At 71.2% G+C, this 57671-nt stretch carries 49 protein-coding genes (2 of these 49 cut by a window edge); 24 read left to right on the top strand and 25 right to left on the bottom strand.

Annotated features, from left to right (window positions below; translation table 11 throughout):
- Both MZC64_RS37760 and MZC64_RS37755 read left to right on the top strand, forming a co-directional pair.
- Positions 1-405, top strand: partial view of a hypothetical protein gene (locus tag MZC64_RS37760; protein ID WP_247764466.1) — the final stretch only. It extends 1776 nt beyond the left edge of the window; the window shows 405 of its 2181 coding nt (coding positions 1777-2181); its start codon lies off the left edge, out of view; its stop codon occupies positions 403-405.
- Positions 402-2339, top strand: a complete 1938-nt coding sequence (locus MZC64_RS37755) for a hypothetical protein (protein ID WP_247764465.1) — start codon at positions 402-404, stop codon at positions 2337-2339. The genes MZC64_RS37760 and MZC64_RS37755 overlap by 4 nt, the downstream gene beginning before the upstream one ends.
- Positions 2340-2341: 2 nt before the next feature.
- Here the strand turns inward: MZC64_RS37755 and MZC64_RS37750 are convergent, their stop codons facing one another.
- Together MZC64_RS37750 and MZC64_RS37745 are read right to left on the bottom strand one after the other, a co-directional pair.
- The gene (locus tag MZC64_RS37750) at positions 2342-3406 is read right to left on the bottom strand and encodes a nucleotidyl transferase AbiEii/AbiGii toxin family protein (RefSeq protein WP_247764464.1); all 1065 of its coding nucleotides are present in this window, start codon (positions 3404-3406) and stop codon (positions 2342-2344) included.
- Between the two features lie 382 nt (positions 3407-3788).
- On the bottom strand, positions 3789-6905 hold the full coding sequence (locus tag MZC64_RS37745) for a BTAD domain-containing putative transcriptional regulator (RefSeq protein ID WP_247764463.1): 3117 nt from the start codon (positions 6903-6905) through the stop codon (positions 3789-3791).
- 98 nt (positions 6906-7003) lie between these two features.
- On the opposite strand from MZC64_RS37745, the gene MZC64_RS37740 reads away from it, so the two are divergent.
- The 5 genes from MZC64_RS37740 to MZC64_RS37720 all read left to right on the top strand — a co-directional run bounded on the left by MZC64_RS37740 (position 7004) and on the right by MZC64_RS37720 (position 13186).
- Positions 7004-8170, top strand: coding sequence for an MFS transporter (locus MZC64_RS37740; RefSeq protein WP_247764462.1), 1167 nt, complete (start codon positions 7004-7006; stop codon positions 8168-8170).
- Positions 8171-8272: 102 nt separating this feature from the next.
- The gene (locus MZC64_RS37735) at positions 8273-9232 is read left to right on the top strand and encodes an SUMF1/EgtB/PvdO family nonheme iron enzyme (RefSeq protein ID WP_247764461.1); all 960 of its coding nucleotides are present in this window, start codon (positions 8273-8275) and stop codon (positions 9230-9232) included.
- A 99-nt stretch (positions 9233-9331) separates the two neighbouring features.
- A complete protein-coding gene (locus tag MZC64_RS37730; RefSeq protein WP_247764460.1) occupies positions 9332-10348 on the top strand; it encodes an MBL fold metallo-hydrolase in 1017 nt (338 codons plus the stop codon).
- 63 nt (positions 10349-10411) lie between these two features.
- Positions 10412-11794: a serine/threonine-protein kinase gene (locus MZC64_RS37725; protein ID WP_247764459.1), complete on the top strand. Its 1383-nt coding sequence runs from the start codon at positions 10412-10414 to the stop codon at positions 11792-11794.
- A gap of 51 nt (positions 11795-11845) precedes the next feature.
- Positions 11846-13186, top strand: a complete 1341-nt coding sequence (locus MZC64_RS37720) for an amidohydrolase family protein (RefSeq protein ID WP_247764458.1) — start codon at positions 11846-11848, stop codon at positions 13184-13186.
- Here the strand turns inward: MZC64_RS37720 and MZC64_RS37715 are convergent.
- Both MZC64_RS37715 and MZC64_RS37710 read right to left on the bottom strand, forming a co-directional pair.
- The gene (locus MZC64_RS37715; protein ID WP_247764457.1) at positions 13131-14084 is read right to left on the bottom strand and encodes an asparaginase; all 954 of its coding nucleotides are present in this window, start codon (positions 14082-14084) and stop codon (positions 13131-13133) included. The genes MZC64_RS37720 and MZC64_RS37715 overlap by 56 nt on opposite strands.
- Before the next feature lie 305 nt (positions 14085-14389).
- Positions 14390-14980 carry a helix-turn-helix domain-containing protein gene (locus MZC64_RS37710; protein ID WP_282106548.1) on the bottom strand — a complete coding sequence of 197 codons (591 nt, stop codon included), beginning with the start codon at positions 14978-14980 and terminating at the stop codon, positions 14390-14392.
- A 73-nt stretch (positions 14981-15053) separates the two neighbouring features.
- Between MZC64_RS37710 and MZC64_RS37705 the strand changes: the two genes are divergently transcribed.
- Together MZC64_RS37705 and MZC64_RS37700 are read left to right on the top strand one after the other, a co-directional pair.
- Complete coding sequence (locus tag MZC64_RS37705; RefSeq protein ID WP_247764456.1) at positions 15054-16091, top strand: LacI family DNA-binding transcriptional regulator; 1038 nt, start codon at positions 15054-15056, stop codon at positions 16089-16091.
- Entirely contained in the window at positions 16081-17595 is a 1515-nt protein-coding gene (locus tag MZC64_RS37700; protein ID WP_247764455.1) for a carboxylesterase/lipase family protein, read from the top strand. Before MZC64_RS37705 ends, MZC64_RS37700 begins: the two co-directional genes overlap by 11 nt.
- Before the next feature lie 78 nt (positions 17596-17673).
- Here the strand turns inward: MZC64_RS37700 and MZC64_RS37695 are convergent, their stop codons facing one another.
- Both MZC64_RS37695 and MZC64_RS37690 read right to left on the bottom strand, forming a co-directional pair.
- Positions 17674-18327 (bottom strand): DUF4360 domain-containing protein, encoded by a 654-nt coding sequence (locus MZC64_RS37695; RefSeq protein WP_247764509.1) that lies wholly within the window; start codon positions 18325-18327, stop codon positions 17674-17676.
- Between the two features lie 266 nt (positions 18328-18593).
- Positions 18594-18785 carry a hypothetical protein gene (locus MZC64_RS37690; RefSeq protein WP_247764454.1) on the bottom strand — a complete coding sequence of 64 codons (192 nt, stop codon included), beginning with the start codon at positions 18783-18785 and terminating at the stop codon, positions 18594-18596.
- A 71-nt stretch (positions 18786-18856) separates the two neighbouring features.
- Between MZC64_RS37690 and MZC64_RS37685 the strand changes: the two genes are divergently transcribed.
- The 3 genes from MZC64_RS37685 to MZC64_RS37675 all read left to right on the top strand — a co-directional run bounded on the left by MZC64_RS37685 (position 18857) and on the right by MZC64_RS37675 (position 21738).
- Positions 18857-19273 carry a thioesterase family protein gene (locus tag MZC64_RS37685; RefSeq protein ID WP_247764453.1) on the top strand — a complete coding sequence of 139 codons (417 nt, stop codon included), beginning with the start codon at positions 18857-18859 and terminating at the stop codon, positions 19271-19273.
- Between the two features lie 105 nt (positions 19274-19378).
- Positions 19379-20515, top strand: a complete 1137-nt coding sequence (locus MZC64_RS37680; protein ID WP_247764452.1) for a zinc-dependent alcohol dehydrogenase family protein — start codon at positions 19379-19381, stop codon at positions 20513-20515.
- Positions 20512-21738, top strand: a complete 1227-nt coding sequence (locus tag MZC64_RS37675) for a cytochrome P450 (RefSeq protein ID WP_247764451.1) — start codon at positions 20512-20514, stop codon at positions 21736-21738. The genes MZC64_RS37680 and MZC64_RS37675 overlap by 4 nt, the downstream gene beginning before the upstream one ends.
- Here the strand turns inward: MZC64_RS37675 and MZC64_RS37670 are convergent.
- The 3 genes from MZC64_RS37670 to MZC64_RS37660 all read right to left on the bottom strand — a co-directional run bounded on the left by MZC64_RS37670 (position 21735) and on the right by MZC64_RS37660 (position 24115).
- The gene (locus MZC64_RS37670) at positions 21735-22319 is read right to left on the bottom strand and encodes a hypothetical protein (protein ID WP_247764450.1); all 585 of its coding nucleotides are present in this window, start codon (positions 22317-22319) and stop codon (positions 21735-21737) included. The genes MZC64_RS37675 and MZC64_RS37670 overlap by 4 nt on opposite strands.
- An 87-nt stretch (positions 22320-22406) precedes the next feature.
- Positions 22407-23318 (bottom strand): phytoene/squalene synthase family protein, encoded by a 912-nt coding sequence (locus MZC64_RS37665; protein WP_247764449.1) that lies wholly within the window; start codon positions 23316-23318, stop codon positions 22407-22409.
- Positions 23319-23428: 110 nt separating this feature from the next.
- Positions 23429-24115 carry a hypothetical protein gene (locus tag MZC64_RS37660; protein WP_247764448.1) on the bottom strand — a complete coding sequence of 229 codons (687 nt, stop codon included), beginning with the start codon at positions 24113-24115 and terminating at the stop codon, positions 23429-23431.
- A gap of 141 nt (positions 24116-24256) precedes the next feature.
- Here MZC64_RS37660 and MZC64_RS37655 point away from each other — a divergent pair, with 141 nt between their 5' ends.
- Together MZC64_RS37655 and MZC64_RS37650 are read left to right on the top strand one after the other, a co-directional pair.
- Entirely contained in the window at positions 24257-25027 is a 771-nt protein-coding gene (locus MZC64_RS37655; protein ID WP_247764447.1) for a siderophore-interacting protein, read from the top strand.
- Between the two features lie 66 nt (positions 25028-25093).
- Positions 25094-27520, top strand: a complete 2427-nt coding sequence (locus MZC64_RS37650; RefSeq protein ID WP_247764446.1) for a Tex family protein — start codon at positions 25094-25096, stop codon at positions 27518-27520.
- A 98-nt stretch (positions 27521-27618) separates the two neighbouring features.
- On the opposite strand, the gene MZC64_RS37645 is transcribed toward MZC64_RS37650, so the two are convergent.
- From MZC64_RS37645 to MZC64_RS37630, 4 genes are all read right to left on the bottom strand, one after another.
- Positions 27619-28782, bottom strand: coding sequence for a serine hydrolase (locus tag MZC64_RS37645; protein ID WP_247764445.1), 1164 nt, complete (start codon positions 28780-28782; stop codon positions 27619-27621).
- 62 nt (positions 28783-28844) lie between these two features.
- Positions 28845-32003: a BTAD domain-containing putative transcriptional regulator gene (locus tag MZC64_RS37640; RefSeq protein WP_247764444.1), complete on the bottom strand. Its 3159-nt coding sequence runs from the start codon at positions 32001-32003 to the stop codon at positions 28845-28847.
- Positions 32004-32627: a GPP34 family phosphoprotein gene (locus tag MZC64_RS37635; protein ID WP_247764443.1), complete on the bottom strand. Its 624-nt coding sequence runs from the start codon at positions 32625-32627 to the stop codon at positions 32004-32006. It lies immediately after the preceding gene.
- Positions 32624-33091, bottom strand: coding sequence for a MarR family winged helix-turn-helix transcriptional regulator (locus tag MZC64_RS37630; protein WP_247764442.1), 468 nt, complete (start codon positions 33089-33091; stop codon positions 32624-32626). Before MZC64_RS37630 ends, MZC64_RS37635 begins: the two co-directional genes overlap by 4 nt.
- Before the next feature lie 131 nt (positions 33092-33222).
- On the opposite strand from MZC64_RS37630, the gene MZC64_RS37625 reads away from it, so the two are divergent.
- Entirely contained in the window at positions 33223-36357 is a 3135-nt protein-coding gene (locus MZC64_RS37625; RefSeq protein WP_247764441.1) for an efflux RND transporter permease subunit, read from the top strand.
- Positions 36358-36527: 170 nt separating this feature from the next.
- On the opposite strand, the gene MZC64_RS37620 is transcribed toward MZC64_RS37625, so the two are convergent.
- Both MZC64_RS37620 and MZC64_RS37615 read right to left on the bottom strand, forming a co-directional pair.
- A complete protein-coding gene (locus tag MZC64_RS37620) occupies positions 36528-36803 on the bottom strand; it encodes a DUF2277 domain-containing protein (protein ID WP_247764440.1) in 276 nt (91 codons plus the stop codon).
- A 90-nt stretch (positions 36804-36893) separates the two neighbouring features.
- Complete coding sequence (locus MZC64_RS37615; RefSeq protein ID WP_247764439.1) at positions 36894-38111, bottom strand: aminotransferase class I/II-fold pyridoxal phosphate-dependent enzyme; 1218 nt, start codon at positions 38109-38111, stop codon at positions 36894-36896.
- A 75-nt stretch (positions 38112-38186) separates the two neighbouring features.
- Here MZC64_RS37615 and MZC64_RS37610 point away from each other — a divergent pair, with 75 nt between their 5' ends.
- Positions 38187-39092 (top strand): LysR family transcriptional regulator, encoded by a 906-nt coding sequence (locus MZC64_RS37610; protein WP_247764438.1) that lies wholly within the window; start codon positions 38187-38189, stop codon positions 39090-39092.
- Here MZC64_RS37610 and MZC64_RS37605 read toward each other — a convergent pair whose 3' ends face one another.
- A complete protein-coding gene (locus tag MZC64_RS37605) occupies positions 39093-39953 on the bottom strand; it encodes a serine protease (RefSeq protein ID WP_247764437.1) in 861 nt (286 codons plus the stop codon).
- 210 nt (positions 39954-40163) lie between these two features.
- Here MZC64_RS37605 and MZC64_RS37600 point away from each other — a divergent pair, with 210 nt between their 5' ends.
- The gene (locus MZC64_RS37600; RefSeq protein WP_247764436.1) at positions 40164-42047 is read left to right on the top strand and encodes a discoidin domain-containing protein; all 1884 of its coding nucleotides are present in this window, start codon (positions 40164-40166) and stop codon (positions 42045-42047) included.
- A gap of 53 nt (positions 42048-42100) precedes the next feature.
- Here MZC64_RS37600 and MZC64_RS37595 read toward each other — a convergent pair whose 3' ends face one another.
- The 3 genes from MZC64_RS37595 to MZC64_RS37585 form a co-directional block, all read right to left on the bottom strand.
- Positions 42101-42391: a hypothetical protein gene (locus MZC64_RS37595; protein ID WP_247764435.1), complete on the bottom strand. Its 291-nt coding sequence runs from the start codon at positions 42389-42391 to the stop codon at positions 42101-42103.
- Positions 42391-43197 (bottom strand): hypothetical protein, encoded by an 807-nt coding sequence (locus MZC64_RS37590; protein ID WP_247764434.1) that lies wholly within the window; start codon positions 43195-43197, stop codon positions 42391-42393. Before MZC64_RS37590 ends, MZC64_RS37595 begins: the two co-directional genes overlap by 1 nt.
- A 139-nt stretch (positions 43198-43336) precedes the next feature.
- Positions 43337-43939 (bottom strand): TetR/AcrR family transcriptional regulator, encoded by a 603-nt coding sequence (locus MZC64_RS37585; protein ID WP_247764433.1) that lies wholly within the window; start codon positions 43937-43939, stop codon positions 43337-43339.
- Between the two features lie 124 nt (positions 43940-44063).
- Between MZC64_RS37585 and MZC64_RS37580 the strand changes: the two genes are divergently transcribed.
- From MZC64_RS37580 to MZC64_RS37570, 3 genes are read left to right on the top strand one after another with little or no spacing between them, the layout of a single operon-like run.
- Positions 44064-45671, top strand: a complete 1608-nt coding sequence (locus MZC64_RS37580; protein WP_247764432.1) for a carboxyl transferase domain-containing protein — start codon at positions 44064-44066, stop codon at positions 45669-45671.
- 11 nt (positions 45672-45682) lie between these two features.
- On the top strand, positions 45683-47677 hold the full coding sequence (locus MZC64_RS37575; RefSeq protein WP_247764431.1) for an acetyl/propionyl/methylcrotonyl-CoA carboxylase subunit alpha: 1995 nt from the start codon (positions 45683-45685) through the stop codon (positions 47675-47677).
- A gap of 1 nt (position 47678) precedes the next feature.
- On the top strand, positions 47679-48827 hold the full coding sequence (locus tag MZC64_RS37570; protein ID WP_185003941.1) for an acyl-CoA dehydrogenase family protein: 1149 nt from the start codon (positions 47679-47681) through the stop codon (positions 48825-48827).
- A gap of 28 nt (positions 48828-48855) precedes the next feature.
- Here MZC64_RS37570 and MZC64_RS37565 read toward each other — a convergent pair whose 3' ends face one another.
- Positions 48856-50685: a glycoside hydrolase family 15 protein gene (locus tag MZC64_RS37565; RefSeq protein WP_247764430.1), complete on the bottom strand. Its 1830-nt coding sequence runs from the start codon at positions 50683-50685 to the stop codon at positions 48856-48858.
- Positions 50686-50886: 201 nt separating this feature from the next.
- Between MZC64_RS37565 and MZC64_RS37560 the strand changes: the two genes are divergently transcribed.
- Positions 50887-51345 (top strand): hypothetical protein, encoded by a 459-nt coding sequence (locus MZC64_RS37560; protein WP_247764429.1) that lies wholly within the window; start codon positions 50887-50889, stop codon positions 51343-51345.
- On the top strand, positions 51338-52411 hold the full coding sequence (locus MZC64_RS37555) for an AI-2E family transporter (RefSeq protein ID WP_247764428.1): 1074 nt from the start codon (positions 51338-51340) through the stop codon (positions 52409-52411). Before MZC64_RS37560 ends, MZC64_RS37555 begins: the two co-directional genes overlap by 8 nt.
- Here the strand turns inward: MZC64_RS37555 and MZC64_RS37550 are convergent.
- Positions 52371-52991, bottom strand: a complete 621-nt coding sequence (locus tag MZC64_RS37550; protein ID WP_247764427.1) for a GAP family protein — start codon at positions 52989-52991, stop codon at positions 52371-52373. The genes MZC64_RS37555 and MZC64_RS37550 overlap by 41 nt on opposite strands.
- 128 nt (positions 52992-53119) lie before the next feature.
- On the opposite strand from MZC64_RS37550, the gene MZC64_RS37545 reads away from it, so the two are divergent.
- Positions 53120-53698, top strand: coding sequence for a hypothetical protein (locus tag MZC64_RS37545; RefSeq protein WP_247764426.1), 579 nt, complete (start codon positions 53120-53122; stop codon positions 53696-53698).
- Positions 53695-54393: a hypothetical protein gene (locus tag MZC64_RS37540; protein WP_247764425.1), complete on the top strand. Its 699-nt coding sequence runs from the start codon at positions 53695-53697 to the stop codon at positions 54391-54393. Before MZC64_RS37545 ends, MZC64_RS37540 begins: the two co-directional genes overlap by 4 nt.
- 20 nt (positions 54394-54413) lie before the next feature.
- On the opposite strand, the gene MZC64_RS37535 is transcribed toward MZC64_RS37540, so the two are convergent.
- The 4 genes from MZC64_RS37535 to MZC64_RS37520 all read right to left on the bottom strand — a co-directional run.
- Entirely contained in the window at positions 54414-55235 is an 822-nt protein-coding gene (locus MZC64_RS37535; protein ID WP_247764424.1) for a hypothetical protein, read from the bottom strand.
- Positions 55232-56263, bottom strand: a complete 1032-nt coding sequence (locus MZC64_RS37530; RefSeq protein WP_247764423.1) for a sigma-70 family RNA polymerase sigma factor — start codon at positions 56261-56263, stop codon at positions 55232-55234. Before MZC64_RS37530 ends, MZC64_RS37535 begins: the two co-directional genes overlap by 4 nt.
- A gap of 19 nt (positions 56264-56282) precedes the next feature.
- Positions 56283-56852, bottom strand: coding sequence for an HNH endonuclease (locus MZC64_RS37525; protein ID WP_247764422.1), 570 nt, complete (start codon positions 56850-56852; stop codon positions 56283-56285).
- Between the two features lie 159 nt (positions 56853-57011).
- Positions 57012-57671 carry the end of an AAA family ATPase gene (locus MZC64_RS37520; protein WP_247764421.1) on the bottom strand. 681 nt of this gene lie beyond the right edge of the window, so 660 of the gene's 1341 nt are visible here — the last part of the coding sequence; the start codon falls outside the window, past its right edge — the gene reads right to left on this strand; the stop codon is at positions 57012-57014.

The raw sequence follows: 57671 nt of genomic DNA, 5'->3' as shown, positions 1-57671 counted from the left end.
CGGCCGGTCGACCCGGCCGAGTACACCAGGTCCTGCGATCGGCTGCTGGCGAGCTACCACGAGCACGTGCGGCGGCACGGTTTGCTGCCCGCGCCGCCGTTCGCCTTCAACGGCGACCGCGCGCACCGGGACACCCTGGCCACCAAACTGTGGGCGGCCTCCCGGGTCACCGAGGCGCTGTCCCGCACCGCGGGGGACGAGATGACCCAGCTCTGCCACCACCGGCACCTCGGCGTGGTCAGCGCGCTGGCCGCGGGCGCCGAGCTGGTGCGGTTCGCCTCCACCGCGGTGCGCGAACTGACCAGGGAGAGCGGCGGACCGGGCCGCGAGGTGGCCTGGACCGGCGACTCGGAACTGGCCGGGTCGATGCGCTTCGTCCCGCTGCGGCAAGGGGTGTTCGAATGAACCAGGTTCGCTGCCGGGCCGTGGACGGCACCGTGCACACACTCACCCTGCGCCCGCTCGCGGAGGTGGCGAATGGTCAGTCGCCCGCCCGGCCACTCGCGGACGCGGAGCACGGTCCGTTGCCGTCCCGGCTGGTCGCGGTCAACGGGATCACGTTGCTGCACAAGCAGGTTCCGCGTGATCCGGCGGGCACGCCTGGCCCGTTGGCGGCGCTGGACCGGGAGATCCGGGCCACCCACCGCTTCGCCCAGCTCTTCCCGGCCGAGGCGTATCCCCCGGAACTGCCGCGACTGCGGTACTACGACGTGGACAGCGAAGATCCGTTCGTGCTGCTGGAGCCCGCCAGGGGAGTGCCCGCGGCGGCAGCGCTGCCGCGGTTGTCCGCCCAGGACCGGCACCGGTTCCAGGCCGGTCTGCTGCGGGCCCTGCACCTGGCCGAGGTGGCCGGACTCACCCATGGCGGCGTGGACCTGGACGCGCTGCGCTGGGACCCGACCACCCGGTCGGTTCAGCTGCTCGACTTCCACCGCGCCGCACCCGGCGACATCCGGGCGGACATCTGGGATGCCGGACTGGTCATCTGGCGCGCCGCCTACCCCGGCCACCTCGGCCGGTCCGCACCGGATCTGCACGCCAACGGCGGCGCGTTGCGGGTGCTGCTCGACGGCGTGTTCACCGACCCGCCCACCGCCCGCCCCGGCCCGGCCGAGCTACTGAACCGACTCCGGGAATCGGTGCGGCCCAAGGTGATCGACCTCGGCGCGCGGCTGGCACCCGGTCAGCACGCCTTCGACCTGGCGCTGCGCCGCAAACGCGAGCGCGCCACGGCGGAACCGGACCAGGACGGACAGATCTGGCCCCGGCTCAGGGAAATGTGGCGCCGGATCCGGACCACCGACGACGAACTGCCACCGCTGGTGCGCTGTCCGGTGTGCCTGGACCGCTATCCACCGCCGGAGAACGGGTTGTGGCGGCGCGATCCGGACGGCGCCTACCACGAGCTGACGGTGCACGGCCGGGATCCGGTGAAGGGCGAGATGAACCTGGTCAACACCTATCGCCGCTGCCCCAACCCCTCCGGTGACACCGACGAGCACTACCTGCCCGCCACCTACTTCACGCACGAGCCGCCGTTGGTGGTGGCCATGATCGGCAGGCCGACCGCGGGCAAGACCCACCTGCTGGCCGCACTGGTCCGTGAACTGGTGGAGCAGGACGGCCTCGCCCCGTACGGGCTGACCGTGGTGCCGCTGGACCTGCACCGGCACGATGAGTACCGCACCGCCGTGCTGGAACCGGCCGGTCGCGGCGCCCGGCTGCCCCGCACCCCCAAGCAGGTCACCGGCCCGGCCGAGATCCTGCTGATCCGCGGGCCGTACCGGACCCGGCCGCTGGTGCTCTTCGACGTGGCGGGGGAGGACCTGGAAGCGGTGGGGGACAACGAATCCGCCCGGTTCCTGATCGGCGTCGACGCGGTGCTGTTCGTGCACGGCCTGGAGCCGACGCCGGAGCGCGGCGGGAATCAGGCGCTGGAGATGTCCCTGGCCCGGTTCCAGGCCGTGCCCGAGCTGGAACGGTTGCCCGCCGCGATCGTGGCGACAAAAGCAGATCGGCTGCGTTACCAGCCGCCGGTGAGCCACTGGCTGCGGGAGGAGAACCAGCGGCACACCACAGTGGACCCGGAACTGATCTGGCGGGAAAGCCGGGACGTGTACGCGTTCCTGCACCAGCGCCAGGAATTCGGCGCACTGGCCCCGTTCGGCGTGTTCGACCGCTGCACCCTGCACTTCGTCTCGGCCACCGGCACCGAGGCCGCGCCGGCGGAACCCGTGTTCCCACGCGGGTTCGCGCCGTCGCGGGTGTTGCAGCCGCTGGTGTCGATCCTGGCCATGGCTGGTGTGCTCGGTGGAGAGCGGGGTGCGGTCGGAGTGTGAGATCAGCGGGCCAGTGCCGTGGCGAGCCGGTCCAGCCAGGACCGGGCCTCGCCTTCGACACCGGGCTGTTCGTCGCGGAAGTTGGCCCAGTCCACCTCCAGGTCGAGCACCGAGTCCGGGGTGAAGTCCTCGGCTTCGCGGCCCAGTTCCGGGCGCAGCAGTGTGCGGACCAGGTCCAGGGGCACGGTGGTGTGCTCGGCGAGCAGCACCGCGTCGTAGAGGTCCTTGCCCTGCGGGTAGCGATCGGTCATCAGCCACTGCACCTTCCAGGCCAGGGACAGGCTGGCGGAGGCGGTGCGCATCGGCGTGCCCAGCGGCGGGATCGCCACCGTGACCGGGGGTTCGGGCAGCGGCTCGTTGAAGACCAGGTCGAGCTGGATCGCGCCCTGCGGCAGGCCGTCGACGTCGAACGGGACCACCAGCCGGCGACCGGGCACCCGCTCGTAGGTCCAGATGTGTTCGGAGCGCACCTGATCCGCACGCAGGCCGGGTCCGGGGTCGCTGGCCAGGGCGGCGATCAGACCGTCCAACATGGACTTGGTGTAGGGACCGTCGAAGGCAAGACCTGCCGGGACGACCACGAAATCCAGGTCGCCGGGTTCACGGGCGGCCGCGCCGAGCCAGGCCCGCAACACGACGCTGCCGCGCAGCACCAGATTCTCCGCCCACGGCGAGGCTGCGACCACGGCGAGCACGTGCGCCATGGCCGCCTGCCGGGCAGCCAGCCAGCGCGCACCCACCGCCGGGTCGCCGAACACCGGTTCGCCTGGCCGGTAGGCGTTCTCGAACTGCTTGACCGACGGATCGAACGCGGCCCGCTGCCGGATGTCCTGACCCGGCCGCACTGCTAGGGGCTGATAGGTGGCGGGAAATCCCTCGACGCCAGCGGGCGCGGTACGCAGCCGATGTTCCCGCGTGTCGAACAGGTCCGCGGCCGGGTCGTGCCCCAGCCAGCCCTTGTCGATCTCGATCGCGTCGTCGTGCACGACGTACTCTTCCTCGACCTCCAGCACGGTGTGCCCGTTGTCGCGCAACGCGGTCAGCAGCGCGTCCAGCCGGGCGGCCAACCCCGTAGCGGCGCAGGGTGACGAAGCGCTCCTCGCCCTCGGCGTGCATGAGGCGGGCGTCGTGCTCGTTGATCACCTCGCCCAGCGCCCAGATCGTGCCGAACTGGTCGTCGGGTATTAGCAACTTCACATGGTGTTCGAAGTATAGCTCCGTATGAGCGTCCACATTGGACTGCGGAATACCGTGATTCCACGGTGCAGCCTCGATTCTGCCCGCAGCAAATGCTGATCGTCCCGACCAGCTCGGTTCGTCAGTGGTCAGCCAGCTCGTGCCGCTCGGTCAGGGTGCCGCTGCCAAGTGAACGCGGCCAGTTCGTCCACCTGTCACTCGGAGCCGGTCAGGTGCACCGCGAGGTCGCCGGAGAACATGTCACCGATCCTGTCACAGCGACGGTCGGCTCAGTGCGCCGATGGCAAACTCGGCCTCAAAAGCCTTGTCGCCCAGGGTGTTCCGCGTTACCTTGAGGACCTGGTCCAGATCGGCGCGGTCGGCCAAGGGAACACCGGTGGCCGCGCGCAGGGCGTGTGCCGCGCCGAGCAGTCGGGCAGATTCCGTTGCAGCGTCAGGGAGCTGGGTCGCCGCCAGGCCCTCCAGGGCGGTGGCCTCGGCGTGCGGGTTTCCCAGGCGGCGGGCGAAGGCCAGCGCCTCTTGGTGGTGTATCCGGGCCTGGGTCGGGTTGCCCTGGAGCTGGGCGAGGTGGCCGAGTTCGGTGTGCACGACCGCGTAGCCGGGGGCGCGGCCGGTGCGGCGATACCAGTCGGCGGCCTCGGTGAGACAGGCCGTGGCGGTGGCGAGATCGCCGGTGCGGCGGGCGAGCTGGCCCAGGGTGATGGTGGCGTGCATCTCGCCCGGCTTGAACCCGCGTTCGGCGGCCAGTTCCCGTGCCCGCGCAAGGTGATCGTGCGCGGTGGCGTGCTCGCCGCGGAGCAGCGCGATCCGGCCGAGTCCGCACAACCGGTCGGCGGCCTCGGCCCACATGCCCAGGTCCTCGGCCAGGGCGAGGCCGTCCCGGTGCAGCTGTTCGGCCCGGTCGTAGTCGCCGTGCAGTTCGGCCAGGGTCGCGCGCGGGTAGGTGGTGAGCAGTTCGCCGCCACGGTCGCCGAGCGAGCGGAACAGGGCCACGGCGGCTTCGGCGTGGGTGTGCGCGGTGTCCAGGTCGCCGTGGGTGAGCGCGTGGTTGGCCTGCACGCAGGTGGTCACCGCCAGGCCCCACGGGTGATCCAGCGCGCGGAAGGCCCTGGCCGCGTGCGCGGCGAGTTCCTCGCTGGTGTCCAGATCGCCCGCGTGCAACAGGACGTAGGCCAGAAACCAGTGCGCCATGGCCGCGCCGAGCGGATCATCGAGCCCGTCGAAGCCGGCCAGCGCGGCGCGGGCACTGGCGGCCGCGGCTGGATCCGGGTCGGCGACGATCGCGATCCCGGCCGCCCAGCAGCGCACCCGGGCAGTCCGGATACCGGGCGCGGCGGTGGCGAGGGCGTGGTCGCACCAGCGCTGGGCCTGGCGGACCCGGCCGCGCAGCATCCAGTACCAGGCAAGGGAATCCACCAGCCGCAAGGCATCCTCAGCGACCGCGTGCGCCAGTGCCTGCTGGAAGTTGCCGTGTTCATCGTCCAATTCGGACAGTGCCGCGTGCTGGCGAGGGCCGTGCAGGTCGGGCGCGGTGGTCTCGGCCAGGGTCAGGTAGTAGCGGGACTGCCTGGCGCGCAACGCTTCCGCCTCGCCGGACTCGGCCAGCCGGGCGCGAGCGTAGGCGGCCACCGTCTCCAGCAGCCGGTACCGCCGGTGCTCCGGCAGCACGGTCACCATCGACCGGTCCACCAGCCGCGCCAGCACCTCGGCCACCGGCAGCTCCGGGTCACCGCAGATGGCCTCGATCGCGGCCAGACTGCCCCCGTCTAGTACCGCTAGACGGCGCAGCACCACCCGTTCGGGATCGGTGAGCAGTTCCCAGCTCCAGTCCAGCAGCGCGTGCAGGGTGCGTTGCCGGGCGGGCGCGCCCCGGTTGCTCGCGGACAGCAGGCGGAAGCGGTCGTCCAGGCGGTCGGCGAGTTCCCGCACGCCCAGCGCGCGCACCCGGGCGGCGGCCAGTTCCAGTGCCAGCGGCAACCCGTCCAGCCCGCGGACCAGCGCGGTCACCGCCGCCGCGTTGTGTGCGGTGAGCGCGAAACCGGGGTCGGCGTCGCGGGCGCGGGCGCAGAACAGCCGGACCGCGCCCGAGCCGTGCGGATCGGCCGGGTCCACGGGCAGATCCAGCGGTGGCACCGGATGCACGGATTCGCCAGGGGTGGACAATGGTTCGCGGCTGGTGCTCAGGACGCGCAGCCCCGGCACGGCGGACAGCAGCGCCACGGCGAGGGTGGCCACCTCGGTGACGATGTGCTCGCAGTTGTCCAGCACCAGCAACAGTTTTTTGCCGGACAGGTAGGCGATCAGCCGGTCGCGGTGGCCGAGCGCGCCACTGGCCGGGATCGGGCCGAGCATCGCGTTCTCCCGGATGCCCAGCACCGTCATCACCGCCTCGGCCAGCGCGTCCGCGGCGTGCGGCCCGCCCAGCCCGGCCAGTTCGACCAGCCAGGCCCCGTCCGGGAAACCGTCGGCGAGCTGTGTGGCGGCGGCGATGGCCAGCCGGGTTTTGCCCACCCCACCCGGCCCGGTCAACGTGACCAGCCGCGCCGCGGCCAGTGCCTTCCCGGTCTCGGCCAGCTCGGCGTCCCGGCCGATCAACTCGGTGACCGGGGTCGGCAGGTTGCCGGGCCGGCGCGCGGGGGCGGTGTCCAGGGCGGGATCGCGGGTCAGGATCGCCTGGTGCAGAGCGGCCAGTTCCGGCCCCGGATCCAGGCCCTGCTCCGCCGCCAGGTGTGTCCGGAACTCGGTGTAGGTGGCCAGTGCCTCGGCCTGTCGACCTGCTTGGTAGAGGGCCTGGAGCTGCGCCGCACGCAGGCGGTCCTGCCCGGGAAAACGGTGCACCCACTCGGCCAGTTCGGCCAGCACGGTGTCGTGCTCGCCCAGGGCCAGCCGGGTCTCGGCCAGTTCGGCCACCGCGGTCAGCCGCAACTCCTGCCAGCGCCGGATCACCGGCTGGGCAAAGGATTCCGCGGCGAACTCGGCCAGCGCGGGCCCCCGCCACAACCCGAGTGCCTCGGACAGCAGCGAAACCCGCGGCCACGGGTCCACAGTGGACCGGGCCCGCCGCAACAACCCTTGGAAGAGCACGGCATCGGAGTCCCCGCGCAGCCGATAGGCATTCGCCCGGTACTCCACCAGGTCCCGCTCGCCCAGGGCCCGCCGCAACCGGGACACCCGGATCTGCAACGCGTTGCCCGGATTCGCGGGCAGCCGCTCCGGCCACAACTCGCCGATCAGCGTCTGCACCGGCACCCAGGCGCCCTCGTGGGCCAGGAGTACGGCCAGCAACGCGCGGACCTCGGGACCGGGCACCGGGATCGGCGCGTCCTCGGTGTTCCACACCACGAGTGGACCCAGCACCCCGAACCGCACCGGGCCCACAGTACCGCCGGACAGCGCACGGACAGCGGCCGGCAAGTGGGCGCGCCGAGGGTGAGCGGGCAAGCACCGCCGGAGAAGGACGTGAGGACTTGAGCACCCAGAGATCCCTGCTGCCGCTGGCCACCGCGATGTTCGCGGTGGGCACCGACGGCTTCATCATCGCCGGCCTGCTGCCGCAGATCGCCACCGATCTGGAGGTGGGCCTGGCCGCGGCCGGCCAGCTGGTCACCGCCTTCGCACTGGCCTTCGCCGTCTCCGCCCCCATCCTCGGGGCCCTGACCAGCGCTATGACCCGCCGCGCCGCCCTGCTGCTGGCCCTGGCCGTGTTCATCGCGGGCAACGCGGCCACCGCCTTGGGCCCCGACTACACCACCGTGCTGCTCGCCCGGATCGCCACCGCGGCGGGCGCCGGCCTGATCGGCGCGGCCGCCTTCAGCGCCGCCGCGGCGATCGCGCCACCCGATCGCCGCGGCCGGGCCCTGGCCACCGTGATGGGCGGCCTCACCCTGGCCATCGCCTTCGGCCTGCCCGCGGGCACCCTCATCGGCGGCGCGGACTGGCGGCTCACGCTGTGGGCGGTCGCCGGTCTCGGGGTGTTGGCCGCGATCGGCGTGGCCGTGTCCCTGCCGCCGATCACCCTGCCCGCCGACCCGCTGCGCGCCCGGCTGGCCCCACTGCGCGAACTCAACGTGCTGGCCATGCTCACCGTCACCACCCTCACCCTGGCCGGCACGCACGTCCTCTACACCTACATCGCCCCCGCGCTGACCGGCGCCACCGGCGGTTCGGCCCCCGCGCTGACCGTGGTCCTGCTGGCCTGGGGCGTGGGCAACATGATCGGCAACACCGTCGCCGGCCGCCTCGCCGACCGCCACCCACCCCGCGCGGTCGTCACCGCGGGCCTGGCCATCGCGGCCGTGCTGCTGGCACTCAGCCCACTGGTAGTCGGCAACCTGATCGCGGCCGTGGTCTGGGCAGTGCTGTGGGGCATTTCGGTGTCGTTGCCGGTGGTGCCACAGCAAAGCCGGTTCGTCGAACACGCCCCGAGCGCCTCCGCGATCTTGCTTGGCCTGAACAACTCAGCCATCTACCTGGGCGTGGCCCTGGGCGGCGCACTCGGCGGACTGCTACAGGACCAGCTCACCCCAGCGCGCCTGGGACTGCTCGCGGCGGCGGTGAGCGTGCTGGGGCTGCTCGTCAATCTGGCGACCAGCAGACGGAAGCAGCTGCACGCGTCCCGACCGACCGTTCGGTAGACGCGCGAACCCGGCAAGGACGGCGGCCCTTGACCTGTCGGCTACCGGTTGACCTGCTGTCCTCGCTTAAATAGTTCTAGAGATACATGTATGGTCCGAACTATGAGCAACCACCGGAACCTGCGCGTAATCGCCCTCGCGGCGGCCGTCCTCACCGCCGCCGGCTGCGCCGTCCCCGAGGCGGCCCCGTCCGATCTGCCCGCCCTGCCCGCACCGACCACCCCCACCTCGGCCACCACCCTCCCGCCGGGCCAGCGGCCGGAGGGCATGGTGCGGATCCCCGCGGGCTCCTACCCGCTGGGGCGAAACGACGGCCCGGACGAGGAAGGCCCCGCGCACCGGGTCACCCTCAACGCCTTCCACATCGACATCTACCCGGTCACCACCCGGCAGTTCGTGGACTGGGCCAACCGATCGGTCGGGAACCTGGTCAACGCGCGCGGCGGCGACCCGCGCCGGTGGAACGGGCCGGTCAGCAGACTCGAACGGGACGCGGTCCGGGACCGCTCCGGCCGGGAAGTGTTCACCACAAACGACACCGACGAGGACTCCCGCGTGCTGCGCCAGGACGGCCGCTTCGCCGTGGAGGGCACCGTGGCCGAGCACCCGGTGAACGAGGTCTACTGGTGGGGCGCGCTGCAGTACTGCCAGGCCCGCGGCGCGCGGCTGCCCACCGAGGCGGAATGGGAAGCCACCGCCAGGGGCACCGAGGGCCGCACCTACCCGTGGGGCAACGCCGCGCCGGATGCCACCCGCGCCCAGTACGGCAAGGCATACGACGAGACCAGCCCGGTCACCGCCCACCCCGCAGGCGCAACCCCGGAAGGCGTGCAGGACCTGGCAGGCAACCTCTACGAGTGGACCAGTTCCCTGGACCGCCCCTACCCCTACGTCGCCAACGACGGCCGGGAGGACCCGCAGTCCCAGAAGTCGCGGATCACCAGGGGCAGCTCGCACGACGAGCGCGCCGCCAACCTGCGCGCCACCGACCGCGACGGCTACTCCCGGGACCCCTTCGCCGGTCACCACCACATCGGCTTCCGCTGCGCCGCCGACGCCTGAACCAACCGCTCGGTCGGGGCCGGTGCCGGTCGGCGCAGCCCACAGTCCACTGGGCGGACGGCCTGCTCGCCCCCGTCGCTCGCCTGAGAAGATCACGCGGTGAGCGCAGCCGCTGAGATCCCCTACACCACGGGACTGCACGAGATCGCCCCCGGCGTGCGGGCCTGGCTGGCCCCCGACGGCAGCTGGGGCCTGAGCAACGCGGGCCTGATCAGCGGGGACGGCGAGTCGCTGCTGGTGGACACCCTCTACGACCTCAACCTCACCCGGACCATGCTGGCCGCGATGGCCCCGGTGACCGCCGAACACCCGATCACCCTCGCGCTGAACACGCACGCCAACGGGGATCACTGTTACGGCAACGAACTGCTCGCGCCCGAGGTGCGCATCCACGCGGTGACCGAGACCGCGCACGAGATGGCGCACGACGCCCCGCCGGAGGTGATGGCCGCGCTGCTCTCGCCCGCCGCGGCCGAGGGACTGGGGCCGGTGCTGGCGGACTGGATCCAGCGGGCCTTCGGCAAGTACGAGTTCGGCGGGATCACCCAGCGCAATCCCGATGTCACCTTCGACAAGGAGCTGACGCTCTCCGTGGGCGGGCGGGCGGTGGAGCTGCGCAATCTCGGCCCGGCGCACACCGGTGGCGACGCGGTGGCCTGGGTGCCGGACGCGGGCGTGCTCTTCACCGGCGACCTGCTGTTCATCGGCGGCGCGCCGATCATGTGGGCGGGGCCGATCGACAACTGGCTGCGGGCCTGCGACGAGATGATCGCGTTGTCGCCGGAGTGCATCGTGCCTGGTCACGGGCCGGTCACCGACTGCGACGGGGTGCGCGCGGTACAGGGTTACTGGCGGCACATCCGCGAACTCGCGCGGGAAGCGCACGGCAGGGGGCTGTCCTGGATGGACGCGGCGCTGGACGCGGACCTGGGGGAGTACGCGGGACTGGGCGAGTCCGAGCGGGTGGCGCCGAACATGTACCAGGCATACCGCGAACTGGAACCCGGCCTGTCCACTGTGGATCCGCTGGGCATGCTGGCCGCGATGGCCCAGTGGGACGCGGTCCGCGGCAGCAGTGGGAGCAACGCCACTACCCCACCCGCTGCGAACGACTAGGGTTTGCGGACGGAAGACGCCGTGCCCGGTGTGGGCGGCGCCTGGTTGTGGAATTGGATGGACATGACGACGCCGACCTCCGCGGGGGACTCGCGACCTGATCTGCTCGGCGGGCGATACCGCCTGGGCGAGCTGATCGGGCGGGGCGGCATGGGTGCGGTCTGGGCCGCCAACGACGAGGTGCTGCACCGCGCGGTGGCGATCAAGGAGGTGCTCGCGCCGACCTGGGCCAGCGAGGAGGAGAAAGCCTCGCTGTGCGAACGCACCCAGCGGGAGGCGCGCGCCGCGGCCCGGATCAGCCACCCCAACGTGGTCACCGTCTTCGACGTGATCACCGAGGACGGCCGGCCCTGGATCGTCATGGAGAAGGTCGAGAACCGGGCGCTGTCCAAGGTCATCGACGATGACGGCCCGATGTCCCCGCGCCGGGTCGCCGCCATCGGCGAGCAGATCCTGGGCGCGCTGCGGGCCGCGCACGAGCACGGCATCCTGCACCGCGACGTCAAGCCCGGCAACGTGCTGGTCTGCCCGGACGACCGGGCCGTGCTCACCGACTTCGGTATCGCCTCGGTCGACGGCGACTCCTCGCTGACCGTCTCCGGCGTGCTGGTCGGCGCCCCCGGCTACATCGCGCCGGAACGCGCCCGCGGCCTGCCCTTCGGTCCCGCCTCGGACCTGTGGGCGCTGGCCGCCACCCTCTACGCCGCGGTGGAGGGCAAGGCCCCGTTCGACCGCACCGGCGTGCTGCCCACCCTGACCGCGGTGCTCACCGAGGAACCGGACCCGATGGTGCTGGCCGGTGCGCTGGCCCCGGTGCTGGAGGCCATGCTCCGCAAGGAACCCGGCGACCGGCTCAGCGCCGAGGAGTTCGAGCACTCGCTGCGGCTGATCGCGCACACCACCGACACCGATGTGGACGCCACCTCGGCCCTGGTCACCGCGCGGGTCAGCCGGGCCGATCCGACCCGCACCGCGATCACCCGGATCGTGCCTGCGGCCGCGGCGGGCACGCCGTGGTGGCAGCGCAAGCGGGGCAAGGCCGCGATGGCCGCCGGGGCCGCGGTGCTGGCGGGTGGCGCGGTCGCGGCCACGCTGATCCTGATGCCGCGCACCAACGACAACCCCACCGGCCCCACCGGTCCCGGTGGACAGCAGCCGATCAACGCGCCGCAGGACACCACCAGCCCGACCAGCCGCAGCAGCCGCACCCTGCCGCCGCCGAGTTCCACCCTGCCGAGCAGCAGCCCCACCAGCACCACCGGCGAATCCTCGACCACCGCGCCCAGCTCCACCACGGCGCCGAGTTCGTCCACCCCGCCGACCAGCAGTGAGAAACCCACCAGCGCCAAGCCGCCGACCACGACCACCTCGCCGTCGGCGCCGCCCACCAGCAACGCGGTGACCAACGGGACCTCCGCCGCTCCGCCCGGCGGCGGCGCGGCCTGAGTCTCAGCGAAAGCCCACGAGCGGCGACTACCCCGGGTTATCCTGAGAGGGGTGACAGAATCCAGGAAGTCGCCTGAACTGGCCGGACCCGTCGCGAGCGGGTCCGTTTTCATTTTCGGGGCCAACGTCGTGGACGTGGCCGAGGGCAAGGTGCTGACCGGCCGGAACGTGCTGGTCGACGGCGATCGCATCACCGCGGTCGGACGGTTCGACGCCCCGGCCGGGGTGACCGTGCTGGACGCGCGCGGCCGATTCCTGATCCCGGGTCTGTGGGACATGCACGTGCACGGCTTCGACGAGGCATACCTGCCCGCCTTCCTCGGCAACGGCGTCACCGGGGTGCGGCAGCTGGCCGGGGCGCCGGTGCACGCGGACTGGCGGCGACGGCTGGCGGCGGGCGAGGTTTTCGGGCCGCGGATGGTCTTCGGCAGCCGGATCATCGACGGCCCGCGGCCCAGCAGGCCGGGCTCGATCGCGGTGACCACGCCCGAGGACGCGCGGGCGGCGGTGGCCACCTGTGTTGGCGAGCGGGCCGAGTTCCTCAAGGTCTATTCGCAGCTGCCGCGGGATGCCTACTTCGCGCTGCTGGCCGAGGCGGCGCGGGCCGGGATCGACGTCGCCGGGCACGTGCCGTTCGAGGTGCCGGTGCTGGCCGCGGCGCAGCGCAGTATCGAGCATTTGGACGGCGTGCTGGTCGGGGCGTCCAGCGAGCGGGAGGAGCTGACCGCCGGGTTCGCCGGGCTGGACGCGGGTGATCCGGCAGGCATGTTCGGGCGGCTGTCCGACCTCACCCACCGCGCGGCCGAGACCACCGACCCGGCCCGGCTGGCCGAACTGCGGGATTCCTTCCTGGCCAACGGAACCTGGCACGTCCCGACCCTGGCAGTGCACCAGGCCAAGGCGACCATGGGCACCCCGGCGTTCGCGCTCCAGCCCTACCTGCCGCACATCGAACCCGTGCTGCGGCAGGGCTGGGCGCGGGCCGCGGACTGGCGGTCACCTGACCCGGCGCGCGAGTCGCGGCTGTTCGAGCGCTACCTGCAGGTGACCGGCGAACTGCACCGGGCCGGGGTGCCGCTGCTGGCCGGCAGCGACACCTTCGTGCCCGGGTTCAGCCTGCACGACGAGCTGGAACTGTTGGTACGCGCCGGACTCAGCCCCGCGGCGGCCCTGCGCGCGGCCACCCTGGACCCGGCCCGGTTCCTGGGCGTCACCGACCGCTTCGGCGCGGTGGCGCCGGGGCGGATCGCGGATCTTGTTGTGCTGGAAGACAATCCGCTCACCAGTATCGCCAACACCCGGCGGGTTGCTGCGGTGTTGTTCGGCGGGACCGTGCTCAGCAGTCCAGCAGCTCTGGCAGCCGCTCCGGCTGACCGGCCAGCAACGCGCTGAGCACCGCGATCCGGGCCTGGGCGGCGCGCAGGGTGCCGGTCAGCACCGCGCCCGCCCTGGTCAGCTCGGTGGCCGAGGTGTAGATCGGCAGCACCGGACCGGCCGCGGTCCGCGAGGTCACCGCGACCAGCACCCCGGCCGCGGTGGCTGCGCGAACCGCCTCGACCACCTCCGGGTTGACGTTGCCCGCACCCGCGCCGACCAGCACCAGCCCACGCGCGCCCGCGGCCACCGCGGCCCGCAGCAGCACCGCGTCACCGCCGGTGTGGTGGGTCAGGATGTCCACCCGCGGGGACTCGGTCAGGGTCGGCAGCGGCAGGGCGGCCGGGCGCGGCGCCGGGGCCTGGAGCAGCACCTCGCCGCCGATGAGGTGGCCGACCGGGGCGGCGCTGGGGTCCTGGTAGGCGTCCGGGTGCAGGGTGTGGTGCTTGACCGTGCCCCGGGCGGCGTGGATCTTGCCACCGAAGGCGATCAGCACCCCGTGCCCGCGGGCCTGCCGGGCCACCGCGAAGGCGTCGGCCAGGTTGCCGGGGGCGTCCGACCCCGGGTCGCCGAGCGGGCGCTGCGAGCCGGTGAAGACCACCGGCCGCGGGTCGTCGTGGTGCAGGTCGAGCAGGAACGCGGTCTCCTCCATGGTGTCGGTGCCGTGGGTGACCACGATCCCGCGCACCTGCGGATCGGCCAGCGTCGCCCGCACCTGCCGCAACAGACCGAGCTGCTGGTCAAGGGTGAGCGCGGAGCTGTCCACGGTGCACAGGTCGACGACCTCCACCGGCACCGGCTGCGGCGAGGGCAACGCGTCCAGCACGGCCCCACCCGGCAACGCGGCGGCCAGCCCCGCCTCGGTCGGCGTGCTGGAGATGGTGCCCCCGGTCGCGATCACCACAAGCCTGCCCATCGCCCACCTCCTGCATCCCGCAACACGAACGTTCGCGCGAACGTTCGTCCCCATGGGAACAGATCCAGAACCCCCAGGTCAATGTGGTGCTTAGTCCACCGCCATCCGAGTGTTGGCCGTTCTCGTACGCCGAGTTGGCCGAAGTGGACGCCGAGTTGGCCGTTGTGGACGGCGAGTTGGCCGTTCCGGACGGCGAGTTGGCCGAAGTGGACGGTGTGGTGGCCGGACTGGGACGGTGTGGTGGCGAATTCGCCCTGGCGTGCCGATCTTCCGGCGAGTTGGGCCAACTGGTACGCCGGTTTGGCTCAAGTGGGCGTGCCAGTTGGCCCAAGTGGGACGGTGTGGCGCCGGGCTACCCCGGGCCGACACCAGTCTGCGGCCGCCGGGACCCAGCCCGGCCAGCGCACCCGGCAGTCCGCCGAGGTGAAGAAGGTGATCAGGCAGTTGTGCGCGCGGCCGGGCCGGTAGTCGAAGACCCGCCGGGCCGCGGTGTTGAGCGCCAGGAAGTTCCAGTGCCGGTCCAGCAGGTAGGACGGGTTGGGCAGCCAGCCGTCCAGCAGCCGCTGCTGGGCCGGATCCGCCGCCGCAGTCCCGGCCGCCGACTCGGGCGGGTTCAGCCCGGCCAGCCGGTACAGATGCGCGCGCTCGGGTTCGGCCAGGCGAAGTGCGCCGGCGATCGCGTCCAGGTTCTCCGCGGACACGCTGATGTCCCTGCCCTGTTCCAGCCAGGTGTACCAGGTGACCCCGACCCCGGCGAGCACCGCGACCTCCTCCCGCCGCAACCCGGGGGTGCGGCGGCGTGCGGTGGCCGGTAAGCCGACGTCAGCGGGGGTGAGGCGGGCCCGGCGGGAACGCAGGAAGTCCCGGAGTTCGCCGTGCCGGTCCCGGACAACCATCGCGTCCACGTCACTGATCCTAATAGCGGAGCAGCTGACCACTAGGCTGGTCGCGGCGGGCTAGGAGGTGCTTGTGGCGCGGGCGACCCTGCGGGCAGTGGCCGAGGCCACCGGACTGCACATCTCGACCGTGGCGCGGGTGCTCAACGGCACCGCCCAGGTCACCGCGGACACCGAGGCGCGGGTGCGGGCGGCGGCGGACCGGCTCGGCTACATCCGCAACGAGTACGCGGCCAGTCTGCGCACCCAGCGCACCCGGATCCTGGGGGTGCTGGTGCCGACGCTGACCGACTACGTGCTGGCCGCGATCTACGAGGGCATCCAGGAGGCCGCGCTCTCCCGCGGCTACCGGACCTTCGTGACCAACACGCACGACTCCGCCGAACAGCACGAGTCAGCGCTGGCCGCGCTGCTGTCCTCCCGGGTGGACGGGCTGATCGTGGGCGACGCCCGGCTGGACGGCGAAGGACTGGACCGGCTGGTGCAGGACAACTCGCCGTTCGTGCTGGTCAGCCGCCGTTGCGCGAACCATGCCTCGGTGACCTGCGACGACGAGGCCGGTGGCGCGCTGGCCGCCCGGCACCTCCTGGACGGCGGGCACACCGGGATCGCGGTGCTGGCCGGTCAGCCCTACGCCAGCACCTGCGCCGACCGCACCACCGGCTTCCGCCGCGCCTGCGCCGAGGCGGGTCACCCGGTGCCCGAGGAGCTGATCGCGCACAGCGGCTACGACTCCGCTGGCGGCTATGTGGCCATGGACCGGGTGTTGCGCACCGGACGCCCGGTGACCGCGGCGTTCGCGGTCAACGACGAGGCCGCGATCGGCGCGATGGGTGCGCTGCGTGATCACGGCCGCCGGATCGGCGAGGACTTCGCGCTGGTCGGCTTCAACGACATCCCGATGGTCTCCGCGCTGACCGTGCCGCTGACCACGGTGCGCTCGCCGATGCGGGAGATGGGCCGGACCGCGGTGGCCCGGCTGCTGGACCAGCTCGACGGCGGCTCGGCCGAGTCCGCCCGGCTGCGGCCAGAGCTGGTGGTGCGCGCCTCCAGCCCGGCCCGCCCTGATCAGGCACTGGCCCACCGGCGAGGGGAACACAGTGAGCACTGACCGCACCGTTGTCGACACCGCCACCGGCACCGTCCGCGGCCTGGACCTCGACGGCGTGCTGGCCTGGCGCGGCCTGCCGTACGCCGAACCGCCGCTGGGCGAACTGCGGCACCGCCCGCCGCAACCCGTGCAGGCCTGGACCGGGGTGCGCGGCGCCCGCCGTTTCGCCGCCCGCGCCATGCAGCCGGTGCTGCCCGCGATGCCCGCCCCGGTGCCGGTGCCGACCCCGGCCGCCATGGACGAGCCCAGCCGGATCAGCGAGAACTGCCTGTACCTCAACGTGTGCGCGCCGGTGACCCCCGGACCGCACCCGGTGCTGGTGTGGCTGCACGGCGGCGGATACGTGGTCGGGGCCGGGCCGGAGAACGTCGGCGACGGCGACACCTTCGCCCGCCGGGACAACCTGGTCGTGGTCACCCTCAACTACCGGCTGGGCGCCTTCGGTTTCCTCAACCTGGGCGAGACCCACCCGCACGCGGCCAACGGCGGGCTGCTGGACCAGATCGCCGCGCTGCGCTGGGTGCGGGACAACATCGCCGCGTTCGGCGGCGATCCGGGCCGGGTGACCATCGCGGGCAACTCCGCCGGCGCCAAGAGCGTGGCCAACCTGATGGCCGCCCCGGCCGCGACCGGGCTGTTCCACCGGGTGATCTCGCAGAGCGGCGGCGGGGACCACGTGGCCGCCGAGGAGGTCAGCGCCGCCCTCGCGGCCCGGTTGCTGGGCCTGCTCGGGGTGCCGGCCAACCGGGTCAGCCAGGTGTCCGCCGCTGAACTGCTGGCCGCGCAGACCGAGTTGAGCCCGTTCGGCCGCGGCCTGTGGGTGTGGCGGCCGACTGTGGACGGCTCGGTGCTGCCCGAGGTGCCGGTGCGCCGGATCGCGGACGGCTCGGCCGCCGGGGTGCCGCTGCTGGCCGGCAGCAACGCCGAGGAGTCCGCGCTGTACCTGGCGCTGGACCCGTGGGCGGGCGACTGCGCGCCGCGGGTGCTGGCCGCCGCCTTCGGCGAGACCGGCGCGCAGGAGGTGCTTGCGGCCTATCGGGCCAATCGGCCGGCCGCCTCCACCAGGGAGGTCAACGCCGCGGTGATGACCGATGAGCGCTACGGCGTGCCCACCGTGCGCTTGCTGGACGCGCAGAGCAGGCACGCGCCGGTGTGGCGGTTCCGCTTCGACGCCGCCGCGCCCTGGCTCTCCCCGATGCTGGCCGCCGCACATGGGACCGAGATGCCCTACGTCTGGGCGCACGGCGCGGAACGCCGGGGCAGCCCGTTGACCGCGGATTCAGTCGCGGCCGGGCTGTCCGCGGAGATGCACGCGCGCTGGGCCGCCTTCGCCCGCACCGGCTCGCCCCAGCTGCCGGAACAGCCGGAATGGCCTGGCTACACCGAGACCGAGCGGGCCACCTGGATCTTCGACGAGCAGCGCCGGGCGGTGGCCGATCCGGGCGCGGCCGAGCGCAAGGTGTGGGATGGCCGCACCTGGGCCTCGGGCACCTGGTTCGAATAACCGGCGGACCCAGGCAAGCGCACGGCGACCCGAGGTGTCGCCGTGCGCTGCGCAGGGAGCAGAACGGTCAGGGTGCACTCACCACGGCCAGGTCCACTTCGGGCACTTCTGCCAGGCGAAGTGATACGTGGTGTTGATGGCCCCATCGGTGGAGTCCATCGCCATGAAGCTGGTCGTGGTCAAGGGATTCGAGGTGCCCTTGTCCACGCGCAGCTCGGTATTGATGTTGAAGTTGCGCTTTTCACCGCAGGGGGCGTAGACCAGGGAGGCGATATCGACCTTGTCCGTCGACTGCCAGTTGTCGTCGTACGGCCCGTTGTAGTTGTGACTGATAAAGGCCGTGGGCGACATTCCCTGGAAGTAGTAGTTGGCCCGCTCGGTGCCCTTGGCGCCGGCCACGAGGTTGGCGTACCCGCGATAGTCCGCCTGCGCGATGGCGTAGGTGAACCCGGAGGGCACGTTGACACGCATGTTCAGTTGGCAGTTCTTGCGCATGTCGGTCGGCTTGGCGCCGACACCGACCTGGGCCAGATACTCGCTGTAGGTGACGGTGAACGCAGTGTTGTCCTGGGAGACGGCCACTGCGGCCGTGCCGAGCGGGCAGCCCGACCCGTTCACCGTGAGCAGATCGATGGTGATTTTCCCGGTGGGCGGAGGCACGGACTCGTCGGCAAATGCCGCAGGGGTAAACGAAGTGATTAACGCAAATGCCGCGCCGACAGCAGCCATCATACGGAACATAGGGGTCCTTCCCAATGCTACGCTATATGTAGGAGAGCGTCTGGGATAGGCTAGCGTATATGTTTATGGGGATCGGCCGCTAAATGGCTGAACTCCATAGGTGGGATGTTCACCGGTTTTCGGTATAAATTTGGTAAACACTATGCATGTACACGGAAATGCATTTTTCACGCGCGGTGGAAGGTCAAAGGATTACATCGGTGGCGGTGCTGACACGGTAGCCCCGCCCACCGACTTCGGCAAGGTTCTTTACTTGATCAGCTGACTGCCTTGCGCTTGTTCAGGCCCATGAGCAGGCAGGCCACCCCGATCACGCCGATCGCGTAGCGCGACCACATCGGCAGGTCGATCAGGTGCATGAGCCCCAGATTGCCGCCCCAGAGCACCGGCGCCAGCGCGCCACCAAAACCCTGGAAGATCAGCAGGATGCCGAGCACAATCATTGTCATCCCCCAACAAGACGTCGATCCAATGCAGACGCATGGTAACGACCGGGCAGACCGCAGGGCAAACTGGGCGCATGCGCGACGGATACGTGCGGTGGCTGACCATCCCCACCCGGTGGGGCGACAACGACGTCTACGGGCACGTGAACAACGTCGTCTACTACGCCTTCATGGACACCGCGATCAACACCTACCTGATCGACGAGGGCGGCCTGGACATCCACGGCGGCGCCAACATCGGCCTGTGCGTCCAGTCCAGCTGCGAGTTCCGCGCGCCGCTCGCCTTCCCGGACCCGGTGGAGGCGGGGTTGCGGGTGGCCCACCTCGGCAGATCCAGCGTGCGCTACGAGATCGGCCTGTTCACCCCCGGCGCGGACACCCCGGCCGCCGAGGGCACCTTCACCCACGTCTTCGTCGACCGCCACACCCGCCGCCCCGCCGAGATCACCGCCCCCCTGCGCCCGGCCCTGGCGAAGCTCTGCCCCCCGTGACCGCCCACTTGGGCCAATTCGGCGTACGACTTGGCCCAACTCGCCGCCCCAGTTTGGCCAAGTGGGACGGTGTGTTCGTCGTTGTGGCCGTTACCGGGAGGGCGCATGAGTGGAGTCGGTCGGGTTCGGGCCGCGGTGTTGCGGGAGATCGGGGCCGCCGGTCCGTACGCGGAATCCCGGCCCCTGGAGGTCGTCGAGCTGGGGCTGGACGGGCCGGGGCCCGGTGAACTGCTGGTCCGGGTCGGCGCGGCCGGGCTGTGTCACTCCGACCTCTCGGTGATCAACGGCTCCCGGCCGCGACCGGTGCCCATGGTGCTCGGGCACGAGGCGGCCGGCGAGGTCGTCGAGGTCGGGCCGGAGACCGCCGGGTTCACCGCCGGTGATCACATCGTGCTCTCCTTCGTGCCCGCCTGCGGCTACTGCGAACGCTGCCTGGGCGGCCGGCCCGCGTTGTGCGAGCCGGGGGCGGTAGCCAACCGGGGCGGGCACCTGCTCAGCGGGGCGCGGCGGTGGCGGGCCGAGCGCGGGGAGCAGCCGTTCCACCACCTCGGGGTGTCCGCCTTCGCCGAATACACGGTGGTCTCGGCACGGTCCGCGGTGCTGGTGCCCAAGGAACTGCCGTTCGAGACGGCCGCGTTGTTCGGCTGCGCGGTGCTCACCGGCGCGGGGGCGGCGATCCACTCGGCGCGGATCGAGCCGGGGGAGCGGGTCGCGGTGTTCGGGCTCGGCGGGGTCGGACTGGCCGCGGTACTCGGTGCGCTGGTGGCCGGGGCCGGACAACTGGTCGCGGTGGACCTGGTGGAGAACAAGCGAACCCTCGCGGCCGAACTGGGCGCCAGTGACACAGTCGCGGGCGGGCCGGACGCGGTCGCCGCGGTGCGGGAGCTGACCGGCGGCGGCGCGGACAAGGTCATCGACACCACCGGCAGCGTGCGCGTCCTCGAACAGGCATACGCGGCCACCCGGCCCGGCGGCACCACGGTCACCGTCGGCCTGCCGCACCCCGACCACCGGCTCACCCTGCCCGCGCTCAGCCTGGTCGCCGAGGAACGCACCCTGCGCGGCAGCTACCTCGGCTCCAGCGTGCCGGCCAGGGACATCCCGCGCTTCATCGCCCTGCACGCCGCAGGCCGCCTGCCGGTGCACCGGCTGCTCAGCCACCGGCTCACCCTGGACGAGATCAACACCGGCTTCGACCGGCTGGCCAGTGGCGAGGCCGTGCGCCAGGTGGTGACCTGGTGATCAAACACCTGCTGGCCATGTGGCGCGATCCGCACCGCGAGCTGACCCGCCTGCACCGGGACAACGGGCAGGTGACCAAGGTCGGCGCGCCGCTGCGGCTGACCTATCTGCTGGGGCCGGAAGCCAACCGGTTCGTCTTCGCCAACTCCGCGATGTTCCGCTGGCGGGAGGCATTCCAGACGCTGATCCCGGTCAGCGGGGACACCGGGCTGATCGTCAGCGACGGCGAACCGCACCGGCGCAGGCGGCGCCTGGTCCAGCCCGCCTTCCACCACCGGCAGGTCCAGCGGCACGCCGAACTGATGCGGGCCAACGCCGACGCCGAACTCGACACCTGGCGGCCCGGCCAGGTCCTCGACGTCTACCAGGCCTTCCGCACCGTGGTCCGGCGCAGCACCATCCAGGCCCTGTTCGGCCCGCACCTGGCCGCCGACGAACCCGAGCTGGGCAGGCTGCTGCAGATCGGCCTGTCCCTGGTGGAACGCCCGCCGATGATCCAGCAACTCGACCTGCCCGCCCGGCGGCGCGCGGCCAGGGCCAGGGCCGAGGTCGCCGACCGGGTCCGCGGCGAGATCGCCCGCCGCGGCCGGGACACCGAGGCAGGGGACGTGCTGGCCATGCTGGTCGCGGCCAGGGACGAGGACGGCTCGACGCTGACCGAGACCGAGATCGTGGACCAGGTGATCAGCCTGATCGCCGCCGGGTATGAGACCACCAGCGCCGCGATGGCCTGGGTGATCCTCGAACTGGCCAGGAACCCCGCGGCCTGGGCCAGGGCCAGGACCGAGGCCGACTACCGGGAGTGGGCGGTCACCGAGGCGCTGCGGCTGTACCCGCCCGCGGTGATCAGCGCCCGCAAACCGGTGCGCGCCTTCGACTTCGCCGGTCAGCGGATCAGCGCCGACGGCCTGGTGGTGCTCAGCCCCTACGTCACCCACCGGCTGCCCGAGCTGTACCCGGACCCGCTCCGCTTCGACCCGGACCGCTGGGACCCGGCGCGCCCCGGCTTCCGCAAGCCGGGGCCGCACGAGTTCCTGCCCTTCGGCGGTGGCGTGCACCGCTGCATTGGCGCGAGCTTCGCCATGCTGGAGCTGACCGTGTTGCTGGACCGGCTGCTGCAACGGGCCGAACTGGACCCGCCAGCCACACCGGTCCGGCCGGTCACCCTGACCGCGATGCGCCCCAGGGGCGGGCTGCGGCTGCGGGTCCGGTCACTGGACTAACGCCCCCACGGCTTGTTGCTGAAGCCCAGGGTCAGCAACGCGGTGGCCGAGTCGGCGCCCGCCGCGGTGGCACAGGCCGCGGTGAGGTGTTCCTGCAGTTCCGAGCGGTTGGCCAGATCGCCGCTGACCCGGTACCCGGCCAGTTCGCCGCCGGAGACCTCGGCCTCCGCGGTCAGCTCGGTGCCGCGCAGTTCCAGGTCGGCGTCCAGTTCGGTGGCCGCGCCGGTGCTGCCGTCGGCGTGGATCCAGGCCAGCTGGGCGGAGACCTTCGCGCTCAGCTCGCCGCAGGAGCCCCGGCCGGTGCCCGGGGTGGGCACGGTGATCAGCGCGCCGGTGATCCGGCTGCCCGGGGCGAGGTCCTTGCGCTTGTCGGTGCAGCCCGCGGTGGTCGGCGCCACGGTGATCTCGAACTTGGCCGGCCCGGCCATGGTGAGGCCGGTGGACGTGCCGGCCACGGCCGCCGCGGTACAGGTGATGTCGGCGTCGGCCGGGTGCGCCAGAGCCGGTGTGCCCAGGAGCAGCAGGGCGGTGGTGGTGATGATGAGCGGGATGGACGGACGGGAAAGTCCAGCATGATCCATGCCTTCGACCCTTGGGGGACCGCTCCGGCCCGGCAACCCCGCGCCGGAACGGTTCACCACGACGTGTGAACTGGCCCTGTCCAGGACCTAGGCGGCCATCGGCCGCGGCGCGGGCAGGTACTCGCGCAGCACCAGCGCGGCCTTGCGCCGGGTGCTGACCCGGGCCCTGGTGTCCAGGACCTCGTGGTCACGACGTTCGATCTCATCCAGGATGCCCGAATACAGCGCGGTGGCCAGCCGGGAGGCCGGTCTGCTGCTCGGCGGCAGGTAGTCCACCCCGGCCGCGCCCAGCGCCCACATTTCCCTGGCGCGGGCGATCTGGAAGCGGACCAGCTCGCGCAGGGCCGGGCTGGTGCTGCGCTCGCCCAGGTCCGACCGGGGCACGCCGAAGCGCTCCAGGTCCTCCAGGGGCAGGTAGCAGCGGCCGAGGCGGCGGTGGTCCTTGCCGATGTCCCGGATGAAGTTGGTGAGCTGGGCGGCCTTGCTGGTGGCCACCGTGTGCTGCTCGGCCCTCGGGTCCACCGGCTCCATGATCGGCAGGATCAGCCGGGCGATGGAACCGTTGAGCGTCTCCAGGTAGCGGTCCAGGTCGGCGTAGGTCTGGTACTCGGTGATGGTCAGGTCCATCCGCATCCCGGCCAGCAGCGCCTCGATATCAGCCAGGGCTATGCCCCAGGTGCGCATGGTGTGCCCCAGCGCTCGGCCGATCGGGTCGCCGCCCACCCCGGAACGCAGATCGGCGAGCAGCCGGGAACTCCAGGTTTCGAACTCCTCGGCCCGATGTCGGGGATCGCCGCTGTCCACGATCTGGTCGGCATAGCGGGCCAGACCGTAGATCGCGCACATGTGCGGTCGTTTGCGAGGTGGCAGCAGCAGGTTCGCCGCCCAGAACGACCGGCCGTCCATGGTGATCAGCAACCGGCGGCAGAACTCGTAGGACTCGCGCAGGACCTTGTTCTCGACCCCGGCCGCGTCCAGGGCCCGACTGTCCAGGTACACCGTTCGTCACCACCTTGCGTGAGGAGGGAAACGAAGATCAGCTACCTTCGACAGTAGAACGCCCGCGCGCCCGGGGTGCGGGCTCGCGGGCGATGTTCACTGGATTGTGCCTAGGAGTGCGTCCTGGGGTACCTGCCGTGCCAGCGCTTGGGCTGGATCTCCTGCACCGCCTGCTCGATCCGCTTGGGCAGCCGGGTGAACGGCGGGAACGGGAACCGGTACCGGGTGCCCGGCAGGCCCGGCATGGGCGGTTCCTCCTCCACCCGCCACCGGTCCAGGGCCGGGTTGCGGGCCGGGAAGGACGGATCGGCCGGGAAGATCTCCAGGGCCTCGCGCTGTTCCGGGTGCACCAGGCTGGCGTGGTTGAACCAGGGCAGGGTGCCCACGCCGACCGCGCCAATCTCCGACCAGGGGATCCGGTGCACCGAGCCGTCGCTGCGCCAGGACAGCGCGTCACCGGTGGCGATCACGCCCCGGCCGCGCAGGGTGCCGCGGATGCTGAACACGCTCCAGAGGAACAGCGCGGCGAAGATCAGCTGCGCTACCCAGGTGGTGCCCTTGGCGTCGCCGTTGGCGATCACCGCCGCGCAGGCCACGGTGGCCAGGCCGAACAGCGCGCCGGCCAGCAGCAGCCAGCGGGCGCTGGCCGCGCCGAAGTCCAGGTCGTAGGCCAGTGGGTTCGCCACCTTGGGCGCGGCCATCTTCCGGGTGGCTGATCGCTTGGTCGGATCGGTCAGCACGGGATTCACCTGGGTGGGCGGTGCTTCCCGTTCCCACCCGCCACGTCGCCACTGCATGTCGCCGAATTCTACCGATCCGTTCGGCACTGTCCTCACCTAGGTGATCTTGGTAAGGTTAGCCTAAGCAATCCAAGTGGGGGTTCTGTGAGCACTGAGGCCCTGGGGCGTTCCGCGGTTCGCCCGTACACCATCTTCCAAGTGGTGGTACGCCGTGTCGTCCAGCTGTCGCCCAGTGTCCGGCTGATCACCTTTGGCGGCCCTGACCTGGCCGGCTTCGCCAGTGGCGGCAACGACCAGCGCTGCAAGGTCTTCTTCCCTCGCCCCGAGCGCGTCGACTTCCAGCTGCCCACCGGCGGCGACTGGTACGAGGAGTACCTAGACCTCGACCCCGCGGTCCGCCCGCCCATGCGCTCCTACACGATCCGGCGGCACGACCCCGAGCGCGCCGAGATCGACATCGAGTTCGTGCTGCACGGCGACACCGGCCCCGCCTCAGCCTGGGCCCTGCGTGCCACCGTGGGCGACCACGCGGCCGTCTGCGGCCCGGACGCACGGCATTTCCCCGTGCTGGGCAACGAATTCCACCCGCCCGCCGACACCGACTACCGGCTGCTCGCCGGGGACGAGACCGCGCTGCCCGCGCTGATGTCCATTGTGGACTCACTCGGACCAGGCGAACGCGCCGTGGTCTTCGCCGAGGTGCCCGACCCCGGCGATGTGCGCCCGCTGAACACCCTCGGCGACGTCGAGATCACCTGGTTGCCGCGTGCAGCAGGTGCGGAAGTGGGTGCGGCGCTGCTGGCCGCGGTGTGCGCCGCCGACCTGCCAGACGGGCAGCCCTATGCCTGGATCGCCGGGGAATCCACGCTGGTCAAGCAGGTGCGGCGACATCTGGTCAGCGGCCGTGGCTTCGACAAGCGGCGGATCTACTTCTCCGGTTACTGGCGGCACGGTGGCGTGCTGGACTGAGCCGCGCCGGCACGTCACGGGGGGTAGTTGTGCCGCCCGGATCCGTCGTCAGGCAGGCTGTCCCCTGTGACCACCTCGATTCATCAGCGGATCGCCGAGGAAATCGGTGTGCGGGAAGGGCAGGTGCGATCGGCGGTCGAGCTGCTCGACGGCGGATCCACCGTGCCGTTCATCGCCCGGTACCGCAAGGAAGCGACCGGCATGCTCGACGACACGCAGCTGCGCACGCTCGAAGAGCGCCTGCGTTACCTGCGCGAGCTGGAGGAACGGCGCGCGGCCGTGCTCGAATCCGTGCGCAGTCAGGGCAAACTCGACGAAGCCCTGGAAGCCCAGATCCTCGCCGCGGACTCCAAGGCCCGGCTGGAGGACATCTACCTCCCGTACAAGCCCAAGCGCCGCACCAAGGCGATGATCGCCCGCGAAGCCGGACTGGAACCTCTGGCCGACGGCCTGCTGGACAACCCGGAGACCGACCCCAAGGCCGCCGCCGCGGTCTTCGTCGACGCCGACAAGGGCGTGGCCGACGTGCAGGCCGCGCTGGACGGCGCCCGCGCCATCCTGGTCGAGCGCTTCGGTGAGGACGCCGACCTGATCGGCTCGCTGCGCGAGGACATGTGGGGCCGCGGCCGGGTGCTGGCCAAGGTGCGCGAGGGCAAGGAGACCGACGGCGCCAAGTTCGCCGACTACTTCGACTTCGCCGAGCCGTTCACCAAGCTGCCCTCGCACCGCATCCTGGCCATGTTCCGCGGCGAGAAGGAGGAGGTCCTCGACCTCACCCTGGAGCCGGAGGAACTCGCCGAGGACGCCCCCACCGGGCCGAGCCGGTTCGAGATCGCCATCGCCGCCCGCTTCGGCGTGGAGGACCAGGGCCGGGCCGCGGACAAGTGGCTCACCGACACCGTGCGCTGGGCCTGGCGCACCAAGATCCTGGTGCACCTGGGCATCGACCTGCGGATGCGGCTGCGCCAGGCCGCAGAGGACGAGGCCGTGCGGGTGTTCGCGGCCAACCTGCGCGACCTGCTGCTCGCCGCGCCCGCCGGCACCCGCGCCACCATGGGCCTGGACCCCGGTTTCCGCACCGGCGTCAAGGTCGCGGTGGTCGACGCCACCGGCAAGGTGGTCGAACACGCCACCATCTACCCGCACGTGCCGCAGCAGCGCTGGGACGAATCCCTGGCCGTGCTGGCCCGGCTCGCGGACAAGCACAAGGTCGAGCTGATCGCCATCGGCAACGGCACCGCCTCCCGGGAGACCGACAAGCTCGCCGGGGACCTGATCAAGCAGTTCCCGCAGCTCAAGCTCACCAAGACCACCGTGTCCGAGGCGGGCGCGTCGGTGTACTCGGCCTCCGCCTACGCCTCCGCGGAACTGCCCGAGCTGGACGTGTCCATCCGCGGCGCGGTCTCCATCGCCCGCCGCCTGCAGGACCCCCTGGCCGAACTGGTCAAGATCGACCCGAAGTCCATCGGCGTCGGCCAGTACCAGCACGACCTGTCCGAGGTGAAGCTGTCCCGCTCGCTGGACGCGGTGGTCGAGGACTGTGTGAACGCCGTCGGCGTGGACGTCAACACCGCCTCCGCCCCGCTGCTGACCAGGGTTTCCGGCATCGGCGAGGGCCTGGCCGAGAACATCGTGCTGCACCGGGACGAGCACGGGCCGTTCAACTCCCGCGGTCAGCTCAAGAAGGTCGCCCGGCTCGGCCCCAAGGCCTTCGAGCAGTGCGCGGGCTTCCTGCGCATCCCCGACGGCGACGACCCCCTGGACTCCTCCAGCGTGCACCCCGAGTCCTACCCGGTGGTGCGCAAGATCGCGGGCGCGGCCAAGCTGGAACTGAAGGAACTGCTCGGCAACACCCGGGTGCTGACCTCCTTGCAGCCCAAGGACTTCGTCGACGACACCGTCGGCCTGCCCACCGTCACCGACATCCTCAGGGAACTGGACAAGCCCGGCCGCGACCCGCGCCCGGCGTTCCAGACCGCGGTGTTCAAGGAGGGCGTGGAGAAGCTCGGCGACCTCCAGCCCGGCATGATCCTGGAAGGCCAGGTCACCAACGTGGCCGCGTTCGGCGCCTTCGTCGACGTCGGCGTGCACCAGGACGGCCTGGTGCACGTCTCGGCCATGTCGAACACCTTCGTCAAGGACCCGCGCGACGTGGTCAAGTCCGGCGACATCGTCCGGGTCAAGGTCCTCGAAGTCGACGCGGCCCGCAAGCGCATCTCGCTCACCCTGCGGCTGGAGGACGAGCCGGAGAAGGGCGGCGGCAACCCGCGCGAGGCCGGTGGCCAGCGCGGCGGCGGCCGTCCCCAGGGCGGCGGCAACCGCGGCGGTGGCGGTGGCGGCGGTCAGCGCGGCGGCTCCGGTGGTCAGCGCCAGGGCGGTGGCGGCGGCAACCGGCGTGATGGCGGCGGTTCCGGTGGCTCCGGCGGTGGCATGGGCGGCGCGATGGCCGACGCCCTGCGCCGCGCGGGCCTGGACAAGAAGCTCGGCCGCTAGCCCTCCCGCACCACTTGGGCCAACTGGTACGCCCGCTTGGGCAAACTTGGCGTACCAGTTGGCCCAACTCGCCGGTGGCGAGGCTGGGCGGGGCCGGGTCAGATGTCCAGGACGAAGCCGGAGGCGCCGAACTCGGCCTCGATGATCTTGTCCAGGACCGGGAAGGGCGCCCAGTCGTTGTTGGTGTGCACGGCGATCGTGTGCTTGCCGTCCGGCGTGCCCAGTACCAGGGTGGCGGTGCCGAAGCTTTGCCCGCCGCTGCCGCGCAGCTTCAGGCCGTTGGACAGGGTCAGTTCGTACAGGCCGAGGCCGTAGGCGGTGTTGGCGATCCAGTGCGAGCCCGCGGTGGGGATCGTGCTCCACAGCTCCCGGTGCTGCCGCTCGGGCAGCAGGCTGCCGGTGATCATCGCGTTGAAGAACACGATCAGCTCGTCCAATGTGGACACCACGTTGGCCGCGCCCCAGCCCCAGGAGGTGTTGGCCTCGGTGACATCCAGCGGCGGCAGGCTCGCGTCCTCCATCAGGTCCGGCCAATTGTCCGGCCGCACGTCCTCCGGCCGCACCCCCTCCTTGAGGAAGATCTTCGCGTAGGCGCGCGGGTGCCGGCCCCGGTACCCGGTCTCCTCGCGGTGCCGGGCGAAGGTGTGCCGCAGGCCCAGCGGCTCGATCACGGTCCGGTGCACCTCGGACTCGAAGCTGGTGCCGGTGGCCTTTTCCACGATCGCCGCGGCGAAGCCAAAACCTCCGTTGGAGTACCAGAACCGCTCGCCGGGCGCGCCGACCGGCGGCTGGGACAGGGCGACCCTGAGCACCTCCGCCGGCGGCCACACGTCGAAGCGATGCGTGTCGAAGGCGGAGCGGATGGTGACCCGGCGCTGGAACTCCAGGGCCATGCCGGTGGCGAACAGGCCGCTGGAGTTGCTCAGCAGGTGCCGGATGGTGATCTTGGAGGCGTCGTACTCGCTGCCGTCCATCGCACCCGGCAGCCAGTCCTGCACGGTGTCTTCAAGGTCCAGCTTGCCCTCGGCCTCCAGCTGCAGCACGGTGGCCGCGGTGAACGCCTTGGAGATGCTGCCGGTGTGCAGCCGCTCGTCCGGCACCCGCGGCGCGCCGGTGACGGTGTCGGCCAGGCCGGCGGAGCCGAACCAGGTGCCGTTCTCGTCCTGGATCCGGACGGCGACGCTGGGCGCTCCCAGGTCCCGCACCGCGGTGTCCATGGCCGCGCGCACCTTGTCCCGGCCGGGGCTCTCGAACTCGGTCATCTTGTGTCCTCTCACCGTTGGCTTGCTGGGCCCAACAGTGCGAGTTGGCGATGACAGGCGGCTTATAGCGTGCTGACAGCGGCTGACCGGCCGAGTAAGGCCAGTTCGCGCAGGGCGTCCGGCCGGGGCAGCCCGGCACCCGCGCGGTAGGCCGCGAGGTAGCCGGACTCGCCGAGGCGGTCGGTGAGTTCGGCGATCAGGTCGCGTAGTTCGGGGTCGCCCTGGTCGAAGGCGCCGCGCAGGACCTGGCTCAGCCCCAGTGCGGTGGCCGCGCCGGGGAGATCGCCTTCCCGGCAGCGCAGCCAGGCCAGCTGCTGGGCGGCCGGGGCGGGCTCGTTGTTGGCCAGGGCGACGGTGACCACGGTCGGCAGCAGCGCGCGGGCGGCGGTGGTCTCGCCGGTGCTCAGCAGCAACGCCATCCGGCCCGGGGCCAGGAGGCGTTCCGGTGGCCCGATGCTCAACTGCCCCAACACTTCCGCCAGCCGGTCCAGGGCCAGCGCCGACTGTGCGTACTCGCCCGCGCGGCGGTGGATCTCGGCGCGGCCGCGCAGCACCTCGATCTCCATGTAGCCGAGTCCGCGCGCCCTGGTCAGGTGCTCGGCCAGGTCCAGGTCCCTGGCCGCGGCGGCCAGGTCGCCGGTGCGGGCGCGCTGGGCGGCCAGGCCGACCCGGTAGGAGACCTCGTCCTGGGAACCGAGTCCGGCGGTCAGCGCGATGGCCCGCTCCAACCCGGCCACGGCCGCGGCATGATCGCCCGCGACGCCGTGCACCTCGGCCAGCGCGGCCAGCGACACCGCCGTCCACAGCCGGTCCCCGGTCCCGGCGAACTCCGCGGCCGCCCGCGCCCTGGCGGCGGCCACCCCGGTCCAGTCCCCGCGATCCCCGGCGATGCTGCCTTCCAGGATGGACACGCAGGCGTTGGCCCAGGCATCGGATCCACCGCGCACCGCGGCCAGCTCGGCGGCCACCAGATCGTGCAGACCCAGGTGCTGGGCGACCGGCAGGGTGGCCGTCAGCAGCAGCGGATAACGCTGGTAGGCGCCGGTGTGCGTGCAGTCGGCGAGCAGCGCGCGCACCCGGTCCGGATCGGTGGTGGGGGAGTTCTGGCCGATCAGCGCGTCCATGGCGGTGTAGGCGGTCCTGGCGTCGGCGGGCAGTGCGTCGCCGAGGGTGAGGGCTTCGGCGAGGAAGGATTCGGTGCGGGCGTCGTAACGGGCGGCGTACCAGTACCAGTGCAGCAGGCCGAGCAGTCGCGCGGTGGCCTCACCGTCCCGGCTGTCCAGGGCTGAGCGCAGGGCGAAGACCAGGTTGTCGTACTCGGCGGCGATCCCGGCCAGCACGGCGGGCTGCTGGTGTGAGCGGGCCAGGGGCTCGTACCCGGCGGCCAGGGCGGCGAAGTGCGCGGTGAAGCGGTCCCGGACGGTCTCCCGCTCGCCAGCCGCGGCCAGTTCCCCGGCGGCGAAGGCGCGGATGCTGGCCAGCATCCGGTAGCCCTCGGCGTGTTGCTGTACCAGGGATTTGTCCACCAGCGAGCCGAGCAGGTAGCCGACGTCGCCGGGCGCGAGGGTGTCGCCGTCGGCGCAGATCGCCTCGACCGCCTCGGTTTCGGTGTGCGCTGGGAAGATCGACAGCCGCCGGAGCAGGACCCGTTCCCGTGCGGTGAGCAGGTCCCAGCTCCACTCGATCACCGCGCGCAGGGTGCGCTGCCGGGGTAGCGCGGCCCGGTTTCCGGTGTCCAGCAAGCGGAATCGGTCGTCGAGGCGGCGGGCGATCTGGCCGATGGTCATCGAGCGCAGCCGGGCCGCGGCCAGTTCCAGGGCCAGCGGCAGGCCGTCCAGGCAGCGCACCACCTCGGCGATTGAGTCCACTGTGGACGGATCGAGGGTGAAGCCGGGCCGAACGGCGGTGGCGCGGTCCAGGAACAGGCGCACCGCGGCCGATTCGGCTACGTCGTGGGCGTGTTCCGGCGGCACGGGCAGCGGGTCCAGGCGGCACAGTGTCTCGCCGAGGATGTCCAGGGATTCCCGGCTGGTGGCCAGAATGCGCAGCCGGGGCCGCTGTTCCAGGAGGTGCTGGGCGATCCGGGCGACCTCGGCCACCAGGTGCTCGCAGTTGTCCAGCACCAGCACGGCCTCGTCCCCGCCGAGCAGTTCGGCCACCCGCGCCAGGGGTTCGGCAGGCGCGCCGGTGCGCAGTCCCGGTCCGGTGCTGAGCGTGCCGAGGATCGCGCCGGCCACGCCGTCCGGGTGCTCCACTCCGGCCAGGGGGACCAGCCACAACCGGCCGCCGCGATAGGCCCGGTGCGCGGCCGCCGCTTCCGTGGCCAGCCGGGTCTTGCCCACGCCGCCGGGGCCGGTGAGGGTGACCAGCCGGGCCGTGTCGAGGAGTTCGGCGAGGAGTTTCAGCTCGTCGGCCCGGCCGAGGAAGGAGGTCAGCCGGGCGGGCAGCCGACCGGGCGCCGCGCCGGTGTGGGACCGGGGCCGGTCGAGTTCGCCACGCAGCACGGCCAGGTGGGTGTCGCGCAGTTCGGCGCCGGGGTCGACGCCGAGTTCCTCCGCGAGCCGGGCCCTGATCTGCTCGTACCCGGCCAGCGCCTCGGACTGGCGACCGGCCGCGCACAGCGCCCGCATCCGCAGCGCGGCCAGGCGTTCCCGCAGCGGATGTTCGGCCAGGGCCGCCTCCAGGTCGGCCAGCACCTCGGCCTGCCGTCCCAGCCGCAGCAGCGCGTCGAAGCGGTCTTCCCTGGCCGCGGTCCGCAGTTCGGCCAGCCGGGTCGCGGCGGTCTCGGCGTACGGGGCCGCGCGCACATCGGCCAGGGCCGCGCCGTGCCAGAGCGCGAGCGCGTCGGCCAGGGTGGCCGCGGCCGATTCGGCCTCGCCCGCCGCGAGTTCCCGTCTGCCCCGGGCGGCCAGGGCCTCGAACCGGTGCACGTCGACACTGTCCGCGGGCAGCGCGAGCCGGTAGCCCACCGGCGAGGACTCCACCAGCCCGGCGCTGGGCAGCGCCCGCCGCAGCCGGTGCACCAGCGCGTGCAACGTGTTCGCCGCCCCGACGAGGGGTTCCGCGCCCCAGATGTCCTCGATCAGCGCGTCCGCGGAGACCGTTTTGCCCGCGGCGAGCGCGAGCCTGCCCAGCAGCATGCGCGGCCGGGTGCCGCCGAGCGCCACCGGTGCGCCGTCCGCGGCGAAGGCCCGGACCGGCCCCAGCAGCGTGATCTCCACCTAGCCGCCGCCGCCCGAGGTGGCCGCGGCCTTGAGGTCCTGGATCGCCTTGCGCAGTGCGGGACCGGCCGGTCCGCAGCCGTCCAGCAGCTCCTGGATCCGCTGCTTGCTGGCCTTGCGCTCCCGCGCGGTCAGCAGGCCCTTCAGCTCCCCGGTGGCGGCCAGCGCGGCCAGCGCCGCGTCCGCGGGCGGCAGCGCACCCGTGCCGGTCACCGCCGCGCGGACCCGCTGCACCGCCATCGCCCTGGCGACCGGATCGTGCACCGTGACGACGTGGCTGGGGAACAGTCCCAGGATCCGCCGCTGCCGCACCGAGATCGCCCCGGCGCGGGCCAGCGCGGCCTGCACCTCGCGCACGATCGAGGTGTGGTTCTTCCGCACCCAGTACCGCCACTTCCGCGGCTTGTCCCGGCTGATCTCGGCGAGCACCTCGTCCAGCAGCTGATCGCGGGTCGGCTTGGCCGATCCGGCGGTGGGCCGGTCGTCGACATCGGTCAGGCAGCCGCGCAGCACCAGCTCGCTCAGCGCGGCCGCGCGCAGCACGTAGCCCAGCTTGTCCCGCTCCGGCACCCGCTGCTTCTCCGGGTCGCAGGCCAGCAGGAACAGCTGTTCCGCCAGGTTCACCTTCGGTCTCCCTTTTCCTCGCGGGCCAGTTCCACCAGCCGGCGGATGACCCGGTCCAGCGCCACCAGGTCCTCGGCGTCGAGCCGGTCCAGCAGCCCGCGGAAGTGGGTGGCCCCCGCGTCCTCCAGCCGGGCGATCAACTCTTGTCCCTCTTTCGTGAGTTCGATGCGCCGGATCCGCCGGTCATTGGGATCATCCCGACGCAGCACATACCCGTGTGCCACCAGCCGGTCCACCAGCCCGGTCACGGTGGCGGGGCTGACCTTGAGCGCGTGCGTCAGCTCCTGGCTGGACAGGGGGCCCTGGATGGCGACGACGAGCAGTAACCGCAGCTGCTGCATGGTCAGGTTGACCGAGAACAGCGGGTTGTCGTGGTCGGAGGCGGCCAGCGCGCGCAGCTCCCGCTGGCCGTTCATCAGCGACTCGATCATCTCCGACCGATCCGCCGGCAACTCCTCCGGCAACTCTGCTCCTCAGGCTCCGCATGCCACGTTCGTATTGCGGGTACCGGACGTTAACAGCCCCACACCTCGCAGACCCTTCGGATGAGGCAGACTATTAGCGTCAGGCTGAATAACCAACTCAGGAGACGAGCATGACTTCGCTGGCCAGGCTGAGCCTCGCGAACCGGGCGCTGGTCGCGTTGATCGCGATAGTCGCGGCCGTCTTCGGCGCGTTCGCCATCCCGTCCCTGAAGCAGGAACTGCTGCCCTCGCTGGAGTTCCCGGCCGCCACCGTGGTCGCCGCCTACCCCGGCTCCTCGCCGGAGCTGGTGGAGGACCAGGTCAGCATCCCGGTGGAGAACGCGGTGCGCGCGATCAAGGGGGTCGACAAGGTCACCTCCACCTCGCGCGAGGGCTCCTCCACCGTGCAGGTGCAGTTCCAGTACGGCACCGTGGTCAGCGACGCGGTCAACGACATCCAGCAGGCGCTGAACCGGATCGCCAAGCAGCTGCCGCAGGACGTCGAGCCGGATGTGATCGTCGGCTCCACCGACAGCCTGCCCGCGGTGGTGCTGGCCGCCTCCGCCGACGGCGAGCTGAAGGACCTGGCGCAGAAGCTGGACCGCAGCGTGGTGCCCGAGCTGCAGCGGCTGACCGGGGTGCGGGAGGCCTCGGTCACCGGCGCGCCCAAGCAGATCGTCACCATCACCCCGGACAACACCAAACTGCTCGCCGCCGGACTCGCGCCCACCGCGGTGGCCGAAGCCTTGCGTGCCAACGGCATCTCCATCCCGGCCGGGTCGATCACCAGCGGGGACAAGTCGCTGTCGGTGCAGGTCGGCCAGCAGCTCGGCTCGCTGAAGGACCTGCAGAACCTCTACCTCACCCCGAGCGTCACCGGCGGCTCCGCGACCGGTCGCGCGGCCAAACCGGCCAAGCTCGGCGATGTCGCGGTGATCAAGGAGACCGAGTCCCCGGCCACCTCGCTGACCCGCACCAACGGCAAGCAGAGCCTGGGCATCTCGGTCACCCTGGCCCCGGACGGCAACGCGGTGGACGTCTCGCACGCGGTGCGAGGCAAGCTCGGCAGCCTGGCCGAGGCGATCGGCGACAACGCCAAGCTGGACGTGGTCTTCGACCAGGCGCCGTTCGTGGAGAAATCGGTGGAGGGCCTGACCACCGAGGGCGCGCTCGGCCTCGGCTTCGCCGTCATCATCATCCTGATCTTCCTGCTGTCCATCCGCTCCACCCTGGTCACCGCGGTCTCCATCCCGCTGTCCCTGGTGATCGCGCTGATCGTGCTGTGGACCGGCGACCTGTCGCTGAACATGCTCACCCTGGGCGCGCTCACCATCGCGGTCGGCCGGGTGGTGGACGACTCGATCGTGGTGCTGGAGAACATCAAACGACATCTGGGCTACGGCGAGGAGAAACGCGAGGCGGTGCTCGACGGCGTGCGCGAGGTCGCCGGCGCGGTCACCTCCTCCACGCTGACCACGGTCGCGGTGTTCCTGCCGATCGCGGTGGTCGGCGGCATGGTCGGCGAGCTGTTCGCCCCGTTCGCGCTCACCGTCACGGTCGCGCTGCTGGCCTCGCTGCTGGTCGCGCTGACCATCATCCCGGTGCTGGCCTACTGGTTCCTCAAGCCCGCCGTGCTGCCCGAGGACGAGGAAGAGGCGCGCGAGGTGCTGCGCGCGCAGGTGGAGAAGGAACGCCGCGGCCTGATGCAGCGGATGTACGTGCCGATCCTGCGCTGGGTCACCCGCCGCCGCTGGCTCACCGTGATCGCCGCGCTGCTGGTCTTCGGCGGCACCCTGGCCCTGGTCCCGCAGCTGCAGACCAACTTCCTGGACTCCTCCGGCCAGAACACCATCGCGCTGCAACAGAAACTGCCCATCGGCAGCAGCCTGCAGGCCACCGACGCCGCGGCCAAGAAGGTCGAGGACGTCCTCAAGAACACCCCCGAGGTCAAGACCTACCAGGTCAACGTGGGCTCGGCAGGCGGGTTCGCGGCCTTCGGCGGGGGCGGCGGCAGCAACTCGGCCAGCTACTCGGTCACGCTCAACGACGGCGTGGACACCCCCAAGGTGGAGGCCAGACTCCGCGAGCGCACCAAGGCGCTGAGCGACGCCGGTGACATCACCGTCGGCGCGGGCGGCGGGGGCGGCGGCCTGGGCGCGAGCAACCTGGAGGTCAACGTCGAGGCATCCGACCCGGCCGCGCTGCGCACCGCCGCGGACAAGGTCACCGAGACGGTGCAGAGCATCAGCGGCCTCACCGACGTGGCCAGCGATCTGGGCGACAGCGCGCCGCGGGTGCAGATCACCCTCAACCGGGAGGCCGCGGGCAAGCTCGGCCTGAGCGACCAGGCCGTCGGCCAGTTGCTGGCGCAGGCATTCCGCGGCGCCACCGTCGGCCAGATCTCGGTGGCGGGCAAGCGGCAGGACGTGCTGCTGGCCGGCGGCCTGGCCCCGGAGAACCTCAACCAGATCAAGGCATACCCGCTGATCACCGCGGGCGGCCCGGTGCGGCTGGACTCGGTCGCCGAGGTCAAGCAGGTCGACGCCCCGGTGCAGATCAAGCGGATCAACGGTTCCCGCAGCGCCACGGTCAAGGCCACCCCGGTTGGCCAGAACCTGGGCGAGGTCACCACCCAGCTCCGCCAGAAGCTGGACGCGCTCAAGCTGCCCGGCGGCGCCGCCTACAGCATCGGCGGCGTCAGCGCCGAACAGCAGAAGGCCTTCAGCGACCTGGGCCTGGCCCTGCTGGTGGCCATCGCCATCGTGTTCGTGATCATGGTGGCCACCTTCCAGAGCCTGATCCAGCCGCTGATCCTGCTGGTCTCCATCCCGTTCGCGGCCACCGGCGCGATCGGCCTGCTGCTCATCACGGGCAAGGCCCTCGGCGTCCCGGCGCTGATCGGCATGCTGATGCTGGTCGGCATCGTGGTGACCAACGCGATCGTGCTGATCGACCTGATGAACCAGTACCGGCGGGACGGGCTGAGTGTGCGGGAAGCGGTCATCGAGGGCGGCCGGCATCGCCTGCGCCCCATCGTGATGACCGCCGCGGCCACCATCTTCGCCCTGATCCCGATGGCCCTGGGCCTCACCGGCGGTGGCGGGTTCATCTCGCAACCACTGGCCATCGTGGTGATCGGCGGCCTGGTGTCCTCCACGGTGCTGACCCTGCTGCTGGTGCCCACGCTGTACACGGTGGTGGAGAACATCAAGCAGCGCAGGCAGGACCGCCGCACCACCGACGAGAAATTCGCCCACATGCAATAACCACAACCCCCAACACCGGTCCCGCAACGGCCAACTCGCCGTCCGCAACGGCCAACTCGCCGTCCATAACGGCCAACACGCGCGGGTGGGTTTGTCCCTCCGCGCGTGTTGGCCGTTGTGGACCGGGTGTTGGCCGTTGTGGTACGCCGGGTTGGCTGTTGTGGGGCGGGTCAGTCCTTGGACTTGGCGGCCAGGCGGGCTTGGACCTCGGGGCGGCGCAGTGGCGGGATCGTGGGGGGTGGGACCTTGCGGTCGGGCAGTTCGGCCAGGAGGCGGGTCGTCGTCGCGGTCACCTCGGCGACCGCGCGTTCGAATGCCTCGCGGGTGGCGTCGGAGACCGACTGCACTCCGCTGACCTTGCGCACGTACTGCCGGGCCGCGGCCTCGATCTCCTCGGCGGTCGCCGAGGGCTGCAACCCGCGGAGTGTGGTGATGTTGCGGCACATGCGGGCCACCCTACGACCGGGCACCGACAGCGGCGCGTCCACCGACAGCGGCCGGTGCGCCGACAACTGTCCGGGTGAACACTGCTCGTGCTACGGCAGCGGCCCGTGCAACAGGCGCCGCGTCGCCGCCGGATCCGTCACCGCCGCCGCCGTCTGGTCCAGCGCGTCGTCCACCGCCGCCGCGAAAGCCGCCGGCCCACCCAACAGCGCGATGGTCTCCGGGGGCAGGAACTTGATCAGCAGCGCGTCGGTGCCGGGCGGCATGCCGGCGAAGTGCACGGTGAGCAGGCCGTGGTCGCGGAGCAGGGTCATGGCCAGGGCCGCGGTGGCCTCGATGGGGGCCATGGGGGCGATGGGTTTGCGGCGGGCGAGTTCGGCCTGGATGGCCGCGCCGGGCAGGCGGGTGATGAAGGGGGTTTGCTCGACCCAGTCGCCCAGGCGGTCGCGCAGCGCGGCGCCGACCTCGTGGGTTTGCGCGACCAGGTCGCGGACTCGTTGCGGGCGATAGTCCTGGAGGGTCTGGGCGACCGCGGGGTAGAGCGCGGGGCGGCATTCGGTGCCGAGTTCGAACGCGCGGGCGCGGGCCAGGGCGACCAGGTCGGTGCGGCCGCCGAGCAGGCCGACCCGGGGACCGCCGACGCCGTACTTGTCCAGGCCGGTGGCGCCCAGGTCGGCGCCGAACTCCAGGGTGCGGGGCTGGTCCAGGACGGCGGGGCCGACCCGGGCGCCGCCCGCGTCGTCGACCACGACCAGGGCGCCGTGCGCGTGCGCCAGTTCGACCACCCGGTGCAGGTCCTCGGTGGACAGTGCGTCGTAGGTGACGGCCAGCCGGGTGAGCGCCACCACGGCGACGTTCTGTTGCGCGGCAAGGGTTTCCGCCAGCCCGGCCACGGTGGTCTCGACCAGCTGCCCGCCCGCGTCACGGACCGCTCTGCTCACCGCGGGGTGGCTGTAGGTGGGGGAGACGCCCACCACCGTGTCCCCGGGACGCACGGTGACCTGCATGGCCGCGTACAGCGCCGCGGTGAGCCGGTTGGTGACCAGGATGTCGTCCCGGCCGGACTGCCCGCCGAGGTGTTCCAGGCCCAGCTCGTGCAGCGGCTCGGCGTAGAGCGCGCCGGACCACTCGTCGTCCAGGATCCACGGATCCACCTCGGGCAGGTCGATCCGGCGTTCCAGCCCGCTGAGGTTGTGCAGCGGCAGGCCTTCGGCGTGGCGGTGGCGGATGTGGCGGCGGGCCTCGTCCAGCTTGCGCAGGTGCGCGCGGGTGTCGCTCAGGATCGCGCCGGACGGGTAAGGGAGGGTCACCTGCTCAGCAGACCCGGTGCCACCGTGGCACACAAGCTCAACATTTGACCGGACATCGTTCGATACAGTGCACCAATGCTGTCCCTGCCGGCCCTGCGCCTGCTGCACGAACTGCGCAACCGGGGCACCCTGACCGCCGCCGCGCAGGCGCTGCACCTGAGCCGGTCCGCGGCCAGCCACCAGCTCGCCGCGCTGCAACGCGCCGCCGGGGTCGCGCTCACCGAGAAGGTCGGCCGCACGCTGCGGTTCACCGAGGCCGGGCTGATGCTGGCCGGGCACGCCGAGCGGGTGCTGCGCGAATTGGAGGAGGCGGGCACCGTGGCCGAGCGGGCGCACGGCTCGCCCTCGGGGGTGATCCGGCTCGGCGCGGTGCAGACCATCGCGAGCAGCGTGCTGCCCAGCGTGCTCACCGACCTGCAGGCCGAACACCCCCGGCTGCGGGTGGAGGCATGGCACGTCAGCACCGAGCACGCGCTGGCCGCGGTGCCCGCGGGCGAGCTGGACCTGGCGGTGATCTCCTCCTACGACAGCGCGCCGGTGCTGGTGCCGCCGGGCACGCACGCCGAGATCCTCTTCCACGACCCGGTCCGCCTGGTCCTGCCGGTCACCCACCGACTGGCCCGGCGCGCCGGCGTGGTGCCGATCGCCGAACTGGCCGGCGAGCAGTGGATCTCCGGCGAACCGGGCAGCTACTTCGGCCACCTGGTGCCCGCGCTGTGCCGCCGGGCCGGGTTCACCCCGGACATCCGGCACCGCACCGGCGACTACGCGGTGCTGGCCGCCTTCGTCACCGCCGGGCACGGGGTGGCCTGCGTGCCCGCGATCGCCGACCTGAGCCACTGGTCCGAGGTGGTCACGGTGGCCATCGACGCCGAGGACGCGGGCCGGGACATCGTGGCGCTGAACCGGGAGAGCAGCCGCGGCAGGCCCGCGGTGCAGGCGGTGCTCACCGCGCTGCGCCGCTACCGGGTGCCCGCCTGATCAGCCCACCTGCTCCGCACGGGTCAGCAGCACCTGGTCGGCGGCGGAGAGCTTCGTGCCCTCCAGTTCCTTGGTGTAGACCTCGCCGGTGCTCTCGTCCACGTCCATGGCGCCCTTGCTGGTCACCGAGTAGATCGTGCCCAGCCCGGTGCCCGAGTCGAACCCGGTGAACCACGGTCCGCCACTGGACCCGCCCGCCATATCGCACGGGGTGTTCCACCGCCCGGCCGGCTTCGCGGTGACTTCGCAGCGGAACAACCGCTCGCCCAGCGCCGCCTTCGAGCCCGGGTAACCGAGGATGGTGGTCTTCAGGGACGTGGGCGGGGTGAAGCTCAATCGCTGGGTGCCCGCGAGGTCGCCCACGTGCTGTCCGTCGCGCGGGGTCAGCACGACCATGGCCACGTCCGGGTTGGACTCCTTGGGGTAGGTCTCCTGGATCAGGAAAGCCTTGGCCGCGAACACACCCAGCGGTGTGCGCCCCTGGTCGTACCCGGGCGCGAACACGATGTTGCGGGCCTCGATCGGCTCCTCCCAGCGGGTGAAGCCCGGCCACACGCAGTGCGCCGCGGTCAGCACCACGTCCTTGGCCACCGCGGTGGCGGTGCACCAGGTCTCCGGCCCCGGCCGCTCGGTGATGAACAGCCGGCCCACACCCCTGGGCCCCGGCCCGGCCCATGGCGTGGCCACCCGCTCGGCCCGGTCCGCGGACTCCTGCCCGGCCGCGCGCATGCGCTCCGGGGTCCAGTGCGCGAGCGCCGCGGCCTGGTCGGCGGGGGTGAACTGGGTGAGCTTGACCGGGTCGGCGACCGGCGCGGCGGCGGGGGCCAGCGCGGTGGTCGCGGCGAGCACGAGACTGATCATGGTGGGCATGCTGGTAGGACGCGCGACCTGAGGTTCGGGTTGGCTCGCCGCGGTGATCAGCGAAGTCTGAGAGCGCTCTCTGATCCGGAGCGCCGAATACAGCCGCGTTACGGGCGATTGACAAGCACATGAATCGTTCTAGAGTGAACCTGGAGAGAGCGCTCTCACGCCGCCAGCTGACAGCCCTCCCTGAAGTTGCGAGGTGGCGCCATGCGCGCACAACACCGTTCCCTGTCGCGACGACTGCTGATCGCACCGCTGGTCGCCGCCCTGTTCGGCACCATCCTGGCCGGGGCCGGGTTCAGCCCGGCGGCGCGGGCCGCGCCGGAACCCGGCTGGGACAAGGACTGGGCCGCGGCGGCACTGGCGGTCAACCCGGCCGCGGCCACCGCCTCCGGGGCGGAGAACCCGGACTTCGGTCCGGCCAAGGCCATCGACAACAACCCCGGCACCCGCTGGGCCAGCAACGCCGCCGAGGACGCCTGGCTGCGCATCGACCTGGGCGCCAGCATCCGGATCAGCCAGGTTCAGCTGGTCTGGGAAGCCGCCTACGGCCGCCGTTACGCCCTGGAGGTCTCCGGCAACGGCAGCGACTGGCGCCCGTTCTACACCGAGAACGCGGGCACCGGCGGCACCACGAACGTGCACACCTACCCGCAGGACGTGGTGGGCCGCCATATCCGGCTGCGCGGCATCGAACGCGCAACCCCTTATGGCTACTCGTTGTTCTCGGTGATCGTCCGCGGTGGCGTGCCCGCCCCGGCGAGCAGCACCGAACGCAATCTCGCTTACCAGCACCCGGTTTTCGGCGACTACTACCAGCACGCCGGCAACTCACCGGCCTTCGCGGTGGACGGCGGCTACCCGGAGAACCTGCGTGATGACGCCACCCGCTGGTCCAGCGACTGGAACGCCAACCGCTGGCTCGGGGTCGACCTGGGCGCGTCCGCGCGGATCAACCGGGTCGAGCTGTACTGGCAGGCCGCCTACGCGGTGGACTACGCCCTGGAAGTCTCGGCGGACAACCGGAACTGGCGGCAGGTCTACCGGCCATCGGCTAGCGAGGTCGCGGCCCGGCGGGCGGATGTGAAGCCACCCGGTGAGGCGGTCGGCCGGATCGACCGGGTCAGCATTGGCACCGACGCGCGCTACATCCGGATGCGGGGCATCGAGCGGCGGTCCTTCCACAATCCGGCGCCGCACCTGGCCCAGTTCGGGTACTCGCTCTACGAGTTCCAGGTGTGGGGCACCGGCGGCAGTGGCGCGGCCCGCTACCCGGACGCGCCGCCGAATCCCGGTGGCACGTACCAGACCACCTTCTTCGACGACTTCACCGGCGGCGCGCTGGACCGGAACAAGTGGCGGGTGCAGCGCACCGGCGCGACCTTCAACCCGGTCAACGGCGAGGCACAGGCCTATGTGGACTCACCGGAGAACATCTCGGTGAACAACGGGCTGCTGGAGCTGACCGCCAAGTGGAAGCCCGGGTTCACCACGCCCAACGGCGGCAAGTTCGACTTCACCTCGGGCCGGATCGACACCAACACCAAGCACGACTTCACCTACGGCCGGGTCAGTGCCAGGGTGCGGATGCCGGTGGGTGACGGCTACTGGCCCGCGTTCTGGCTGCTGGGGTCCACTGTGGACGATCCGAACGTGGGCTGGCCGGCCAGTGGTGAGACCGACATCCTGGAGAACATCGGCTACCGCGACTGGGTCAGCGCCGCGCTGCACGGTCCTGGCTACTCCGCGGACGGCAACATCGGCAAGACCGAGTACTTCCCGGGCGGCGGCAGCGCGGACCAGTGGCACGTCTACTCGGCCGAGTGGACCCCGCAGTACATCGCGTTCTTCCTGGACGGCCGGGAGTACCACCGCACCACCCGCAACTTCGTGGAGTCCGTGCGCGGGCAGTGGGTCTTCGACCAGAACCAGTACGTGATCCTGAACTTCGCCCTCGGCGGCGCCTACCCGGCCGGGCACAACAAGGTCACCCAGCCGTACTGGGGGCTGCCACAGTCCAGTGTGGACAGAGTGCGGGACGGCGTGATCCGCACCGAGGTGGACTGGGTCCGGGTCGAACAACGACGTTGACCCGGACCAAGGCGGGCGGGCGGCGCCCCTGCGCGTCGCCCGCCCGCCGCCGGTCACCGGCTCGGGGGAACCGGGACCGGGTGCCAGTCCGCGTCGCGGAGCTGGAGCACATCGCCGGCCAGGCCGTGGCTGATCCGTCCGGCCGGGTCGGCGGTTCCGGTGGCCTGCTGGACCTCCAGCACCCCGGTCACCTCCACGGTCAGCCCGGTGGCCAGGCCCCAGTCGGCCAGCCCGGCCACGTACACCGGGGGCTCTCCGTCGCGGAGGAGAACCGCGCCGGCGTGCGCGTTACCGGCGGTGCCGCGGAGGCGGACACTCTTCCCGGCCTGGTCGGCGAGGTTCATCAGACCTTCTTCGCGAATGCCACGGTGAACACCTGGCGGTCGAAATCGAGCAGATCGCGTGAATAGTAGTCGAAAGTGCTCTGAAAGACCTTCATGCCCGGTTCGGCGTGGTTCGCGTGCCACCAGTTCTTGGTGTTCTCGTCGTACCAGCCGTAGTCGAAGTTGACATATCCGGAGCGGGCGACATAACGGTAGGTGTTCATGTCGACCTGGCCGCGGGCATTCGGCCGGTACATCTTCGCGGTGAACTCATCGGTCCAGTTCGGGTTCTGCTTCGAGTAGAACCGCTTGGAGAAGATGGCCGCGGTCAGCTCACCGGTGTCCAGGTCGGCTGGCAGCGCGCGCTGCACGTTCTCCAGCTTGCTCAGCAGCGGGTGGCTGCGCACCGCGGCGGCGTACTGAGCCGCGCTCGGCTTGGACTTGATGATCTCGTTCAGCGCTGCCTGGACCTCGCGGGCCTTGCCAAAAGCGCCGAAGGACAGGCCAAGCGGCGGGTTGCCGACATCGCCGCGTTCCAGGTTGACCACGGTGACGCCGATGCAGCCGCGGGCGAGGTTCTCTCGCTCGTCGGCGGTCATCGGGCGGCCGTGGTAGGTCTCCCAGGCCTTGATGTAGTCGGCGACCTTCCAGGTCTTGGATTCGACGCCCGGCCGCAGCGGCGGGGCGATCGGCAGGCCGACAATGGACACCGCGGCGGTGGCGGTGCTGGGGGCGGGCGCCGCGGTGGCGGCGGCCGCGCCGGGGATGAGCAGACCCAGACCAAGAGCGGCGGCGGTCAGGGTTCGGACGAGTACGGAATTTCTCACGGCTCGAAAGCTAGGAATCCGCAACGATTGCGGTCAAACAGTTGTGACCGCGCTCATGCGCTTTTTCTCGAATGGAGCAGGGAACAACGTTTGCGCTCATTTCGGACAGCGTGCGTTACAGCATGAAAAGCGATTCAGCTCACTCGCCGGAAAGGGCGCCGGGGCTGGTGATGGCAGCCAGTGCCATTCGGCGCAGCAACCCGGCCATCGCGGCCCGGTCCAGGTGCGCGCTGTGCGGGGTGGAGTTGAGCAGACCGAAGACCGCGTGCGCGGCGGCCCTGGCGGAGGGTTCGTCGTCCAGGTCGGGCACCGCCTGCATGATCACCCGCACCCACATCTCCACGTAGCGGCGTTGCAGGGCGCGGACCTGGCGGCGGTCGCCCTCGGCCAGGTTGCCCAGGTTGCGCTCGTGCACGGTGATCAGCGCCCGGTTGTCCAGGGCGAAGTCCAGTTGCCAGTCGACCAGGGCGTTCAGCGCGGAGAGGGGGTCCGGGGCGGCGGCGGCGCGGGCCCCGCCGCCGTCGAGCAGCTTCTGGCTGATGTCGAGGAGCATCTCGCCGAGCATGGCGTCCTTGCTGCGGAAATGCCGGTACACGCCGGGGCCGCTGATGCCGACCGCGGAGCCGATGTCGTCGATGCCGACGCCGTGGAAGCCGTGCCGGGCGAAGAGTTCGGCGGCCGCGGCCAGCAGTTGTTCGCGACGGGTCGGCCCACTCTGCCGGGTGGCTGCGCTCGACGTCATGAGGGTCATACTAGCGCCGGAGGTTAGCGAGCGTTAACATCGTGGGAGACCGTGTTAACGGCCGTTAACTTGCTGGGTCATGTTCGACTCCGGCGAGCGAGTCTCAACGAGGAGAGTCCGGCACATGGACGTCCTGCGCAGCGCTGCCGACCCGACGGCGGAGAGCTTCAAGCGCGCCGTCGAGGAGCACACCGCGCTGTCCGCCGACCTGCGCGACCAGCTGTCCCAGGCCCGCCAGGGCGGGCCGGAGCGGGCCCGGCAGCGGCACGTCGAACGCGGCAAACTGCTGCCAAGGGACCGGGTGGACGCGCTGGTCGACCCCGGTTCGCCGTTCCTGGAGCTGTCCCCGCTGGCCGCGCACGGCATGTACGACGGCGAGGCCCCCGCGGCCGGGATCATCACCGGCGTCGGCCGGGTCTCCGGGCGCGAATGCGTGATCGTGGCCAACGACGCCACCGTCAAGGGCGGCACCTACTACCCGATGACGGTCAAGAAGCACCTGCGCGCCCAGGAAGTGGCGCTGCACAACAACCTGCCCTGCGTGTACCTGGTCGACTCCGGCGGCGCGTTCCTGCCCCGCCAGGACGAGGTCTTCCCGGACCGCGAGCACTTCGGCCGGATCTTCTACAACCAGGCCACCATGTCCGCCCGCGGCATCCCGCAGATCGCCGCCGTGCTCGGCTCCTGCACCGCCGGTGGCGCCTACGTGCCCGCGATGAGCGATGAAGCGGTGATCGTGCGCAACCAGGGCACGATCTTCCTCGGAGGCCCGCCGCTGGTGAAGGCGGCCACCGGTGAGGTGGTCACCGCCGAGGAACTGGGCGGCGGCGACCTGCACTCGCGCACCTCCGGGGTCACCGACCATCTGGCCGAGGACGACGCGCACGCACTGCAGATCGTCCGGTCCATTGTGGACACTCTCGGCCCGCGTCAGCCCAAGCCGTGGCGGATCGAGCCGAGCGAGGAGCCCCGCGCGGATCCCTCGGAGCTGTACGGCGTGGTGCCGGTGGACAGCCGCACCCCGTACGACGTGCGCGAGGTGATCTCCCGGATCGTCGACGGCAGCAAATTCCACGAGTTCAAGCGGGAGTACGGGCAGACCCTGGTCACCGGGTTCGCCCGGATCCACGGCCACCCGGTGGGCATCGTGGCCAACAACGGCATCCTCTTCGGCGAGTCCGCGGTCAAGGGCGCGCACTTCATCCAGCTCTGCGACCAGCGGCAGACCCCCCTGGTGTTCCTGCAGAACATCTCCGGGTTCATGGTCGGCCGCGAGTACGAGGCGGGCGGCATCGCCAAGCACGGCGCGAAAATGGTCACCGCGGTGGCCTGCGCGCGGGTGCCCAAGTTCACCATGATCATCGGCGGTTCGTTCGGCGCGGGCAACTACTCGATGTGCGGCCGGGCCTACTCGCCGCGGTTCCTGTGGATGTGGCCGAACGCGCGGATCTCGGTGATGGGCGGCGAACAGGCCGCCTCGGTGCTGGCCACCGTGCGCCGGGACCAGTTCGAGGCCAAGGGCCAGGACTGGCCCGCCGCGGACGAGCAGGCGTTCAAGGACCCGATCCGCGCCCAGTACGAGGATCAGGGCCACCCCTACTACTCGACCGCCCGGCTCTGGGACGACGGCGTGATCGACCCCGCCGACACCCGCACCGTGCTCGGACTCGCCCTCTCCGCCGCCGCCAACGCGCCGATCGAGCCTGTGGGCTACGGCGTTTTCCGAATGTGAGGCAGTTGACCATGTTCGACACCGTCCTGGTCGCCAACCGCGGCGAGATCGCGGTCCGGGTGATCGACACGTTGCGGCGCATGGGCATTCGCTCGGTCGCGGTCTACAGCGACGCCGACGCCCAGGCCCGGCACGTGCGCGAGGCCGACGTGGCCGTGCGGATCGGCCCGGCCGCCGCGCGGGACAGCTACCTGTCCATCGAGCGGATCATCAACGCCGCCAGGGAAACCGGCGCGCAGGCCGTGCACCCTGGCTACGGCTTCCTGGCCGAGAACACCGCCTTCGCCACCGCTTGCGCCGAGGCCGGACTGGTCTTCGTCGGCCCGCCGCCGGCCGCGATCGAGGCGATGGGCGACAAGATCCGGGCCAAGCAGACCGTGTCCGCCGCCGGGGTCCCGGTGGTGCCCGGCCGCAGCGAACCAGGGCTGACCGACGCGGACCTGATCGAGGCCGCCGGCGAGGTCGGATTCCCGGTGCTGCTCAAGCCTTCCGCCGGGGGTGGCGGCAAGGGCATGCGCCTGGTGACCGAGCACGCCGGACTGGCCGAGGCGATCGCGGGCGCGCGGCGTGAGGCCAGCGGCTCCTTCGGGGACGACACGCTGCTGCTGGAACGGTTCGTGCAGCGGCCCCGGCACATCGAGATCCAGGTGCTGGCCGACACCCACGGCACCGTGCTGCACCTGGGCGAGCGCGAGTGCAGCCTGCAACGACGGCACCAGAAGATCGTCGAAGAGGCCCCTTCGCCGTTGCTGGACGAGGAAACCCGGCAGAAGATGGGCGCCGCGGCGGCCGATGCCGCGCGGTCGGTGGGCTACACCGGCGCGGGCACCGTGGAGTTCATCCTCTCCGCGGACGCCCCGGACGAGTTCTTCTTCATGGAGATGAACACCCGCCTCCAGGTCGAGCACCCGGTCACCGAACTGGTCACCGGCCTGGACCTGGTCGAATGGCAGCTGCGGGTGGCCGCGGGGGAGAAGCTGGCGTTCGCCCAGTCCGATATCGCGCTGACCGGGCACGCCGTCGAGGCCCGCATCTACGCCGAGGACCCCGCTCGGGGCTTCCTGCCCACCGGCGGCACCGTGCTGGTGCTGCGCGAGCCGGGCGACCGGGTGCGGGTGGATTCCGCGCTGCTGCCCGGCAGTGCGGTCGGCAGCGACTACGACCCCATGCTGGCCAAGTACATCGCGCACGGCCGGGACCGGGCCGAGGCCATCCGGCGGCTGCGTGACGCCCTGGCCAACTCGGTGCTGCTGGGTGTCACCACCAATATCCCGTTCCTGCTCGCCCTGCTGGCCGACGAGGATGTCGCCGCCGGACGCCTGGACACCGGTCTGGTGGAACGGAAACTGGACAAGCTCACCGCCACCGAGGTGCCGGAGAAGGTGTACGCGGCGGTGGCCCTGGAACGGCTGCTGGCCCTGGAACCCCAGGGCTCGGCCGATCCGTGGGATGTGCCCGGTGGGTGGCGGATCGGTGAGCCCGCCTGGGCCAGCTGGCAGGTCGAGACCGGTGGCCGCGAGGCAGTCGAGGTCAAAATCCGGGGCCGGGCAAGGGATGCCGAGATCGTCATCGGCGACGGCGAGCCCGAGCGGGCCAGTGCCTCGGCGCGTGCCGGGGCCGACGGCGCGATCGAACTGACCCTGGCCCACCGGGGTCGCACCACCCGGTTCACCACTGTCCGAAGTGGACACACCTGCTGGCTCACCGCGGACGGCGAGACCTACCAGGTCACCGAGACCGAACGACTGGCCGCGGCCCGGCACGAGGCGCCCGGCGCCGCGGGCGGCCCGGTCACCAGCCCGATGCCCGGCACCGTGCTGGTGGTGAAGGTGTCCCAGGACGACGCCGTCACCGCCGGCCAGCCACTGATCATCGTCGAGGCCATGAAGATGGAGCACACCATCACCGCCCCGGTGGACGGCCTCGTCAGCGAACTACGGGTGCGGCCCGGCCAACAGGTCGGTCTGGACCAGGTCCTTGCCGTCGTGACTCCCCAGGAGGGATGAGATGTTCGAGCAGCTCAGCGAGGAGTACGAGGCGCTGCGCAAGACCGTGGCCGAGTTCGCCCGCGACGAGGTGGCTCCGGTCATCGGGGAGTTCTACGAGAACTGCGAGTTCCCCTACGAGATCGTGCGCAAGATGGGGCAGATGGGCCTGTTCGGCCTGCCCTTCCCCGAGGAGCACGGCGGCATGGGTGGCGACTACTTCGCGCTCTGCCTGGCCCTGGAGGAACTCGCCAGGGTCGACTCCTCGGTGGCGATCACCCTGGAGGCCGGGGTTTCCCTTGGCGCCATGCCGATCCACCGCTTCGGCAGCCCGGAGCAGAAGGCGGAATGGCTGCCCAGGCTGTGCGCGGCCGAGCAGCTCGGCGCCTTCGGCCTGACCGAACCCGGCAGCGGCTCGGACGCCTCCGGCATGCGCACCACCGCCAAGCTGGACGGCGACGAGTGGGTGATCAACGGCAGCAAGGCGTTCATCACCAACTCCGGCACCACCATCACCGGCTTCGTCACCGTGGCCGCGGTCACCGGCAAAAAACCCGATGGCCGCAAGGAGATCTCCACCATCATCGTGCCCTCGGGCACCCCCGGCTTCACCGTGTCCAAGAAGTACTCCAAGGTCGGCTGGAACGCCAGCGACACCCACGAACTGTCCTTTGTGGACGTACGGGTGCCGGCGGCGAACCTGCTCGGCGAACGCGGCCGCGGCTACGCCCAGTTCCTGCAGACCCTGGACGAGGGCCGGATCGCCATCGCCGCGCTGTCGGTGGGCCTGGCCCAGGGCTGCGTGGACGAGTCGGTGCGCTACGCCGGTGAGCGGGAGGCCTTCGGCCAGAAAATCGGCGAGTACCAGGCCATCCAGTTCAAGATCGCCGACATGGAGGCCCGCGCGCACACCGCCCGGCTGGCTTACCACCACGCCGCGGCCAAGATGCTGCGCGGCGAACCCTTCAAGAAGGAAGCGGCCATCGCCAAACTGGTCGCCTCCAACGCCGCCATGGACAACGCCCGCGACGCCACCCAGGTCTTCGGCGGCTACGGCTTCATGAACGAATACCCGGTCGGCCGCTTCTACCGGGACGCCAAGATCCTGGAGATCGGCGAGGGCACCAGCGAGGTCCAGCGCATGCTCATCGCCCGCCAGCTCGGCCTCTGACCGGAGGCTGACCACCGGTGGTTGTCCATCACCGGTGGTCGGCCCGGTCGAGGGTCAGTGCGGCGTCGATCAGGGCCAGGTGGGTGAAGGCTTGGGGGAAGTTGCCGAGTTGTTCGCCGGTGAGGCCGATTTCCTCGGCGTAGAGGCCAAGGTGGTTGGCGTAGGTGAGCATCTTGTCGAAGACCAGGCGGGCCTGCCGTAGCGCTCCGGCGCGGGCGAGTGCCTCCACATAACCGAAGGTGCACAACGAGAAGGTGCCCTCGGCGCCGGTCAGCCCGTCCGGGGAGACGGCCGGGTCGTAGCGGTACACCAGGCTGTCGGTGACCAGGTCGGTGCCGATGGCCGACAGCGTGCTCAGCCACAGCGGATCCCGGGGATCGACGAAGCCGACCTTGGGCATGCGCAGCAGGGACGAGTCGAGCACGGTCGAGCCGTAGGTCTGCACGAAGGCGGAGCGGACCGGATCCCAGCCGTGCGCGAAGATCTGGGTGTAGACGTGGTCGCGTTCGTTCCGCCACCGCTGCACCGGGCCGGGCCTGCCGGTCTGCTCGGCCAGGCGGATGGCGCGGTCGAAGGCCACCCAGCTCATCAGCCGGCCGTAGGTGAAGTCGGCCCGCCCGCCGCGGGTCTCCCAGATGCCCTCGTCCGGGCGGTTCCAGTTCACCGTGAGCCAGTCGAGCAGGTCCACCACGGCCTGCCAGCCGCCGTGGCCGAGCGCCACTCCGTGCTGGTGGGCCTGGTACAGGCTGTCCAGGGCCTCGCCGTAGATGTCGAGCTGGAGCTGGCCGGCGGCGTCGTTGCCGATCCGCACCGGTCGTGATCCCCGGTATCCCTCCCAGTGTTCGAGGGTTTCCTCCCGCAGGTCCGCGGAACCGTCTACCCGGTACATGAGCTGGAGCGGTCCGTCGCTGTGCTCGGGCCGTTGCCGGTACCGGTCGCCGAGCCAGTGCGCGAAGTCCTCGGCCTCCGTGCGCAAGCCCAGGCCCAGCAAGGAGTTCACCGAGAATGAGGCGTCCCTGATCCAGGTGTAGCGGTAGTCCCAGTTGCGTTCCCCGCCGAGTTGCTCCGGCAGGCCGGCGGTGGGTGCGGCGACGATCGCGCCGGTCGGGGCGTAGGTCAGGAGTTTGAGGGTCACCGCGGACCGGTTGACCGCCTCGCGCCAGCGGCCCCGGTAGGTCGATCCGGCCAGCCAGGACTGCCAGAACTCGACGGTGTGGTCCAGCAGCAGCCGGATCTCCTCGGGCCGGATCTCCCGGGGCAGCCCCTCGGCGCCGGACTCCAGCACGACCCCGCGCACCTGTCCCGCGGTCAGTGTGAGCGTGGCGCCCACGTCGGTGTCCTGGCTGATCCACACCTCGGCAGGCCGGACATCGTCCCGGTCCCGGACCACGTGCAGGGTCAGCGCCCGCGTCCCGGCGTCGAACACCGCGCCGTGCTCGGTCAGCACGGTCGAGTGCGGCTGCCTCCCGTAGTCGAACCGCGGCGCCACCTCCACCTCGAACTCGACCCGGCCACGCACACACCGCACCATCCGCACCAGCCGGTGGTTTCCGGTGGCCGGACCGCGTGGACGGGGCGGCATGAAGTCGATCACCTCACCGGTGCCCTCCGGCGCCAGGAACCTGGTGATCAGCACCGCGGTGTCCGGGAAGTACAGCTGGGTGCTGCGGTAGGGCCGCCGGGCGGGGTGGATGCCGAAGTGACCGCCGCGCCGGTGGTCCAGCAGCGCGCCGAACACACTCGGCGAGTCGAATCGGGGGTAGCAGAACCAGTCGATGGTCCCGTCCGTGGTGACCAGCGCCGCGGTCCGCAGATCGCCGATCAGTCCGTGGTCCGCGATCGGTGCGTACTGGTCCACAACGACTCCTCACCCTCGATGCCTGCTGTCGGTTCGACTGTGCCGGGCGGGGGATGGCGGCACACCACCCGGCGCTGATGACTTGGCGCGGCGGCGGGGCACACCGGCGAGATCGCCCGCGCCGGGGGAAGTGGGCGGGGCCCGGGGTTGCGACGGTGGCAGGCGTCGCTGACGAGATCGACCACAGGGATGAGGTGCGGGATGACTGGGCACAGGGACCGCGGGACCGGGCGCAGCACGAGCGAGCTGGACCCGATGACGGGCAGTGGCGGGCCGATGATCACGGCGTGGGTGGGCTGGGTCTGGTTCACCGCCATTCTCATGGTGGTGATCGGGGCGGTGGACGTGATCCAGGGGCTGGTCGCGTTGTTCCGGCAGCACATCTACGTGGCCGGCGCGGAGCGGGTGCTGGTGTTCGACCTGAGCGGCTGGGGCTGGGTGCACCTGCTGGTCGGCGGGCTGGTGGTGATGGCGGGGTTCGCCCTGTTCTCCGGCGCGCTGTGGGCGCGGATCTTCGCGGTCCTGCTCGTCATCCTCAACGCGCTGGCCCAGTTCACCTTCCTGCCCGTGTACCCGCTGTGGTCGATCATCGCGATCACCCTGTGCGTGGTGGTCATCTGGGCGATCGTGGTGCACGGCGGGGAACCCGCGCGTGTCTGAGGCAGGCCAGGGAATGCCGCGGGCCCTGGTGATCCTGCTGGGCGCCGCGGCGGCCGTGGTCACGGTCGCCGGGATCAAGGCGATGGCCTGGCTGCTCTGCCCGGTGCTGCTGGCGCTGATCATCGTGATCACGATCAGCCCGGTGCACCAGTGGCTGCGCCGCCACGGGGTCCGGGCCTGGGCGGCGACGGCCGCGCTGGTGGTGCTCGGCTACGGCGCGCTGGTCGGACTGGTCCTGGTGCTGGTGGTGTCGGTGTCCCGGCTGGCCGCGTTGCTGCCCCAGTACGCGGGCCGGTTCCACGAACTGCTCGCCGGACTCACCCGCGCGCTGGGCCGCTTCGGCATCGAGCCCGAGCAGGTCCGGCAGACGCTGCGCTCCCTCGACCTCGGCAAGGTGCTCACCTATGCCGGTGAACTGATGCGCGGCGTTGGCGGACTGACCACCAGCCTGGTGTTCCTGCTGGCGCTGCTGCTGTTCCTGATCGTGGAACTCAACGGCGTCGGCGCCCGGCTGGCCGAGCTCGCCCGCGACCGTCCACATGCGACAGTCGCGCTGGTGGGCTTCAGCGGCCGGACCCGGCGCTACCTGGTGGTGACCACGATCTTCGGGTTGATCATCGCGGTGCTGGACACCATCGCGCTGGCGCTGCTGGGCGTGCCGCTGGCGGTGCTGTGGGGACTGCTGTCCTTTGTGACCAACTACATCCCCACCCTCGGGTTCATCATCGGCCTGGTGCCGCCCGCTGTGCTGGCGCTGCTCGACGGCGGCTGGGAACGCATGCTGCTGGTGATCCTGGTGTACTGGGCGGTCAACTTCGTCGCCCAGTCGCTGATCCAGCCCAAGTATGTCGGCAACGCGGTGGGGCTCTCCGCGATGACCACGTTCCTGGCGCTGGTGTTCTGGACCTGGGTGCTCGGCCCGCTGGGCGCGTTGCTGGCGATCCCGGCGACCCTGCTGGTCACCACCATCCTGATCGACATCGACCCGAGGGCAAGCTGGGCGGCCGCGTTGCTGCGCGCGCCGGTCAGCGCACGAGCAGCACGACGAAAAGCAGACACGCGATGACGTTGACCAGCCAGCTGTGCTCCAGCATCCATTCCCGTGCCGTCGGCGCGAAACGTTCGGCCCGGCGGCGGAAGAGCAGGAAGGCCAGCAGCGGCGTCGCGGCGATCAGCACCGTGGCGGCCAGGAACGGCCAGGCCGCGGCCAGCGGCAGCCCGTGCTGGGCGAGGTGCACGCCCACGGTGATCATGACCAGCACGTCGGAGGGGAACAGGCCGATGAGCAGCAGGCCGGTGCGCAACCCGGTGCGCGGCCCCGCGGTCAGCAGCTTGCCCAGCCACGCCGGCGGCCGGACCTCCGCGCGCCGCACCCAGTTGCGGACCGCGAGCACGACCAGCACCGCTGCCAGCCCGTACTGGAGCACCTCGCCGACTCGGCCCGGCGCACCGGTCGCCCGGTCCAGCGGGAGGAGTCCGGCCAGCCAGCGGGTGATCGTCACGCCCGCGGTGGCGGCGATGGCGACACCGGCGACGAAGGCGAAGGAGGTGGCGAGCGCCCGCTTGGTGGTGACGAAGATCAGTGCGGACATGATCTGCGGCCCGGCCATCATGGTGATGGACAGGGGAAGCACGGCGAGGTCCATCAGCGAAGCCTTCCGCGTGGCCCTTGCTCGCCTCATCACCCGTCGCGGGCGGACCGCGAGTTCAGCCGCCGGCGCACCGCGGCGCGCGCACGTTGTCGCGGAGTGTAGCGCTCGGCTACACTCCGCGTATGCGGTGCTGGGTGCTGGTGGTGCTCACGGTGCTGCTGGCCGCCTGCTCCGCCGAGCCGCCGCCGCGCAATCCGTGGTACGACCACCTGCGCCCATCCGGCACGCCATTGCCGAAGCAGGGGTCGGGCAGCCTGGGGCTGGCGTTGACCGAGGTGCCGAAGCTCGCCGCCCTGGCGGACGGGCTGACCGGTCGCTGTCGCGGCGTGCGCACCCTCAACCGGGAGCAGGTGTCCCGGCTGGTCCCGCCGGGTGTGCCCGAGGAGGTCGCGGCGGCGGGCGCCTGTCAGGACGGCCACGGTGACCTGCTCGTGGTGCTGGTCAAGGACCGCACCCCGCAGGTGCAGCGGCGGTACCTGGACGCACTGGTGCGCAACCGCACCCTGTGGGCCCGTGATGACCGCATGCCCTTGTTCGGCAACGGTTTCCTGCTGGTGTCCGCGAATCCGGCCAATCCGCGGCAGTACCTCCTGGCGGGGCTGCGTTACCTGCGCTGCGGGGAGGACATCGGCAGGCCGATGGTGCGCACGCCCGCGGATCTCGACGGCTGTGTGTTCGCCGACGAGCGGCTGACCCAATGAGGCGGCCGGTCGCGTTCGTGCTGACGGCGGTGCTGCTGTGCCTCGGCGGTTGCCGGGGCCTGGTTGATGTCCTCGACTTCGGTTTCACGGTCCAGGAGCAGACCGAGGACCTGCCCACCTTCACCAGCCTGCCCGAGGATCTGTGCGCACGCCTGGGCCGGGCCACGAGCTGGATCGGTGACACGCCAAGCGATCCGGACGGCAGGCGGCGCCCGGAACTCATCGAATGCCGGTGGTCGCCGCTGCTCACGCCGGCCCAGGCGACGGTGCTGATCATCGTCACCCAGGACCAGACCCCGGCGGTGGCCAACGCGCGCAAGCGGTTCGACTTCCTGCTCAACGCCAACGTCTGCGGCAACCTGCTGGTCAGCACCTGCGAGCGGTACCGCAAGGACCGCAAGTTCCGGCCGCTCCCGCACGGCGACCGGGCCTGCGGCTACACGGCCAACCCGCAGTCGGTGAACCACATCGGTGTCATCCGGCGCGGCAACGTGGTCGCCCTGGTCGACATCCAGACCCGCGCCACCAGCACCCCGGCCGCGGTGGCCGACCTGGTGTCCACATCGGACAGTCCGGTGCGCGCGGTGCTGGCCGAGATCGACCGGATCTTCGTGCCACCCCCGCCCCCACCGCCGGACCGCAACCGCGTGTTTCCGTTGTCCGAACCCAAGAACGACTGCAAACCCGCTTCCTGAGCCGAACTTCGGGCGCCGGATCAGCGGTGCGCGCGAGGCGCCACGGGCCCGACGGCCTCGGCCACGCCCAGGCAGGTGTCCTCGCGGAAGACGCCGAGTTCGTAGTGCGCGGACTCGGTGTCGGCGGCGCGGACGGTGAGGCCGATCTCGTAGTCGCCCGGGTAGGTCACCTCGCCGAGGTACTGGATCCGGTACGACCACGGCGCCAGGTCCGGCGGCACCGCGGCACCGGTCCCGGCGGCGTGCGCGGTGAACGCGGCGACGGCCTCGTCGTACCAGGTGGCGAGGGCGTTGAAGTTGACGTGCTGGTTGGAGTCGACGTCACCGATCCGGGAACGCAGTGGGGCCCAGTACGAGTAGTGCTCGCGCCGCAACCGCTCCGGCCCCGGGCGGGCGGCCGCGGGCGATCCCGTGTCGGGCAGCTGCAGCTCGGTGAGATCGGCGATCAGCTCCGCGGGCAGCTGGAGCGGCCCCGACTTGTCCGCCAGCACCACCGAGGCGCCGCCAGCGCCCACCCGCTTGCCACCGGCCACGATCACCTGCTCGAAGGTGAAGGAGGATCGTCCGACCCGGCGAATTCCGGTGTGCACCTGCACGCGGGCGCCGGTCGGTCCGGCCGGCCCGAGCCGTTCGACCTGTTGGCCGACGAGCAGGATGGCGAACGGGCCGAACCCGCCGCTGGCCACGAGCCGTTCGAAGCCGGGCAGGCGCAGCCGGATCCGGGCGTCCTCCAGCCAGCGGGCCATCCCGATCGTGCTGGCCGAGCCGTCCCGGCCCAGATCGGCCTGCCGGACCCGGACGTCGACCTGGGCGCGGAAATCACCATCGTCAAGAGGAGTCATCCAGACCGACCATAGGCCGAACTCTGCGCCGCTGCCAGGTCGGCGAAGTCCGTTGGCAGATTGAAGACACCGAGCACCGCGGCGTTCGGAAACGCGGTGATCGCCGCGATCCGCCCATCCCGCACCGTGAGCACATCCACCGCGACGAGCCGATGTCCCTCGCCCCGGTCCAGATAGGCCGCGAACGCCAGCTGCCCGTTGCACCGCACCGGAATCCGCCGCCAGGACTCCTTGAGCACCACCCCGGTGAGGAACCCGAGCACATCCGCCCGCCCGTCGAACCAGAACGGCATCGGCGGCATGGTGAACCGCACGTCCTCGGCCAGCAACGCGACCATGGCGTCCACATCGGAGCGTTGCAACGCCTCGATGAACGCCGCCAGCAACTCCCGCTGCCCCGCGTCCCCCAGCTCGGCCAGTTCGGCCCGCTGGGACTTGGGCTGCTCACGCATGGTGGCCCTGGCGCGTTGCAGCGCGGAGTTCACCGAGGCCACCGAGGTGTCCAGGGTCGCGGCGACCTCGGCCGCACTGAAGGCGAGCACCTCGCGCAGGATCAGCACCGCCCGCTGGTTGGCCGGAAGATGTTGCAGCGCAACGAGAAACGCCAGCTCGACGCTCTCCCGCAACTCGTAGCCCGCGGCCGGGTCCAGGGCCAGGAGGTCGTCGGGGCAGGGTTCCAGCCAGATCGGTTCGGTGACCGGGCCGGTGATCTCCACGTCGGGTGCGGCCGGCGGACCGTACTCGTCGGTGAGGATGCGGCGCGGGCGCTTGCGGATCTGGTCGAGGCAGACGTTGGTGGCGATCCGGTACAGCCAGCCCTTGAACGACGCCCGCCCCTCGAACCCGGCGATTCCCTTCCACGCCTTGACGAACGCGTCCTGCACGGCGTCCTCGGCGTCGTGGGTGGAGCCGAGCATGCGGTAGCAGTAGGCGTAGAGCTGGGCGCGGTAGGGGGTGACGAGGTGCCCGAAAGCGTCCTGATCGTCCCGTTGCGCCGCGGCCAGCAGCTCGGGTTCGGCGGCGTGCATGACCGGAACGCTACTGAGTTCAGCGCAGCAATGCCGCCCGAAGCTCCGGATCCCGTAGCAGTGGGAGCACCGCGGGCGTCCCCTCGAACACGATCTCCGCTCCCGAGCGGTCGGCCTGGCGCAGCATCGCCTGGCAGACCGCGGCGAATGGCTGGTCGCGGATGGTTCGCACTGCCACGTCCCGGCCGTGCACATCATCGCGTGCGCTGGCCGCGGCCCAACGTTCGAGTGAGGCGATCACCTGTTCTCGGGCGTGTACTCGCGCTGAGGGGCGCCGGTCGACGTTGAGGCCACATACCTCGTTGGTGACCTCGCCCTTCCTGGTGAGTGCGGTGAATACGCCAGTGCTGAGGGCGAGGGTGAGATGGTCGAATGGATCCTCTGCAGTGGGATCGATCAGCAGCGGTTCTCCGCGCTCGTCGACCGGGAACTGCTCTCCCTTGTAGTGACTGTTGCACCGTGAGCAGGCGAGCAGGTGGTTGAGCCAGTCGAAGGCGCGCAACGGATTGCGCTTGATCGGCTCGTGGTGGTCGATGTCAGTGGCGAAGCTGTCTCCGCAGTACATACAGCACTCAAACCCCGCGGCCATCTGGACGAGAGTGGAGCGCAGCGAGGACTTGACTGTGCAACTGCCCCAGAGGACGCGCGCGCGCAGCGTGATTGCCGGGAGTCGTCGCAACCTTGTGGGTTAGGTCATCGAGGCGAGCGGTCAGCGTGTGGTGGAGCGGTTGCCGAACAATCCGGATCATTACTCGATTGCCCCGCGAGACATCAACCGTGCCGCGACCTCGTCGGTTCGCGCCATCATCGAGCTGGTCAACAGCGAGCGCAGCCGACGGTACTCGGCGATCTGGTCGTCATCGGCCTCGCCGCCGAGCACGGCCATTTCCAGCCGGACCAGCTGGCGCCGAAGTTCCTCTGCCCGCTCGGAATACGGACTGTCCAGCCCGAACAGTTCGGAGAGGGCCGCGTCGTCGCCACTGCCGTACACGATCCGGGCGTAGAGATCCTGCTCGACCACCTGCGGTGGGGTTTCTTCCTCGGGGCCGGGCAGCCGGATCAGGCCGCCTGGGTCGGCGGCCTGGCAGACGTAGGGGCTGTGGGAGGTGACGATGAACTGGATGTTCGGGAAGTGAGCTTTGAGCCATTCGCCAATGCGCTTCTGCCAGGAGACGTGCAGGTGCGCGTCGACCTCGTCGATGAGCACGACACCGGGGGCGGTGATGACAGGTACGGCCCCAGTGAGATTGGCGGACAACTCGCCGTATGCCAGGTAGAGCTGCTTCATGATGTCGACCACGAGGGCCGCGACCGTGCGGTAGCCGTCGCTCATCTCGCGAAGCGGGAACTCCCGGCCCGCCACTCGCACCCAGAGACCCTCGGAGCTGATGGAGCAGACCTGATAGTC

It is taken from the genome of Crossiella sp. S99.2 (assembly GCF_023094165.1).
Taxonomy (GTDB): domain Bacteria; phylum Actinomycetota; class Actinomycetes; order Mycobacteriales; family Pseudonocardiaceae; genus Crossiella.
The sequence above is the reverse complement of the archived record's forward strand: the minus strand, read 5'-3'. Positions and strand labels throughout refer to the sequence as shown.

Excerpts from the sequence above, each read along its gene's own strand:
- MZC64_RS37575 (WP_247764431.1), top strand. The coding sequence starts at position 45,683 with ATGTTCGACACCGTCCTGGTCGCCAACCGCGGCGAGATCGCGGTCCGG.
- MZC64_RS37540 (WP_247764425.1), top strand. The coding sequence starts at position 53,695 with ATGAGGCGGCCGGTCGCGTTCGTGCTGACGGCGGTGCTGCTGTGCCTC.
- MZC64_RS37620 (WP_247764440.1), bottom strand. The coding sequence starts at position 36,803 with ATGTGCCGCAACATCACCACACTCCGCGGGTTGCAGCCCTCGGCGACC.
- MZC64_RS37530 (WP_247764423.1), bottom strand. The coding sequence starts at position 56,263 with ATGCACGCCGCCGAACCCGAGCTGCTGGCCGCGGCGCAACGGGACGAT.
- MZC64_RS37595 (WP_247764435.1), bottom strand. The coding sequence starts at position 42,391 with ATGAACCTCGCCGACCAGGCCGGGAAGAGTGTCCGCCTCCGCGGCACC.
- MZC64_RS37600 (WP_247764436.1), top strand. The coding sequence starts at position 40,164 with ATGCGCGCACAACACCGTTCCCTGTCGCGACGACTGCTGATCGCACCG.
- MZC64_RS37525 (WP_247764422.1), bottom strand. The coding sequence starts at position 56,852 with ATGGCCGCGGGGTTTGAGTGCTGTATGTACTGCGGAGACAGCTTCGCC.
- MZC64_RS37735 (WP_247764461.1), top strand. The coding sequence starts at position 8,273 with ATGAGCAACCACCGGAACCTGCGCGTAATCGCCCTCGCGGCGGCCGTC.
- MZC64_RS37560 (WP_247764429.1), top strand. The coding sequence starts at position 50,887 with ATGACTGGGCACAGGGACCGCGGGACCGGGCGCAGCACGAGCGAGCTG.
- MZC64_RS37695 (WP_247764509.1), bottom strand. The coding sequence starts at position 18,327 with ATGATGGCTGCTGTCGGCGCGGCATTTGCGTTAATCACTTCGTTTACC.
- MZC64_RS37625 (WP_247764441.1), top strand. The coding sequence starts at position 33,223 with ATGACTTCGCTGGCCAGGCTGAGCCTCGCGAACCGGGCGCTGGTCGCG.
- MZC64_RS37580 (WP_247764432.1), top strand. The coding sequence starts at position 44,064 with ATGGACGTCCTGCGCAGCGCTGCCGACCCGACGGCGGAGAGCTTCAAG.
- MZC64_RS37660 (WP_247764448.1), bottom strand. The coding sequence starts at position 24,115 with ATGCAGTGGCGACGTGGCGGGTGGGAACGGGAAGCACCGCCCACCCAG.
- MZC64_RS37690 (WP_247764454.1), bottom strand. The coding sequence starts at position 18,785 with ATGACAATGATTGTGCTCGGCATCCTGCTGATCTTCCAGGGTTTTGGT.
- MZC64_RS37585 (WP_247764433.1), bottom strand. The coding sequence starts at position 43,939 with ATGACGTCGAGCGCAGCCACCCGGCAGAGTGGGCCGACCCGTCGCGAA.
- MZC64_RS37685 (WP_247764453.1), top strand. The coding sequence starts at position 18,857 with ATGCGCGACGGATACGTGCGGTGGCTGACCATCCCCACCCGGTGGGGC.
- MZC64_RS37670 (WP_247764450.1), bottom strand. The coding sequence starts at position 22,319 with ATGGATCATGCTGGACTTTCCCGTCCGTCCATCCCGCTCATCATCACC.
- MZC64_RS37545 (WP_247764426.1), top strand. The coding sequence starts at position 53,120 with ATGCGGTGCTGGGTGCTGGTGGTGCTCACGGTGCTGCTGGCCGCCTGC.
- MZC64_RS37755 (WP_247764465.1), top strand. The coding sequence starts at position 402 with ATGAACCAGGTTCGCTGCCGGGCCGTGGACGGCACCGTGCACACACTC.
- MZC64_RS37550 (WP_247764427.1), bottom strand. The coding sequence starts at position 52,991 with ATGGACCTCGCCGTGCTTCCCCTGTCCATCACCATGATGGCCGGGCCG.
- MZC64_RS37710 (WP_282106548.1), bottom strand. The coding sequence starts at position 14,980 with ATGGTTGTCCGGGACCGGCACGGCGAACTCCGGGACTTCCTGCGTTCC.
- MZC64_RS37725 (WP_247764459.1), top strand. The coding sequence starts at position 10,412 with ATGACGACGCCGACCTCCGCGGGGGACTCGCGACCTGATCTGCTCGGC.
- MZC64_RS37715 (WP_247764457.1), bottom strand. The coding sequence starts at position 14,084 with ATGGGCAGGCTTGTGGTGATCGCGACCGGGGGCACCATCTCCAGCACG.
- MZC64_RS37605 (WP_247764437.1), bottom strand. The coding sequence starts at position 39,953 with ATGATCAGTCTCGTGCTCGCCGCGACCACCGCGCTGGCCCCCGCCGCC.
- MZC64_RS37535 (WP_247764424.1), bottom strand. The coding sequence starts at position 55,235 with ATGACTCCTCTTGACGATGGTGATTTCCGCGCCCAGGTCGACGTCCGG.
- MZC64_RS37610 (WP_247764438.1), top strand. The coding sequence starts at position 38,187 with ATGCTGTCCCTGCCGGCCCTGCGCCTGCTGCACGAACTGCGCAACCGG.
- MZC64_RS37570 (WP_185003941.1), top strand. The coding sequence starts at position 47,679 with ATGTTCGAGCAGCTCAGCGAGGAGTACGAGGCGCTGCGCAAGACCGTG.
- MZC64_RS37645 (WP_247764445.1), bottom strand. The coding sequence starts at position 28,782 with ATGACCGAGTTCGAGAGCCCCGGCCGGGACAAGGTGCGCGCGGCCATG.
- MZC64_RS37680 (WP_247764452.1), top strand. The coding sequence starts at position 19,379 with ATGAGTGGAGTCGGTCGGGTTCGGGCCGCGGTGTTGCGGGAGATCGGG.